This window comes from Enterococcus sp. DIV0170 (genome assembly GCF_051710765.1).
Classification (GTDB): domain Bacteria; phylum Bacillota; class Bacilli; order Lactobacillales; family Enterococcaceae; genus Enterococcus_A; species Enterococcus_A raffinosus.
The window spans coordinates 2,990,757-3,048,427 of sequence record NZ_JBIOLG010000001.1; the positions used below are offsets into that span (position 1 = coordinate 2,990,757).

The 57,671-nt window shown below is 39.8% G+C and carries 60 protein-coding genes and 1 pseudogene (2 of these 61 cut by a window edge); 36 read left to right on the top strand and 25 right to left on the bottom strand.

All coding sequences use genetic code 11. The features are described 5' to 3' along the window. On the top strand, positions 1-352 hold the 3' portion of the coding sequence (coaA, locus tag IGI50_RS14435; RefSeq protein WP_010745216.1) for a type I pantothenate kinase. It extends 572 nt beyond the left edge of the window; 352 of the gene's 924 nt are visible here — the last part of the coding sequence; its start codon lies off the left edge, out of view; its stop codon occupies positions 350-352. Positions 353-428: 76 nt separating this feature from the next. Then, a complete protein-coding gene (gene guaA, locus IGI50_RS14440; protein ID WP_376713125.1) occupies positions 429-1,976 on the top strand; it encodes a glutamine-hydrolyzing GMP synthase in 1,548 nt (515 codons plus the stop codon). Between the two features lie 147 nt (positions 1,977-2,123). On the opposite strand, the gene IGI50_RS14445 is transcribed toward guaA, so the two are convergent. Then, positions 2,124-4,115, bottom strand: coding sequence for a P-loop NTPase fold protein (locus tag IGI50_RS14445; RefSeq protein WP_438777412.1), 1,992 nt, complete (start codon positions 4,113-4,115; stop codon positions 2,124-2,126). A gap of 451 nt (positions 4,116-4,566) precedes the next feature. Between IGI50_RS14445 and IGI50_RS14450 the strand changes: the two genes are divergently transcribed. The 3 genes from IGI50_RS14450 (at position 4,567) to IGI50_RS14460 (ending at position 6,433) form a co-directional block, all read left to right on the top strand. Continuing rightward, the gene (locus IGI50_RS14450; protein ID WP_438777413.1) at positions 4,567-5,286 is read left to right on the top strand and encodes a hypothetical protein; all 720 of its coding nucleotides are present in this window, start codon (positions 4,567-4,569) and stop codon (positions 5,284-5,286) included. 557 nt (positions 5,287-5,843) lie between these two features. Continuing rightward, positions 5,844-6,119: a CD3324 family protein gene (locus IGI50_RS14455; protein WP_438777414.1), complete on the top strand. Its 276-nt coding sequence runs from the start codon at positions 5,844-5,846 to the stop codon at positions 6,117-6,119. Positions 6,120-6,280: 161 nt separating this feature from the next. After that, positions 6,281-6,433 (top strand): hypothetical protein, encoded by a 153-nt coding sequence (locus tag IGI50_RS14460; protein ID WP_167325162.1) that lies wholly within the window; start codon positions 6,281-6,283, stop codon positions 6,431-6,433. Between the two features lie 101 nt (positions 6,434-6,534). On the opposite strand, the gene IGI50_RS14465 is transcribed toward IGI50_RS14460, so the two are convergent. Continuing rightward, on the bottom strand, positions 6,535-7,395 hold the full coding sequence (locus IGI50_RS14465) for a VOC family protein (protein WP_438777415.1): 861 nt from the start codon (positions 7,393-7,395) through the stop codon (positions 6,535-6,537). Between the two features lie 186 nt (positions 7,396-7,581). On the opposite strand from IGI50_RS14465, the gene IGI50_RS14470 reads away from it, so the two are divergent. Both IGI50_RS14470 and IGI50_RS14475 read left to right on the top strand, forming a co-directional pair. Further along, the gene (locus IGI50_RS14470; protein WP_438777416.1) at positions 7,582-8,469 is read left to right on the top strand and encodes a VOC family protein; all 888 of its coding nucleotides are present in this window, start codon (positions 7,582-7,584) and stop codon (positions 8,467-8,469) included. Between the two features lie 266 nt (positions 8,470-8,735). After that, entirely contained in the window at positions 8,736-9,371 is a 636-nt protein-coding gene (locus IGI50_RS14475) for a TetR/AcrR family transcriptional regulator (RefSeq protein ID WP_438777417.1), read from the top strand. Positions 9,372-9,428: 57 nt separating this feature from the next. On the opposite strand, the gene IGI50_RS14480 is transcribed toward IGI50_RS14475, so the two are convergent. From IGI50_RS14480 to IGI50_RS14510, 7 genes are all read right to left on the bottom strand, one after another. Further along, positions 9,429-11,444: a MucBP domain-containing protein gene (locus tag IGI50_RS14480; RefSeq protein WP_438777418.1), complete on the bottom strand. Its 2,016-nt coding sequence runs from the start codon at positions 11,442-11,444 to the stop codon at positions 9,429-9,431. 17 nt (positions 11,445-11,461) lie between these two features. After that, on the bottom strand, positions 11,462-12,214 hold the full coding sequence (locus IGI50_RS14485) for a winged helix-turn-helix domain-containing protein (RefSeq protein ID WP_438777419.1): 753 nt from the start codon (positions 12,212-12,214) through the stop codon (positions 11,462-11,464). Positions 12,215-12,685: 471 nt separating this feature from the next. After that, the gene (locus tag IGI50_RS14490) at positions 12,686-12,838 is read right to left on the bottom strand and encodes a hypothetical protein (RefSeq protein ID WP_438777420.1); all 153 of its coding nucleotides are present in this window, start codon (positions 12,836-12,838) and stop codon (positions 12,686-12,688) included. A gap of 121 nt (positions 12,839-12,959) precedes the next feature. Next, positions 12,960-13,523, bottom strand: a complete 564-nt coding sequence (locus IGI50_RS14495) for a helix-turn-helix domain-containing protein (RefSeq protein WP_438777421.1) — start codon at positions 13,521-13,523, stop codon at positions 12,960-12,962. A 253-nt stretch (positions 13,524-13,776) separates the two neighbouring features. Then, entirely contained in the window at positions 13,777-14,238 is a 462-nt protein-coding gene (locus IGI50_RS14500; RefSeq protein WP_438777422.1) for an S-ribosylhomocysteine lyase, read from the bottom strand. Between the two features lies 1 nt (position 14,239). After that, complete coding sequence (locus IGI50_RS14505) at positions 14,240-14,896, bottom strand: class I SAM-dependent DNA methyltransferase (protein ID WP_438777423.1); 657 nt, start codon at positions 14,894-14,896, stop codon at positions 14,240-14,242. A 179-nt stretch (positions 14,897-15,075) separates the two neighbouring features. After that, the gene (locus tag IGI50_RS14510; RefSeq protein WP_438777424.1) at positions 15,076-16,008 is read right to left on the bottom strand and encodes a PLP-dependent cysteine synthase family protein; all 933 of its coding nucleotides are present in this window, start codon (positions 16,006-16,008) and stop codon (positions 15,076-15,078) included. A gap of 618 nt (positions 16,009-16,626) precedes the next feature. On the opposite strand from IGI50_RS14510, the gene IGI50_RS14515 reads away from it, so the two are divergent. After that, positions 16,627-17,319 (top strand): helix-turn-helix transcriptional regulator, encoded by a 693-nt coding sequence (locus tag IGI50_RS14515; protein WP_010745191.1) that lies wholly within the window; start codon positions 16,627-16,629, stop codon positions 17,317-17,319. On the opposite strand, the gene IGI50_RS14520 is transcribed toward IGI50_RS14515, so the two are convergent. The 3 genes from IGI50_RS14520 to IGI50_RS14530 all read right to left on the bottom strand — a co-directional run bounded on the left by IGI50_RS14520 (position 17,306) and on the right by IGI50_RS14530 (position 20,614). Continuing rightward, on the bottom strand, positions 17,306-18,499 hold the full coding sequence (locus IGI50_RS14520; protein WP_438777425.1) for a hypothetical protein: 1,194 nt from the start codon (positions 18,497-18,499) through the stop codon (positions 17,306-17,308). The two genes, IGI50_RS14515 and IGI50_RS14520, sit on opposite strands and share 14 nt — an antisense overlap. After that, the gene (locus IGI50_RS14525) at positions 18,493-19,437 is read right to left on the bottom strand and encodes a protein kinase domain-containing protein (RefSeq protein ID WP_438777426.1); all 945 of its coding nucleotides are present in this window, start codon (positions 19,435-19,437) and stop codon (positions 18,493-18,495) included. The genes IGI50_RS14520 and IGI50_RS14525 overlap by 7 nt, the downstream gene beginning before the upstream one ends. A gap of 226 nt (positions 19,438-19,663) precedes the next feature. Continuing rightward, on the bottom strand, positions 19,664-20,614 hold the full coding sequence (locus IGI50_RS14530; RefSeq protein ID WP_438777427.1) for a bZIP transcription factor: 951 nt from the start codon (positions 20,612-20,614) through the stop codon (positions 19,664-19,666). Positions 20,615-21,000: 386 nt separating this feature from the next. Between IGI50_RS14530 and IGI50_RS14535 the strand changes: the two genes are divergently transcribed. Further along, positions 21,001-22,464 carry a serine hydrolase domain-containing protein gene (locus IGI50_RS14535; RefSeq protein WP_438777428.1) on the top strand — a complete coding sequence of 488 codons (1,464 nt, stop codon included), beginning with the start codon at positions 21,001-21,003 and terminating at the stop codon, positions 22,462-22,464. A 337-nt stretch (positions 22,465-22,801) separates the two neighbouring features. Here the strand turns inward: IGI50_RS14535 and IGI50_RS14540 are convergent, their stop codons facing one another. Then, complete coding sequence (locus IGI50_RS14540; RefSeq protein ID WP_438777429.1) at positions 22,802-23,401, bottom strand: DUF6287 domain-containing protein; 600 nt, start codon at positions 23,399-23,401, stop codon at positions 22,802-22,804. 428 nt (positions 23,402-23,829) lie between these two features. Here IGI50_RS14540 and IGI50_RS14545 point away from each other — a divergent pair, with 428 nt between their 5' ends. From IGI50_RS14545 to IGI50_RS14580, 8 genes are all read left to right on the top strand, one after another. After that, positions 23,830-24,546 (top strand): hypothetical protein, encoded by a 717-nt coding sequence (locus tag IGI50_RS14545; RefSeq protein WP_438777430.1) that lies wholly within the window; start codon positions 23,830-23,832, stop codon positions 24,544-24,546. A 294-nt stretch (positions 24,547-24,840) separates the two neighbouring features. Continuing rightward, positions 24,841-25,050, top strand: a complete 210-nt coding sequence (locus IGI50_RS14550) for a hypothetical protein (protein ID WP_438777431.1) — start codon at positions 24,841-24,843, stop codon at positions 25,048-25,050. Positions 25,051-25,063: 13 nt separating this feature from the next. Next, positions 25,064-25,276 (top strand): DUF2922 domain-containing protein, encoded by a 213-nt coding sequence (locus IGI50_RS14555; RefSeq protein WP_010745183.1) that lies wholly within the window; start codon positions 25,064-25,066, stop codon positions 25,274-25,276. A gap of 67 nt (positions 25,277-25,343) precedes the next feature. Beyond that, a complete protein-coding gene (locus IGI50_RS14560) occupies positions 25,344-25,727 on the top strand; it encodes a hypothetical protein (RefSeq protein WP_438777432.1) in 384 nt (127 codons plus the stop codon). A 45-nt stretch (positions 25,728-25,772) separates the two neighbouring features. After that, positions 25,773-26,396 (top strand): DUF2922 family protein, encoded by a 624-nt coding sequence (locus tag IGI50_RS14565; RefSeq protein WP_438777433.1) that lies wholly within the window; start codon positions 25,773-25,775, stop codon positions 26,394-26,396. 82 nt (positions 26,397-26,478) lie between these two features. After that, complete coding sequence (locus IGI50_RS14570) at positions 26,479-26,571, top strand: type I toxin-antitoxin system Fst family toxin (protein WP_111945260.1); 93 nt, start codon at positions 26,479-26,481, stop codon at positions 26,569-26,571. Between the two features lie 213 nt (positions 26,572-26,784). After that, entirely contained in the window at positions 26,785-27,327 is a 543-nt protein-coding gene (locus IGI50_RS14575) for a GNAT family N-acetyltransferase (RefSeq protein WP_438777434.1), read from the top strand. A 114-nt stretch (positions 27,328-27,441) separates the two neighbouring features. Beyond that, positions 27,442-27,774, top strand: a complete 333-nt coding sequence (locus IGI50_RS14580) for a hypothetical protein (protein ID WP_222226065.1) — start codon at positions 27,442-27,444, stop codon at positions 27,772-27,774. 78 nt (positions 27,775-27,852) lie between these two features. Here IGI50_RS14580 and IGI50_RS14585 read toward each other — a convergent pair whose 3' ends face one another. Together IGI50_RS14585 and IGI50_RS14590 are read right to left on the bottom strand one after the other, a co-directional pair. Next, on the bottom strand, positions 27,853-29,466 hold the full coding sequence (locus IGI50_RS14585) for an ABC transporter permease (RefSeq protein WP_438777435.1): 1,614 nt from the start codon (positions 29,464-29,466) through the stop codon (positions 27,853-27,855). Positions 29,467-29,489: 23 nt separating this feature from the next. Then, a complete protein-coding gene (locus IGI50_RS14590) occupies positions 29,490-30,371 on the bottom strand; it encodes an ABC transporter ATP-binding protein (protein ID WP_438777436.1) in 882 nt (293 codons plus the stop codon). Between the two features lie 309 nt (positions 30,372-30,680). On the opposite strand from IGI50_RS14590, the gene IGI50_RS14595 reads away from it, so the two are divergent. After that, positions 30,681-31,277 carry a TetR/AcrR family transcriptional regulator gene (locus IGI50_RS14595; RefSeq protein ID WP_311816749.1) on the top strand — a complete coding sequence of 199 codons (597 nt, stop codon included), beginning with the start codon at positions 30,681-30,683 and terminating at the stop codon, positions 31,275-31,277. Positions 31,278-31,485: 208 nt separating this feature from the next. Here the strand turns inward: IGI50_RS14595 and IGI50_RS14600 are convergent, their stop codons facing one another. Beyond that, positions 31,486-31,614, bottom strand: coding sequence for a hypothetical protein (locus IGI50_RS14600; RefSeq protein WP_438777437.1), 129 nt, complete (start codon positions 31,612-31,614; stop codon positions 31,486-31,488). A 285-nt stretch (positions 31,615-31,899) separates the two neighbouring features. On the opposite strand from IGI50_RS14600, the pseudogene IGI50_RS14605 reads away from it, so the two are divergent. Next, positions 31,900-32,058 (top strand): annotated as a pseudogene (locus tag IGI50_RS14605) (IS30 family transposase); the annotation flags it as partial. A 197-nt stretch (positions 32,059-32,255) separates the two neighbouring features. On the opposite strand, the gene IGI50_RS14610 reads toward IGI50_RS14605, so the two are convergent. Both IGI50_RS14610 and IGI50_RS14615 read right to left on the bottom strand, forming a co-directional pair. Next, positions 32,256-32,609, bottom strand: a complete 354-nt coding sequence (locus IGI50_RS14610; RefSeq protein ID WP_438777438.1) for a hypothetical protein — start codon at positions 32,607-32,609, stop codon at positions 32,256-32,258. Positions 32,610-32,677: 68 nt separating this feature from the next. Next, a complete protein-coding gene (locus IGI50_RS14615; protein ID WP_438777439.1) occupies positions 32,678-33,454 on the bottom strand; it encodes a hypothetical protein in 777 nt (258 codons plus the stop codon). A 930-nt stretch (positions 33,455-34,384) separates the two neighbouring features. Here IGI50_RS14615 and IGI50_RS14620 point away from each other — a divergent pair. The 6 genes from IGI50_RS14620 (at position 34,385) to IGI50_RS14645 (ending at position 38,557) form a co-directional block, all read left to right on the top strand. Continuing rightward, complete coding sequence (locus IGI50_RS14620) at positions 34,385-35,242, top strand: sensor histidine kinase (RefSeq protein WP_438777440.1); 858 nt, start codon at positions 34,385-34,387, stop codon at positions 35,240-35,242. 1 nt (position 35,243) lies between these two features. Continuing rightward, the gene (locus tag IGI50_RS14625; protein ID WP_438777441.1) at positions 35,244-35,984 is read left to right on the top strand and encodes a LytR/AlgR family response regulator transcription factor; all 741 of its coding nucleotides are present in this window, start codon (positions 35,244-35,246) and stop codon (positions 35,982-35,984) included. 79 nt (positions 35,985-36,063) lie between these two features. Beyond that, on the top strand, positions 36,064-36,300 hold the full coding sequence (locus tag IGI50_RS14630) for a hypothetical protein (RefSeq protein ID WP_438777442.1): 237 nt from the start codon (positions 36,064-36,066) through the stop codon (positions 36,298-36,300). A 210-nt stretch (positions 36,301-36,510) separates the two neighbouring features. After that, the gene (locus IGI50_RS14635) at positions 36,511-37,536 is read left to right on the top strand and encodes an LLM class flavin-dependent oxidoreductase (protein ID WP_438777443.1); all 1,026 of its coding nucleotides are present in this window, start codon (positions 36,511-36,513) and stop codon (positions 37,534-37,536) included. 172 nt (positions 37,537-37,708) lie between these two features. Continuing rightward, complete coding sequence (locus tag IGI50_RS14640) at positions 37,709-38,353, top strand: DUF3796 domain-containing protein (protein WP_438777444.1); 645 nt, start codon at positions 37,709-37,711, stop codon at positions 38,351-38,353. Next, positions 38,354-38,557 (top strand): helix-turn-helix transcriptional regulator, encoded by a 204-nt coding sequence (locus tag IGI50_RS14645; protein ID WP_438777445.1) that lies wholly within the window; start codon positions 38,354-38,356, stop codon positions 38,555-38,557. A gap of 44 nt (positions 38,558-38,601) precedes the next feature. On the opposite strand, the gene IGI50_RS14650 is transcribed toward IGI50_RS14645, so the two are convergent. Continuing rightward, positions 38,602-41,484: a LysM peptidoglycan-binding domain-containing protein gene (locus IGI50_RS14650; RefSeq protein ID WP_438777446.1), complete on the bottom strand. Its 2,883-nt coding sequence runs from the start codon at positions 41,482-41,484 to the stop codon at positions 38,602-38,604. Between the two features lie 239 nt (positions 41,485-41,723). Here IGI50_RS14650 and IGI50_RS14655 point away from each other — a divergent pair, with 239 nt between their 5' ends. Further along, the gene (locus IGI50_RS14655) at positions 41,724-42,566 is read left to right on the top strand and encodes an aldo/keto reductase (RefSeq protein WP_438777447.1); all 843 of its coding nucleotides are present in this window, start codon (positions 41,724-41,726) and stop codon (positions 42,564-42,566) included. Positions 42,567-42,732: 166 nt separating this feature from the next. On the opposite strand, the gene IGI50_RS14660 is transcribed toward IGI50_RS14655, so the two are convergent. The 4 genes from IGI50_RS14660 to IGI50_RS14675 all read right to left on the bottom strand — a co-directional run bounded on the left by IGI50_RS14660 (position 42,733) and on the right by IGI50_RS14675 (position 45,196). Continuing rightward, positions 42,733-43,083, bottom strand: a complete 351-nt coding sequence (locus IGI50_RS14660) for a type II toxin-antitoxin system PemK/MazF family toxin (protein ID WP_222226073.1) — start codon at positions 43,081-43,083, stop codon at positions 42,733-42,735. Beyond that, entirely contained in the window at positions 43,076-43,309 is a 234-nt protein-coding gene (mazE, locus tag IGI50_RS14665) for a type II toxin-antitoxin system PemI/MazE family antitoxin (protein ID WP_010745170.1), read from the bottom strand. Before mazE ends, IGI50_RS14660 begins: the two co-directional genes overlap by 8 nt. A 172-nt stretch (positions 43,310-43,481) precedes the next feature. Then, complete coding sequence (locus IGI50_RS14670) at positions 43,482-44,513, bottom strand: zinc-binding alcohol dehydrogenase family protein (RefSeq protein ID WP_438777448.1); 1,032 nt, start codon at positions 44,511-44,513, stop codon at positions 43,482-43,484. Between the two features lie 26 nt (positions 44,514-44,539). Beyond that, the gene (locus IGI50_RS14675) at positions 44,540-45,196 is read right to left on the bottom strand and encodes an NAD(P)H-dependent oxidoreductase (RefSeq protein ID WP_010745168.1); all 657 of its coding nucleotides are present in this window, start codon (positions 45,194-45,196) and stop codon (positions 44,540-44,542) included. Between the two features lie 221 nt (positions 45,197-45,417). Between IGI50_RS14675 and IGI50_RS14680 the strand changes: the two genes are divergently transcribed. After that, the gene (locus tag IGI50_RS14680; protein WP_438777449.1) at positions 45,418-45,786 is read left to right on the top strand and encodes a winged helix-turn-helix transcriptional regulator; all 369 of its coding nucleotides are present in this window, start codon (positions 45,418-45,420) and stop codon (positions 45,784-45,786) included. 67 nt (positions 45,787-45,853) lie between these two features. Here the strand turns inward: IGI50_RS14680 and IGI50_RS14685 are convergent, their stop codons facing one another. Beyond that, the gene (locus tag IGI50_RS14685) at positions 45,854-46,822 is read right to left on the bottom strand and encodes a helix-turn-helix transcriptional regulator (RefSeq protein WP_438777450.1); all 969 of its coding nucleotides are present in this window, start codon (positions 46,820-46,822) and stop codon (positions 45,854-45,856) included. Positions 46,823-46,902: 80 nt separating this feature from the next. Next, positions 46,903-48,072 carry a CapA family protein gene (locus IGI50_RS14690; protein ID WP_438777451.1) on the bottom strand — a complete coding sequence of 390 codons (1,170 nt, stop codon included), beginning with the start codon at positions 48,070-48,072 and terminating at the stop codon, positions 46,903-46,905. Between the two features lie 331 nt (positions 48,073-48,403). Here IGI50_RS14690 and IGI50_RS14695 point away from each other — a divergent pair, with 331 nt between their 5' ends. From IGI50_RS14695 to IGI50_RS14735, 9 genes are all read left to right on the top strand, one after another. Then, positions 48,404-48,796: a YbaN family protein gene (locus IGI50_RS14695; RefSeq protein ID WP_438777452.1), complete on the top strand. Its 393-nt coding sequence runs from the start codon at positions 48,404-48,406 to the stop codon at positions 48,794-48,796. Next, positions 48,789-50,519, top strand: coding sequence for an ABC transporter ATP-binding protein/permease (locus IGI50_RS14700; RefSeq protein ID WP_438777453.1), 1,731 nt, complete (start codon positions 48,789-48,791; stop codon positions 50,517-50,519). The genes IGI50_RS14695 and IGI50_RS14700 overlap by 8 nt, the downstream gene beginning before the upstream one ends. After that, on the top strand, positions 50,509-52,152 hold the full coding sequence (locus IGI50_RS14705) for an amino acid ABC transporter ATP-binding/permease protein (protein ID WP_438777454.1): 1,644 nt from the start codon (positions 50,509-50,511) through the stop codon (positions 52,150-52,152). The genes IGI50_RS14700 and IGI50_RS14705 overlap by 11 nt, the downstream gene beginning before the upstream one ends. A 164-nt stretch (positions 52,153-52,316) precedes the next feature. Beyond that, positions 52,317-52,970: a YoaK family protein gene (locus tag IGI50_RS14710; RefSeq protein ID WP_438777455.1), complete on the top strand. Its 654-nt coding sequence runs from the start codon at positions 52,317-52,319 to the stop codon at positions 52,968-52,970. A gap of 229 nt (positions 52,971-53,199) precedes the next feature. Continuing rightward, positions 53,200-54,333: a non-hydrolyzing UDP-N-acetylglucosamine 2-epimerase gene (wecB, locus tag IGI50_RS14715; RefSeq protein ID WP_438777456.1), complete on the top strand. Its 1,134-nt coding sequence runs from the start codon at positions 53,200-53,202 to the stop codon at positions 54,331-54,333. Between the two features lie 12 nt (positions 54,334-54,345). After that, complete coding sequence (locus IGI50_RS14720) at positions 54,346-55,212, top strand: GGDEF domain-containing protein (protein ID WP_438777457.1); 867 nt, start codon at positions 54,346-54,348, stop codon at positions 55,210-55,212. A gap of 12 nt (positions 55,213-55,224) precedes the next feature. After that, positions 55,225-55,365, top strand: a complete 141-nt coding sequence (locus tag IGI50_RS14725) for a hypothetical protein (RefSeq protein ID WP_010745153.1) — start codon at positions 55,225-55,227, stop codon at positions 55,363-55,365. Continuing rightward, positions 55,362-56,678: a glycosyltransferase family 2 protein gene (locus IGI50_RS14730; RefSeq protein ID WP_438777458.1), complete on the top strand. Its 1,317-nt coding sequence runs from the start codon at positions 55,362-55,364 to the stop codon at positions 56,676-56,678. The genes IGI50_RS14725 and IGI50_RS14730 overlap by 4 nt, the downstream gene beginning before the upstream one ends. A gap of 11 nt (positions 56,679-56,689) precedes the next feature. Then, on the top strand, positions 56,690-57,671 hold the 5' portion of the coding sequence (locus IGI50_RS14735; protein WP_438777459.1) for a glycosyl hydrolase family 8. 137 nt of this gene lie beyond the right edge of the window; the window shows 982 of its 1,119 coding nt (coding positions 1-982); it begins with the start codon at positions 56,690-56,692; the stop codon falls past the right edge of the window.

Below are 57,671 nucleotides of genomic sequence, written 5' to 3' on the forward strand. Positions count from 1 at the left end.
GATCGTGGAGGGAATCAACACCTTGCAGCTGCCAGCCAATCAGCAAATCTACGTCAGCGACTTTTTCGACCTGTCGATTTATGTCGACGCTGATCCGAAGATGGTGGAGCGCTGGTACATCGAGCGTTTCGAATCCCTGCTGGACACCGCCTTCAAAGATCCTGATAACTACTATTATGACTATGCTATCGGCGACCGCAAAGAAGCGCTAGCTATGGCAGAAGATGTCTGGAAAAATGTCAACTTGAAGAATTTGGAAGAGTATATCTTGCCAACAAGAGGTCGAGCTGATATTATCTTGCACAAGGCAAAGCATCATATTATTGATGAAATCTATTTGCGCAAATACTAGCTTATAAAGAAAGCTTGCTTTCTTTTATAATAAAACTTGAAAAGGGGTAATAATTGTGACAAACATTTCTACCGAAATGACAAACGTAGAAAAAATCATTGTACTTGATTATGGTAGTCAGTATAACCAATTAATCACTCGTCGTATCCGTGAATTCGGTGTCTTCTCAGAACTTATGAGCCACCGCATCACTGCTGAAGAAGTCAAAGCCATGAATCCAAAAGGGATCATCCTATCCGGTGGCCCAAACAGTGTTTATGACGAAGGAGCCTTCTCCATCGATCCAAAAATCTTTGAATTAGGCATTCCTGTCCTAGGTATCTGTTACGGCATGCAGCTAATCACCTATAACTTAGGCGGTAAAGTCGAACCTGCGAAAAACCGTGAATACGGTCAAGCAACCTTAGAAGTTACCTCTGACGATGCGGTCCTATTTGCCGGCACACCAAAAGAGCAAACCGTTTGGATGAGCCACGGCGACTTAGTGACTCAAGTTCCAGAAGGCTTCGAAAGAGTCGGCACCAGCAAAGACTGCCCGATCGCAGCGATCCAAGATACCAACCGCAACTTCTACGGCATCCAATTCCACGCAGAAGTGCGCCATTCAGAATACGGCAACGAATTATTACGTCACTTTGCCCTAGATGTCTGTCAATGTAAAGGCGACTGGACGATGGATAACTTCATCGATATGCAAGTCGCAAAAATCCGCGAACAAGTCGGCGACAAAAAAGTCTTGCTTGGCCTATCAGGCGGCGTGGACTCTTCTGTCGTAGGAGTTCTTTTACAAAAAGCTATCGGTGACCAATTAACATCGATCTTCGTCGACCACGGTCTATTACGTAAAGACGAAGGCGAACAAGTCATGGAAGCACTCGGCGGAAAATTCGGCTTGAACATCATCAAAGTCGATGCCAGAGACCGTTTCTTAAATAAATTAGCCGGTGTTTCAGATCCAGAGAAAAAACGTAAAATCATCGGAAATGAATTCGTATATGTATTCGACGATGAAGCGACAAAACTTGCAGGTAAAGAAGGCATCTCCTTCTTAGCCCAAGGCACGCTTTATACCGATGTAATCGAATCTGGTACAGAAACAGCCCAAACCATCAAATCACACCATAACGTTGGTGGATTACCAGAAGACATGCAGTTCGAATTGATCGAACCATTAAATACCCTATTCAAAGACGAAGTCCGCGAATTAGGAACACAGCTTGGCATGCCCGACTCCATCGTTTGGCGCCAACCATTCCCAGGACCAGGCCTAGGCATTCGCGTCATCGGTGAAATCACCGAAGAAAAACTAGAAATCGTCCGCGAATCAGACGCGATCCTACGTGAAGAAATCGCCAACGCCGGCCTTGACCGCGACATCTGGCAATACTTCACTGTCCTACCAGGAATCCGCTCAGTCGGTGTTATGGGCGACGGCCGTACCTACGACTACACAGTCGGTATCCGCGCCGTTACGTCAATCGACGGTATGACCGCAGACTTCGCTCGTATCCCATGGGATGTCTTGCAAAAGATCTCTGTCCGGATCGTGAATGAAGTTTCTCATGTTAACCGGATTGTGTATGATATTACGAGTAAGCCACCTGCTACTGTGGAGTGGGAATAACCTACAAACACAAATTGGTTTATTTATGCTGATTTGAGGGCTTTCTGATTATTGTAAAAGGGATAAAATTGAATAGTTTCTCGCAAAAACCCCCGCTAAGAGTTTTCTTAGCGGGGGTTCATTATCAGTTCTATACCAAAATTTGTTCTAAAGCTCAGTTCTTTCAATCCTACCATTTGTATAGAAAAGTGGTATTTCATACTTGATTGATATTTGCTGCAATCTTCCTCCTATAAAATCAATCATATTTCTATCAAATTGTTCTTCTGTTTCTTTTGAGCTTCTCGGATCAATTCGACCTGCGTGTAAAATAATCTTATTTATTTTTTCAAATATATTATCTGCACCAATATATTTAATATTTATAATTCTATATATCCTCCAAAAAATTATGAAATCTATATCGTTCAAATCTGCTACTCTTCTCTTAATAGTTTCGTCCCACTCCTTAAACTCAATCCAATGGTTTTCCTCGTTGAGCACTAACATATTTAAGAGATAGGGCTTTATATTCTGTTTTTGATATCTTACATCGTCTGTTACTACTTCTAGTATTTGCTCTTTGAATAATTCAAGTACTTGTTTGTGCTTTAAAACCTGATAAAATTTATAAAAATATATTTTTTGAGATAAATCAAAATCTCCTATGTATTTCTCTTCAAAAAACCTATTTCTGTAGATCATTTCCTCATAGTCAGTATTAAATGTTAAATAAGATAAATCTCTAGTAATGATTTCAGAAATACACCAATCAGTTAAGTCGGATCTTTTTCCTTCTTTTAAAAGCTGAAATGTTAATTTTTCTATTCGCTTGATTTCATCATTAACTAACAACTCATCTCCTAACAGACTACTCGTTACTTGAGTATGCCTTGTATGTGGCCACCATTCCCTGTATTTGGAAACCATGAAACTGTAAAAATCATCATCTCGCGATCCACGTTCTATGAGGTCTTTTCTAAGTCGCGTATCATCATTCAAAATGTCCAATGCCTCTTTGGTCGATAGATTCGAAATGCTTTCAAATACAAAATAGCCTTGCTTATTTATTTTATATCCTTTTGGATATTCTTCATTATCGTCTAGAATTTCATATATTGTTTTCTCAAACTCACTTTTGAAAATTTTGTTATTGGTATGCAAATAATATTGCCACTGAGTATTGCTATCATCATCTGCTTCTTTAACAGTATATTCTGGAAACCCTCCAGCAAGCAGATTTTTATAATACTCTTTATGAAAAAGATATAGATAAATCATCAGCAGTTGTTGATTCACTTGGACATGTCCAAGCTTTTCCCGATTAAAAAATTCAAGATTTACATAATCATTGAAATGAACTTGTTCTCTTATGTTTCTATTTTCATGAATAAATAGACTTTTTAGTTTATCATCTATCTCAAAATCAAGAAACTTCTCTAACTCACCAAAGTATGAATCCCAAATCTTCTTTGGATGTAGAGAATAAGGGAGTTCTATATATCTATCAATAATTTTTTGTAAATAGTTATCTCCATTCATAGAAATTTTTGAGAAGTCTCCTAAAAAAACTATGGGTAGCTTTCCATTTAGTGTATTGAATAACTTGTATGCCTCTTGCTGCTTGTCAGTAGAAATCCTATCAAAATCATCAATTATTAAAATTTTATTTTTTATTACCTTTCTTTCAAAAAAAATCCACTTTTTCCTGAAGTAAGAATTAAAGAACACATCAGATTTTACTTTGAAAAATTGCCAAACTGCAACAATAAGCGCAACAACCCCACCTATTTTTAGTATCCACCCTAATTGACTATCACGAAATAATGACTCAAATCCTAAATTAATGAAGTCTGTCATTAAAAGAGATACCACAACACAAAGGATTACAAGAATTTTAATAAAGAACGATCTAAATCTATAAAAACTATTAAAAGCAATATTCGTGACGGTTCTTTCATCTTTTACATTCCACAAATCAAGATAAACAAATTTTATCTTTGCATTATCACTAGTCAAATCTTCTACTTGCTTAATAAAATTGGTCTTGCCGCTACCCCAAGCCCCGTTTAAAAAATAAGTTTTATTTTCGGACAAAAGCTTTACAAAATTACTAGCTGCTTCTTTTGTATCTATCGTTTTAATTTCAATTTTATTCAAATTTATCCTCCAACTATTTTTCCATGTTTTAAGTATAGCTTCTTTTGACAAAATGAGCAGTATAAAATAATTACTAAACTATATAGACTTGTGAAAAAGAGAGATTTCTGGTAACAGATGAAAAAGCATCCCTCCCTATTATATTTTATTTTTACGAAGCACAAGCTCAAACGAGTATTATATTTCCAATTAAACTTTCAATTCCCTGAAGTTTTTAGATTAATCTTCTCCGTACTTTCATTATGTTACTTTTCATTTTCTATTGTCTCAAGACAATTGGTATGACATAATAACCCTTGATATTAAGCCATTTTCACTATATTTCCAATTCTAATAATTGAATGATTATAGTAAAATATATTGTTTAAGTTAAGCCATGAATCTTCAAAGCGTCTTATAGTTTGAATTTGTAATCGCCTTTTAGCAAGAGCATACTAAGGAGGAGAAAAATATGTATAAAAATTACAGGCCCTACACTCAAAAAATGAGAGAAAAAAAGAATAAAGCTTTTAGCAAAAAAGAGAGAAAGATCATACTCACATTAAATTTATTCATTTCTCTTTTAACTTTATTTATTTCGGGCTATGTTGGGATAAATACTTACATACTCGATAAATCGAATTCTTATCCTGCTTTCGAATTTGAAATTTCAGAAGGAGATGAAACTATATCGACTTATACAATAAATAGAACTAAAGGTGAAATGAACAATGTTAATTTTTCAGTGTTTGAAGTTGTTTCAGGTACAGGAATATACAATGATAATCCTATTTCTATAAATCAAACTGTTAAATTTACTCACGATGATAGTCTCAATGATTTACAAGCTTCATATCCTTATACTTTTAATTCAGAAAAAGTAAAAAATAGACTTAACGCTTTGCTAAGAAAAAAGAAAATTAATGCAAGTATCGAATTCCTTTTCATACAAAGATATTACGAAATCACATACATGAATTTTGAACACGAACCCAAAGAAGAATACTATGAAATAGGAAAAGAGGGGGTTGGAAGATTTATTACCTCACCATTAAGAAATTATGAAAATGACAATGGGCAAAAAGTAATAGGTGGTTTTTCAGGAAAACATGATGATAAAGCAATCAATAATGAATGGTTAACAGATAAACTACTATCACAAATTGAAAGTACATTCTCTTATAGTAAATAAGTAAAGATTCCAAGTACTTAATATCCCATTCTAGTTTCTGATTAATTTAAAAATCTCGTTGCTAAATCAGCATTACTTTTTAGCTCACTCCACTTTACCAAATATTTCCTGATAGATAGGGATATTAAATCAGGAAATTTCATTTTTCCTTAATTACTCTTTTTAATAGTTTATTAATTAGTTACAGAAAATTAAAAAGTCATTACGAATTAGCTTTCACAGCTGTTTAATATGGATTTTATTACTTCGTTCAATTAGTGATCTACCACCTTTAAACCGTTTCATTTATCTCAGGAAATGTCGTGATAACTGTAATCAACCTAAACAACTAATTCTCTCTTCAATTAATAAATTACTATTATATTGAACATTTTTCTTTTACTTCTGGAGTAGTCATATATTTTTTCCAGAACCCCCAATATGCTACAATAAACCTAGTACCAGAAAGGAGCATTATGATGGGAGTAATTATTATTAAAGCCTAGCAAAAGCTTGGCAGGAATGCTTGAAGAGCTTTTGCTGAATCCTAAATTTTACTTTTATTAGGAGGACAAAAGATGGCTTATCAAAACGCATTCGAACTTCTACCAGAGGAAATCGTAAAAGAGATCCAAAAATATGTTAATGGTACGATCCTTTATATCCCAAAGAAGCCACAGGGGCGCTTGCCTTGGGGCAGCAAAACCGCGAGTAAGGAAATGCTGCAGCAAAGAAACCAGCAAATCTATCAGGAATATCTGATGGGGAAAAGTACGCGCGAGCTTGCTGATAGCTATTATCTGGATATCAAAAGTATCCAACGGATCATCCGTACAATCAGAAAACAATGTTAAGAAAGAGCTTTTTGCAGGCTCTTTCTTTTTTTATAGAAAAGGACGTTCCTCCTTCTGCGATTCTCTCCTTTATACTAAAGGTAGTTCAACGAGAGGATTTGATTCAGATGAAATGAATGGCTGACTGCTAGCTGCGATTTTTGCTGAAAGGAGGAGCGCTCATGACTAATCAAAAAGTGAAGCTGGAGGACCTTCTTCATGAAAAGAAAAAGAGGGCCTTTGAACATTCCAAACAACACTCAAAAAATAAAGTGACGGGAAAGAAAAGTATCCCTCATACACAAAACAGACGAGGCCGCCCATTATCGAAATAATTGGCACAAAATAGAAGAATACAAATAGAACCCTAGGAACTGATCATTCAGTTTCTAGGGTTTTATTTGTGTGTATTAACTATCCACTAAAAATAGAACGTCTATTTCTCAAACTTTATCGTGATTCCATTTGGATCAACGACTATCAAACTGCCGTCTTCGTTCTTTGTATATGCTAGCTTGTTTTTCCAATGCTCTTCCAAGCGATCCAGCTCAGTTTGATTTGGTACGGAGAAGCTGAAATACTCTAAGCCCAAGTCTTGCTCTGTCATCGCTGGAATATTTTTTCCTAGCCAGACATTAGAGCCGATATGGTGATGGTAATCACCGGTAGCGAAAAATTTGGCTTGATTGCCGAAATTGTTTTTTAGGGACAAACCTAAAGCTTCGGTGAAGAATTTTTCTGTTTGCATCAAGTCCGCTACTTTTAAATGAACGTGTCCAACAGTTGTTCCTACAGGAAATCCTGTCCATGTGCCGTCGCCAGCCGCAATCACTGCTTCCGCATCCATTTCGAGAGTCACACCGACGATCTCACCGTCTGCACGAATATCCCACTCACTTTGCGGTTTGTCATAATACACTTCGATGCCATTGCCTTCTGGATCATTTAGATAGAGTGCTTCGCTATAGCCGTGGTCACTGGCACCGATCAAAGGAGCCTTCTCCTCCAAATAGTGCAGCAAAGCATTTCCTAAAGCTTTTCGATTTGGCAGTAAAAAGGCTACATGATACAAGCCTGTTTTAGGGGTCAAAGGCAATGGCGCCTCCACCTTATGTAGCTCTAGCAATATAGTCTCTCCAACACCTAAAGTGCTTTGAGTAGTGCTTTGTTCGATCACCTGCAGCCCGATCACCTCTTGATAAAAATGAGTCATTTTTTCTAAATTCGCTACTTTTAAAGCGACACGTCCATTGTGAGCAGCCGCGCTTAATTGAAAGTTCGGGATAATAACCGTCATAATAAAAACCTCCTGAATAAGTATCTCCTTATCAACTTCTTACACTCACCTTATCACCTTACTATTAGTAAGTGAAGTTTCATGCCTAGCTTTAGATTGATTGGTTAGTCGTTGGAGTCGCTTCACTTGCTGAACAAGCTTTTACCGAATATACTTATCAAAAGTAAGTAAAAAGAAGGTGCTCCTATGTCCGCTTTTCACCATATTTCATTACTAACCAAAGATCGAAGCGAGAATGTCCGCTTTTATACAGAAGTTCTAGGACTACGCTTTGTTAAGAATACCGTCAACCAGGAGAATCATCGCATGCTTCATTACTACTATGGAGATTATCAAGGTTCGCCTGGCAGTGTCGTAACCTTTTTTGTGGTGCCGCATCTGGGGCATCGCTATGACAACCAACAATTTATCTCGACGATTGGGTTGAAGCTTCCGAAGAACAGTCTGGCTTTTTGGCAGGAACGCTTAGCACAATATCACGTATCATATACCATCAGGGATCGACAGCTGCGTTTCGTGGATGCTGATGATGTGGCGATTGTTTTGACAGAAACGGAGCTGCCGCCATTAGCGATAGATCATCAGGTTAAGAATGAGATTCCAGTCGATAAGCAAATTTTGGGCTTAAATTCTAGCCAGATTCATGTTCGTGAGCCGAAAGCGACGAGTGAATTTTTCGAAGCTTTTCTGGGCTGGCAGACGTTTGACCAGCGCATCCAGTTGAATGACACGGACTTTCTTGAAATTTTGCCTACGACGACAGATGAGGCAAGTCGGATGGGACGAGGCAGCGTGGATCACATTGCTTTTGCGGTTGATGATGAAGCAGCATTAGATGAACTTTATCGCAGAGCTGGAAAGCAAGGCTGGCAGATCGAAAAGATGATCTCTCGCGGCTACTTCAAAAGTCTATATATTCGGGAACCTGGGGGAAATCGGATGGAGTTCGCTACTTTGTCCCCTGGCTTTACGATTGATGAACCCTTGGAATCATTAGGAGAGAATTTTGTACTGCCGCCGTTTTTAGCGGATCAACGTGCAGAAATTGAAGCTAATCTTTATCCAGATAGATAACAAATAAACGCGTGGGAATGCTCGGATTTCCTGCGCGTTTTTACGTTCTTATTTGTGAAGGAATTCCTTATAAATAGCTGATAAAATCAAATAATTCCATAATCCCCCTCCTTCACTCCCCATTGACAAGCCAAAAAATTATTAGTATATATGATATTAAACGCATCCGCTTCTTTGTATTCACGACATCAATGCTAGTTCATCATTGAAATTACAAATACCGATTGACCAAATTAATTTTAATTATAATATTTTTCACAAAGCTCTTGAAGGAGGAACTAACCATAAATAATACAAAAGAACGCATATGGCACGAGGCCTTAACGCTCTTTTCTGAACATGGTTTTGATGGCGTATCTGTAAAAGAAATCGCTCATGCGGTGGGGATCAAGGACAGCTCACTGTATAACCATTATAGAAGCAAACAGGAGATTTTCGATACGATTCTCGTTGAGGTAGCAAAAATTTTAAAGAAAGCAAACAATACCTATACCTTGCCGTTGACAGCAGATGCGGCAGGCATGTATGTTGATACACCGGTGGAAGAGTTGACGAAAATGTATGTGAAAGCCTTCAAATTCTACTTAAAGGATGATACCGCCTCAAAGTTCAGGAAACTGCTGATCACAGAGCAGCATACCAATCAATATGCCGGCGACCTGTACAATGAATTATTCTTCGAAACACCTATGAAGCATCTGACAGCTCTTTTTTCTGATTTGATTCAACAAGGTGTTTTTATTCAAACGGATCCCTATACGACCGCGATGCACTTTTACGCTCCGCTGAATTTTCTCATTCGTCGCTGCGACATTCAGCCTGAGTTAGAGCAGCAAAACATCGCACACTTAAAAAATCATATCAAACAGTTCGACCAAATTTATCGTGTGAAACCAAAATAAAAAATCAGAGGAAGCTTCGACCCGTTCGTCGGAACTTCTCCTGATTTTTTTACATTCTTACGCTTTCTTTCTTTTCCAAACAACTACACCGCTTCCTAAAGCAAGAATTGATACGATCCCTGCTAAAGTTAATACACGAGAAACTGTTGTCTCTTCTCCTGTGTTTGGTAGAGCTTTCGCTGAGCTACCGTTGCTATAGCTGGTGTAGACTGAATGAATTACTGTATTTCCAGTTGGTGAACTTGGATCACCTGTCGCAGCAGTATTTTTCTTCGTATAGACGTAGACTACCGATTGCGGCGTCTCTGTGAATTTGCCTTCTGGTGTTCCCTGAACTTCCTTGAAAGTGTAGCCGTCAATTTTCTTTTGCTCTGTTTTGTAGCTGTCTCCTATTGTACCCGTTAGAACGACCTCATCGACAAGCTTGTTGCCTTTTTCATCTTGGTATTTTGCAATTACCGTTGACTTCTTACTTGCAGCTTGTGTGTAGACATAGATCACTGTTTGCGCTTCTGCTGTGAACTGCCCCTTTGGATTCCCTTGTACTTCTTTGAAATTATAGCCAGTAATTTTCTTTTGTTCAGAAGAATAGGTTTCTCCAACCTTTCCTGTTAAGGTAACTGTGTCAGCGAGTGATTTCCCGGCCTCATCTTGATAATGAACGGTCACACTAGATGTATTGGCCGCGTTTTTCGTATACACGTAGATTACTGTTTGTGGCTGAGCAGTAAATGGACCGGTTGGGTTTCCCTGTACCTCTTTAAAGGTGTAGCCTGTGATCGTTTTTTGCTCAGAGGTATAATTTTCACCGATATTTCCGCTCAGTGTCTCGTCATTAGCGAGCGTCTCCCCGTTTGTATCTTGGTATTTTACAGTGACATCTGCTGCTGGTACTGGTGATTTTGTATAGATATAGGTCACCGTCTGAGGCTGGTCGGTAAATGGACCGGTTGGGTTTCCCTGTACCTCTTTGAAGGTGTAGCCTGTGATCGTTTTTTGCTCAGAAGTGTAATTTTCACCGATATTTCCGGTTAGCACTTCAGTTGCAGCGATGCTTTCGCCATCCTCATCCTGATATCTTACTGTCACGTCTGCTCCTGGTTGAAATCTCACAATAGGAATCAACGCGTTAAGACTGTACAGATCATAATTGAGCGCTCTTGTATTGGCATTATTTGATAGACGTGTCGGAATACGCGCAAAATCAATATAAACATAAGCAGCCTCTTCCGGTATATCCTCGAATTCCATTCCTTCATCTGTATAATCGAAGGTCGGATAGTCAATATAATCTTTGTTCTCATCGAAATATTGAACCGTAGTCGGCATTGTAGTAGCCACTGCTGAAAGCAGCGAGTTTCCTCGGAAGTCTTTCAGAGCATCCTGTGTATACAAAACTTTTCCTGTATGGCCTTTTTCCACTTTTAAATCAGGCAGGACTAATTGAGTCTGCGTGACAAATTCCGCATAATTTGTATCCGTCAAGGCTTCTGATTGAATCCCAATCGCAGAAAAGTCCGCCATGTCTTTTGAAAAAATTCGAAGGGAGTCCGCGGGATTCATACGATGGATGTCTTCACCCAGACCAATAAGCTCACTGGCAGGTACACCCTCTCCATACCTTTTACCGATCTCCAATTGACTGACTCTACCTGTCGTTTCAAGTTTTTTCAAAACGTTTGGCATCACATAGGCGAAGGATTGATCCGCCACCTTAATCGTCGGAACATTTTTTGCGATGACATAGGTACTATCAAAGGTCAGCAACTCCCCCGCATATTCAAGACCTGTAAAATCAACGACTGTATCTTCTGGAATATCTAACGTATATTGATCGAACGTCAACATATCTAGATTAGCCATCGCCTCTTTGGTTATTTCCTCTGGATTGATTCCACCTAAATAATAAGCCACAGCCTTTCGCAAATTCGGATCTGGCATCCATGTCTCCACCGACTCACTTCGTGCTGTACTTCCACTTTCTTCGGCAAAGACTGTCGCTGGCAGAATTCCTCCAAGAATGATATTGCAGCAAAACAACCCAACAAACAGCTTCATCCCTAACTTCTTCATGTATTCACTCCTCCTTTTTAACTATCTACTTGTACTTCAGTCGCAACCGGACGGCTAGACATCGCCTTACAATAATTGTCGAAGTCATTATTTCTCAAAAAAGTTATCAGCGGAGCCTGTAAAAAGTATCCCTGTCCCCAACTGGAACCGAGCCCCTCCGTATCAATTCCCGCAGCTAACATTTTTAGCTTTAGACGTTTGGCAATCGCCGATAAATTAGAAAATCTCGCATGAGAAACTTCTGTCTCCCACATTTTTTTACACAATATCTCCCTTGAAACAGTTTTGCCGTTGGCTTCATATAAACACATCAAAAGCTGAAGCTCTCGTTTAGACAGACGGTTGATAAAGTTCGAATAGCTCTGATCTGAGAATGTCTCCTCCTGCTTCATTTGTACATTACTTGTAGCGGAGAAACTTGCTCGAGCAATCTTGTCGATAATCTCAGAATCACTATCCCCTGATTCGATCCAATAATCGATCTCACTATCCAGCCAAGCAAATTCTGTTTCCGCAATCTTTCGTTTGCTTCCCATTCTGAATACCGGAACGCCGCAATCCTTTATCCTCTGTATGTATTGTGCAAGCTCCACGTTTGAAATCGTATCGCAAATAATGACTAATGAGAAAAATTGAATCACATGCGGATATTCCTTCGCTTGATAGAACAAGCTGGAAGAGCAATAAAATTCAGCATTTATACGTTCTAAAATTGTTTGAAGTTTGGATTCAACCGTATGATTCTTACTTAATAATAGTACCTTCGTCATCTCGTGATCCCTCCTTATTTTTGTTCATTCACTGTTTAATTGTCTTAACTTTCCCAACACTTATTTTCGCTTTACATTCAAATTAAAAATTAACCAATTAATAAACTAGCGTTCACTAGTTTATTTATATATACTAGTAAATAGCAGTTTTGTCAAGATTTTTTTAAGTTAAAAATCACTTATAAATATAATAAATGTTTAAATTAAGTTTTGTTTTTTCTTTTTTAGATATATAATTAAAAATATCTAACTACCGTGAGTTATTTTGCTTGTCGGTTAAATTTTTTAACAAAAAAAGAACCAGCAAATTATGCTAGTCCCTTCTTCGGTGTTTTACAGTACATCAAAAACTTCTACGATGATTTTCCTTATGCTTATTATCTAGCGAAAACCAACTATCCTTCCATTTAGATAAGCGCCGCTCAAATTTTGTTCGTTCCTCATACGCTTCTCGAGATTCATAATAGGTATCTAAAACGATATAGACATCGTCACTCGCTGATCTTTGAAACCTTTGCTAGCTTCCGACTGAAACGCCGGATCACTCTCAGACTGAGCAAACTTGTCCATTAATTTCGGTAGAGCTTCCTTTTTCGTTCGATAGGTGAATACAACCTTAATCATCCAAAGCTCCCTTTTTACTACTGGTGGGATGATCTCACGCAGCCACAAAAATGAAAAACAATACGACACAATAAAAAAAGCGCCGCGAACCTGCTGGTAAACAGATCCACAGAGCTCATAGTTATCCAAGAAAGATCATCACTTCGATCGCCACAAAGATCCCAATCAGCAGAACTTTCCCTAACGGATGGTAAGGATTGATCGCCCAGCCAACACCGAAGGATTTCGGTATGACTAATGGCGCCTGCATCCCGCTGACCGCATCGCTCTTTGGAATAACCACAAAATAGCGCACGATTGAAAAAATAAATACGATACCTACGACTAGCATGCCCCAGACTTTTTGATTCGAAATATCTGGTAATCGGCTGATCAAAAAGGCCGATCCTACCGTCAGCAGCAATAATCCCACAAATACCCAATCAAAGATTTTTCTCCGTTTGGTACGTTTGAGAAGTTCTGCGTCCTTCTTCATTTTATCCATCAATTGTTCGTCCCCTTTCAACAGTTCGTCTAAAGAGATGTGGTAATAATCACTGATGGAAATAATCATCGGAATATCTGGAAAGTTCCGTCCAACCTCCCAATTTGAAATGGTCTGGCGCGATACATGAAGATGCTCCGCCACCTCCTGTTGGGTCAATCCCAATGACATTCGTTGTTCTTTTAATTTTTCTCCCAGCAATGATCCATCCCCCTAAATCGACTTTAACTATTGAAACGATAAGTTACAAGCAAGTTACCAAAGCTCTGACAAAAAGGCAAGCTCGAATGACAAGCATCGTTATTATACTAACGATTTAGCGAGAAGGAAATCAAATTATTGTTGAAAGAAAATAACATGATACAAATGATTCTTTCTATCTATTAATCCCGTTAAATTCAAAAAAAGCCGACCAAAATCTCAGTCAGCTTCCTAAAAATATTTCTTTTACTGATTAATCCGCAAAGATGATGCTCCACTCGTCACGTTGACTCAAGAATTCTTTCGCCAACTCTTGCGCGCCTTCTAACGTATGATTCGCTGCCCAGCCGCATTGGACCGGATTGCTGGCTGGCACTTCTGTCGCCTGCAGGACATCCTTCATGGTCAGTTCCACCACATTCATGATCTCTTCGATGTTGTCATGGTTTAGAACCGTTAGATAAAATCCTGTCTGGCACCCCATCGGCGACCAGTCCACGATATAGTCCGCATGGTTACGGATCAATTCAGCGGTCAAATGCTCCAGCGAATGCAGCGCCGCCATGTCCATATAAGCCTGATTCGGTTGCTTCAAGCGAACATCGTATTTCACGATCAGGTCACCGTTCGCTCCTGTTTTCTTATCCGCCACACGGATATACGGTGCCTTTACCTTTGTGTGATCCAAATTAAAGCTCTCAACGTTCATTTTCATCTTATTCTGCCTCCATTAGTTTTTCTGCGACGACTAGCCAAACAAAGCGATTCATTTGTCGATACCTTGTTTGAAAGCCGTTCGCGCTAAAGTAATCTTCTAACTCGCTGATCACAGGATAATACTCCCGTTCTAAATCTGCCGCCAAGCTGTCTCTGCCCGCCGCCTTTTCCTCTGCCAAAATCTTATCGTAAGACTTATGCGACAAAAACATCGTATCGCCGAATATGATCTTGCCCCTAGGAGCTAACAGCTCACTGTAACGTTGGATCGCTCCCTCTTTCTCCTTCGAAGTCAAATGGTGAAAGACCAAGTTTGAAACAATCGTATCCACTGGCTCTGACGGCATGGGAAAATCTTCCATATCTCCTGGGAAAAATTCCGTTTCCTGTAACCCTGGCTTTTCCACTGCGATCCGCCGCATTTCTGGCGATGGTTCTATTGGATAAACCGTCTTTCCAGCAGCGACTAATTTCTCTGTTAAGTTTCCTGTTCCGCTGCCAAACTCTAACACGGTATCTCCTGAAACGGCGGTGATCTCAGCAAGTATCTGCCAATAATTCGCGAATACTTCTTGATATTCAGAATCGCCGCCGTTCACTTCCTCATCATAATCCAGTGCCCACTCCTCAAAGATCGGCATGAACTCCAATCCCATCTGCGACACCTCTCTTTCTATTAATTCTTTAGATGCTCTATATCCTTAATAGTCCTCAGGCCAAACCGGTCACACCTCCAGAGCCTTTCGTCATAGTAAAATTCGATAATCATAAATGCTGTGCATCTATTTTTTGCCAACTTATAATAGCCATAACTCGGCAAATGGACTCGACGATTTTAGTAATTCGTCCGAGAATAAATTTCTTTCGATAGATAGCGATCCCCCGCATCTGGAAAAATCGTCACAACCTGACTCCCCGCAGGCAGCTTGACAATCTCCGCTAACGCCGCTACCATCGCCGCGCCCGACGAGCTGCCGATCAAGGTCCCGTGCTCCTTCGCCAATTTACGCGTCATCGCAAAACCTACCGTGTCACTAATCGTGGCAACTTCGCTGATCGGCAGACCTTCAAGAAACTTAGGAATAAACTCTACACCGATCCCTTCGATCTCATGACCATGACTCGCTCCGCCATTAAGGATCGATCCTTCAGGCTCTACACCAATCAAACGTATCGCTGGATTTCGTTCCAGCAAATAACGCGCCACCCCACTAAATGTGCCGCCACTGCCAATCCCCGCTACAAAACTCGTAATCTCATCACCAAGGTCTTCCACCAGTTCAGGCCCTAACGTATGGTAATACGCCTCTGGATTCGCAGGATTTTCAAACTGCAAAGGTAAATAACTATCAGCCATTTCCTCATGAAGCTGCTTCGCCTTTGCAATCGCTCCACTGATTCCTTCAGAAGTTGGCGTATGTACAAGCTTCGCTCCCAACGCCCGCATTAATGCTTGCTTCTCCAAGCTGAACTTCTCAGGAACAACAAATATCGTCGGCAATCCAGCTGCCAATGCCGCAAGCGCCACGCCGATCCCCGTATTGCCAGCTGTCGGTTCAATAATCGTCGTACGGTCATTAATCTTGCCCTGCGCAAGGCCCTCTTCAATCAGATACATACCTAACCGATCCTTGATACTGCCTCCCGGATTCAAGTATTCCAGCTTCGCGTAAAGCGCTGAACCTTCAGGTATTTCTGCAAATTGCTGATGAGTGAACCGCAGCATCGGGGTGTCCCCGATCGCCGCTTGAATAGAATCTATGATCATTGTTATGCTCCTATCTCGTATTAAGGTATTTATTTGGGAACTCGAAAAAAATCCAAAACAGTTTTTTGGGTAACAAAAAAAGGCGCTGACTATTAATCAGCACCTTGAGATTCCGCTAGATTGATACTAGTAATCCCCAATTAAAGGGTATAGCAGTATCTATACAAATCGAAACTTGGGCAGTTAATAGGCATGACAAAACGGTATGCTGCTTTTTAGCACCATACAACAACAGCAAGCTTCAGTTGCAAATTGTTTGCTGAATGTCATGACTCTACCTCCAAAAAGTTTATAACTCTTACAATGTTTTTAAAAAATTACCATAGATAGTCGTTGATGTCAAAGGAAAGGTTCATTCGGTTTTAAGCAGGGAAAACTATCAGTACTGATTTCAATAACTGAAATGTATTTAATTGGATTTACAGCTTAAATAGATAATCACCTTTCTGTTTTATAAAAATTTGATCCTAAACATACTAACTCAAGCAATAGTGCACCTATCGTTAATATTGACAATTTTTCTTTTACTTAAGTCATTATTTTTTTTGAATGTTCTAGTTTGTGTTACCTTTTATATGATAAAATTTCTTTGACACTAAAAAGATTGGAGGATACTTGATGTTTTCATCTGAGCTTGAATTGCAAAAATGTTTTCATAAACAATTACTTGAACAAGCAACAAACAATGAAAAAATTGTTGATGAATTTAATGCCCGTTTTGGAAATGTTGATATTGTTAAAGTTACAAATAACAGCAGATTACTCCTTTCTAAAGAACAAGCAAATTTATTATCTGAATTTAGATACGCTCGAATTGTTTCACTTTTACATAAAAAAGCAGTTAGAACGTTAGAGTTTATTAAAAACGCCAGCGGCTATGATATTAACAGTGTTAAGTACACTCTAAAAAGACTAATAAATGCTGAAATTATTGTTGAAGTTTCTTCAGGAAGATATCTAATTAATGATAATTTTTCATTTCCGTTTATTGAATTCACCTCCTACGAAGCGAAACTTTCTGATTGGAAAAAAGCGATTACTCAAGCAAATAACAACAAAAGGTTCTCTGCTTATTCGTATGTTGTTTTTCCTGATGAAATGGCCCAGAAACTATTTTTGAAAAAGAATGATTATTTTAAATATAATAATATCGGTTTAATAGGTGTTTCTGAGAAAAATTTCAAAATATATTTGGATATAAAAAAGAAAGTTTCTCCTTTGAAAAGAAATGCCACACTCATCTCCAGCATTGCAAAATTTGTACTACTTGAAACTGACGACAAAGAAAAGAAGCTAACTATAGAAAGTTAGCTTCTTTTACATTTCTAATGGCTTTTGAATATTGTTTTATATGATCCCCGTTAATTGGATACGTATTGTGAGGCAGATTATTAAATTTCTCTATATTAATCTTGGCTGTTTCTAGTAATTCCAGAATCTTGTCAGTTTTTTCAACTACATCGGGATACGAATCAATCAATTTTATATATTTATGCATCTCTTCAAAATGTTGTAAATAACAATCATTACTATTAATTTCATCTATCTCTAGCCCAGACATTAACTCGTTATCAATGAAACAATCATTCAAAATGAGTGAATGACTAGGAGAACCAACATTATAAATAGCTTCTTGTAACGGAACTTCAGAAAAAACTTTTATCGATGTATATCTCTTTTTTTGAATTCCAAATGACTTCTCTGGCGGTAATCCTTTCTGGATTCTATTAAACTTCCTCAAAGAATAAAACCAACCTGTCCCCACAAAATCAGCTCCTACCGAAGAGTATAACAACCCCTCAACGCTAGTAAATCCAACAATCACCGTTAACCCCATTAACTTAAGATCATGAATAAATTGAAGAATATTTGTTAAGCTTTTGACATCAAACTTATGCCTTAATGGACTCATCTCATTTCGATCTACAGTGAAGTACACCCCCTTTACTGATCCTGATAAATCTCCCAAATCATCAAGAAAATCACCAATATAATCATAGTTAGAAAATGCTTTTTCTGAAATAACCATCGTTGCAAATAATGGTTTCGTTAACCCCTCACTCTCAATAAAAGAAACACTTTTCTGCCATATCTCAATTATTCTCTCAATAATACGATGTCCAAAATCCTCTACATAAAAAGTAGGTGTACAGATATAATCCAGAGCCACCAAGTGTTGAAAATCAAAATTATTGAATACTAAGTCATCAAGATTTTTTTGTTGCTTCAAAAAAGTTCGATCTAAAGGAGCTGTAGGAAACTGAACATAATCCTTTAATTTCTTTTTATCAGATTTATCAAACTGCTGATAATATTGCTTAAATTCCATCATATGGAGCAACCAATCAAATTTTTCGTTTTCTTGAATATATTGATTGATTTTTTTCGGTCTCAGGTCTCTGGGATCCCAAATGACTCCTTCACAGAATCCACTAGCTAAAATTTTTTCTAATTTGGGTCCAGCTGCTGGTCCCTGTTGTATCATTAACATCTGTCAATCCCTCCTTTATATTTTAGTAATTTGTTTTGCAACTCTTCTATTGAATTCGCTCTCCGGTATATTCGTTCGGAAGAAAGTCTATTGATAATATTACGAAAGAAATCGACAGACTCCTTAGAATCATCTTTTTCCTTCCATTTTTTGAAAACAAGGTTCATATCCTTTAGATTTGGACCATTTTGATTCCTAAACTCAGGTAAAAACATTTCTATTGCCAATAAGCCCAATGGATATAAGTCAGTTTTAAAAGTCCAATTATAATTTGATTGAATTCCCTGCTGCTCTGGAGCCCAATATCTAGGCGTTCCGACAACAAATCCTGTTCTAGTAATTGCTTCATCATTAGCAGATTTTGCTAGTCCTGGATCAATAAACTTTACTTCATCACCATGAACAATTACATTATTTGGCTTAATATCTCTATGGACATACGTAGTTGACCACATTTCATCAATTAGTCCCAACGCTCTATATAAAAAAGCAGCAATTTCTTCAATACTATTTTCTTCTCTATAATACTTTGAAGTATTTAATGTTTCTCCTTCTACTAATTCTTCAAAGTAATACTTATAAAAATGCTCCTCCATTGAATAATCTTCAATTTTTTCTGTAATTATCATCTTAGGAAAAATAGAGCACTCTTTAGAAGCATTTACTTCACGTTCAATATACAATGTATAAAGTTGATTCTCTTCATTTTTTTGTAATTCAAATTCATCTGGATCTATATGATGATCGAATTCTGCTTGATTAATCGAATCATACGGAGTCACATTATAAATCTTCAATATAAAAGATGACTCGTCCGTGTTAATTTTGAAAACTGCTTTTTGTCCACTTTTAGGAAATGACGATATCGACGCATTCCTAATCTCATGCCTATCCAAAATTTTTTCGATATCTGACCTAGTAACATCTCGTTTTTCCATCCTTATCCTCCCATTCAATAAGCAATAACCATAATGATCACACCTACAACTGCTCCCTCTACTAATAAATTACGCATTTCCGGTATAATTACTAAGATAACTTTCTCTATTTTGAATGCAGCATCGAACTAGATATATCCCTAATGCTTTTTTATTGTCCCTACAAAATGAAATCATTCAAACAAGATTAACCCGTTAAGAAAAATCCTAACGGGGTATAGAAATATTACTTTGTAAAAAACATATTATAAACACCAAATGCTGAACCACTATCGGCCAGTTCCAATTTTAGTGTTTTTACGTCTGTAATATCATATTCAAAATGTTGTGATGTTACATCCGCACGGACATTTTCTTGATGCTTATTCTCACCATTGAGACTTACTTTTAGCTTTCCATCTTCTAGCGACCCTTTTGATTCGTCTACTTTTCCTATATCGAATGTCACTTTAGTAAACTTTTTATTCGTGTTTAGTAAGGCTATATTATCTGTAAAAGAATAACCCTTGAAAACAAAACCATTCTTGATACTTTCTCCACCAACGTGATAGTCTTCTTCTGGATCTTTTAGTGATTCATAATTTTCGCCACCGTAAAGCATACTGTATTGATCAGACAGTAATTGCTTCGTCACTTTCTGATCAGATTCAGAGCCGATATACACAGTTTTTGAATCCTCATCAAAATTTGCATCCTTACCAACCAAGTTTTTAACGATATCTTCGTTGTAGTAGGTGGAACCATTTACACTTGCTACCGTGTTATTTCCATCCTTAATGGGCAATCCATCTGATACCAAAGCAACCTTATTTAATTCAGCAAAGTTTTTCTTGCTCAAATCTTTATTTTTTTCTGACAGCTTACTTTGCTCTTGCGTCTGGTCGGCAATCGTCTTTTTCAATTCGTCATTTTCTTTTTTTAATTCATTTACCTCTTCAATTTTATCTTCATATCCCGGAAAGTATACCGCCGTTCTATCGTCAGGCAGTATGTACGGTAATGCAGCTGGAAGAATAGCAACATAGGCCACAAGAAGCGGTAAAAATTCTTTTATAACATTTGATGCAGTTTTTTCTTTTTTGTTTGCATCCTTTATATTGAATTTCCAAAATAATACAACTGATACAACAATAATTACTAATGTAAGACCTAAAATAAAAACTAACCCTTTATTCAAATCAAACTCTCCTTACCATATTTTATAACACCCGTTTCTTATTTTATAATTTAACATTAATTAGTATATTTCTCAATAACACTTTCAACAAAAGGAAATCACAATCATATTTTTCAGATTGAACTATTGATAAAAGAACACTATATAAAATAAAACAATCAATCCTTAATGATCACGAACGGTCGAAAAATACCTGTTATCGGTTTCCTGAAAACTCTTAACGGTGTTGTCTGATAAAAATGCTTCAATTTTTAATCATACTCCTCAAGAAAACATCGCCACGATGCAATAAAACGCAAAAAAATAATTTTTCATCTTACAACTTACGTCTGATGTACTCAGAATTTCTTAATCGTACAATGAAAGAAAGACTATTAGGAGGTCCTATGAAAAAATTAAAAAGTGTAATGGGTTTATTCACACTATTGTTGGTCATTTTTTCTGTGACGATTTCTTCCATTTCGGCATCCGCGGAAACGGAACAAGAGGAAGTTTCCAGCATGATACAAGAGCATGTCGACAAGGCTAAAATACCAAGTGTATCTACGGGGATGATACGTGGTGATAACGTAACTTTTCTTTCAAAAGGAAGCCAGACGGCTGATCAAAATACGTTATACACTATTGGTTCCACTTCAAAAGCCTTCACAGCCTTAAGTATTTTATGGTTAGAAGATGAAGGCCTGCTTTCACTTGATGACTCAGTCGCGAAGTATCTGCCTTGGTTCAAAGTGAAGTATGACGGGAAAAACGTCCCTGATGAAGATATTTCAATCGCGAACCTAGTCTATCAAACCAGCGGATTCACAAATGATGAAAGTAAATTTCCAACAGCCAAAGCTGAAATGACGCTTGAGGAATACGGGCATACCTTCGCGGGAGCGGAATTAGTATCGTATCCTTCCGATCAATACGCTTATGCCAATGCGAACTATGTACTTTTAGGGTTGCTCATTGAAACGATTACCGGGAAAAGCTATGCGGAGTTTATAAAGGAAGTCATTTTCGACCCATTGGGATTACAAAATACTTCTGCTGACCCTGAAAAGGTAACGAAAAAAGATGCGATCATACAAGGAAGTCGTCTATCCTTTTTTATGACGCACCCTTACGAAGTAGCGATCAAGCCTGCATTGATTCCGACTGGCTACATTATTTCTAGTACAAAGGATATTAGTCGATGGCTGAAAATCCAATTAGGCACGATAGATGTAGAACCACAGATGAAACGCATCATCACTAAATCACACCAGCCCGATGACGCTCATCGAGTGGATGAAGAGACACGTTATGCCGCAGGTTGGTTCGTACTGGATGATGGGACGATTCAACATTCGGGCGGAACACCAAATTATTCTACAAACTTTATCATCAAACCGGATACAAATATTGGCGTCTGTGTTTTGACGAATATCAACGCGACAGTAAATACAAATATGATGGCTGAAAATATCGTTAATATTATGGATGGAGACCCTATTTCGTCTTATAAGCCAGATATCTGGGTAACGATGGACAAGATTTTTTCCATCATAACCTTCATCTGTGTTCCATTATTAATCGGCACACTAGTTATGATTTTCCGTATCAAAAAACGATCCCGCACGGGCACCCGAATCAAAGACGTTCGAAAGAAACGAATCGCCAAATTTATCGCTTTGCCAGTAGTTCTGCTGATATTAGCGATCGTTATGCTGATCGTTTTTCCAATAACATTTAACAGCAATTGGCTTGCATTAAGCACGTGGGCTCCTTACAGTATGTATACTGGTATTGGTGCATTCACCATATTATCTGGACTACTCATTGCCGCAGCATATATGGCAAGTATTTATCCAAAAAATCAATGAACGAAGCGAGTAGGAGATGAATGAGTTTTTCATCTCCTACTCACATCTAAATATTGTCTTATTTGGACATAATTAGAGATAATTTTATAGTTGGACAATGTCACCCAAGAAAACGGATAGATGAAACAATCTCATCTATTGAAATGAAAAACAATAAACATGCAAAAAAGAACAAGTACTATTAAAAAAAAGTATTACAAAACGTTAAACTACATTTTGACAGCCTATAACCGCAAACTTCAGTTGTATTTTTTTACTGAAAGTTATAACTATACCTCCAAAAATGTTTTAGAACTTGGATCGTTCAAAAGAGTTCCTCTAAAAATAAGTAACATACCTATTTTTCTCTGTAATATGCCGTATCAGGAATACCGCCATTTTCTTTGGGAGCAAACAATGATGTTCCGCCGTTGTTTCCCATAATAAATCGATCGTAATTTAAGTCCGTTCCATCTGTACTAAGCCCTTCAGATGGGCTAGTCCCTTTTAACGCAAGCATTATTTCCATTCCATTTGGAGCGGGTGCCGGTTCAAAAGCTAAAAAGATTACATTGCTTTGTTTTCGTGGATTACTCAACGAGAATTCGGTTCGTCCCCCAATCCCTTCACCAGACAAAGTAACCGCACCATTATTAAAAGTTACTTGATACCCATTGGAATTTTTCCAAGTTCCGTTTAATGAAGTATAATCACTATTCAATATATCAGCTTCCACTAGTCCAGCTTCATTGTCTTGTGCCTTTGAGGTATCGGCAGTAGAAATCGGTTCGCTTACTGATGTTGAATTAGTCACGGTGCTGCTTGCAGAAGTCTCCATCACTGTACTAGAACTTACTTGTTTACTTGAAGTATCTGCGGTTTTTGTCGAATCACTTGTGCATCCTGTCAAAACTATTCCCATAAATGATGCAATCAACAAAAATTTTAAATATTTCATTTCTTTCCTCCTCATTATTTATAAACGTTTATTTACTATTTATTATTTTACCATAATCTTTATTGCTAATTTGTTTAACCATCTTTTCGGAAAACTCCCCTGCTGACAGCCTACCCTCAAAAAAATAGTGCGTTATTTTAAATTTTATTTACTCCTATTACCTCTAATAAATTTATCAAAATTACTCACATTGATTCACGAAAAAAATTCTTTTTTATCTTCTTTTTTGAATAAAAGTCATGATTTTAGAAGAAAATCATCTATTACCAAATATTTAACTTCTTTTTTCTTTTACTGTTATTTATTGTCTTTTTATTTGCCTGTTGTTTTTACTTACTTTTTAAAAGTTATAATTCACTTTGTTTTCTCCATGAGTTATATTTTTAGTATAGAAATATAGTTTTATTAATTTATTGAGGAGGATTTTTATGGACAATTTTGAGTATCTAGATGACAAACTGTGGTCGCCCCTGTGGGAACATTATTTAGCGAAAGCCAGCCTTTTTGATTCATCCGCCATTCATGAGATTATTTGTATTATCTCCTTGCCTGAGAGATCCGGCGTTTTAGTCTTTACTGAAGATGAAGTTTTTTTCAGTGACACTAGTGCGTTAAAGATGTTGCATCGCTTTTCCTCTTTCCATTCCTTTTCTGACTATCATGTTTTATCCAGTTGTTTAAAAAAGCTTGGACATTTTGGCAAGTATAAAATGCCTTGGGTATGTCCCTTCTTTACGCTTTTCCCCTTAGAAGGCAAAGACCATACGATCTGGATCAATCCGCTTACCATTTCAAGAGTTTTTAAACATCATGGGCAACACTACGTACAAATGATCAATGATCTAATCCTGATTCTTCCTGTTCATCGACGACGCTTCGTTACCCATGCAGAGACCGCTTGTCTAGTCCTAGCAACCATTCGTCGCGGTGTTTTTCATTACGTGATTCATGGGGAATGTCCTCTAGATTACTTATTTTTCCCCAACACTCCTTTTGCGCGTACACTAAGTAAAAAAACTCGTCTAAAAAAATTCCGCACAACGATTGGCGAGATCAATCGCCTCTACCAGATCACTTATTCTCTTTATCATTGCAGTCCATTAATGGATGATACGCAAGAATTTGGCGATATCCAGTGGCTTTAATCTTAATTGTTGATATACAAAGAGCTGATCCTTCATTAACGAAGTGGTCAGCTCTCTTTGCTTTCTTATCAGTTTTATAAGCCTTTTATTATAATCAAAAATACCTTCTCTATCAAATTGCAAATTAACACTTCTACCCCCAAATTAACCGTTTTTGAACGGTAGAATGCGGGTTACAGCTTCCAAAACGGTCAATTTGAGGGTCATTGGGTCAATTTGCGATTCGCCTTTCTTTTTGAAATCCTTTATCTTTTAGTCACCGGCCGGAACAAATGAAAACATGGAGGAATCAAAATGATCCAAAAACTAGCAACGAAATTACAGGTTCACCTATCTTTACCAGGTGTGGAAAAATTGAAAAAGATTACTTTCTCAAATGTTGTGGATAACCCTGACGAAGCAGAAATCATCAAATTAGGCGAGATCATGGCAGAACTAGACCAAGACGGCACGTTACTAGATGGCGTCATCATCACCAGCCAATCGCGTGTGACTAAAAATTAGGAGGAAACGATAAATGAAAAAACTTGTATCAGTTTATAAGACGAGCGGTGGTCGCTCTCAGACATGGAGCTATCAAAATCCAGGTGAAGGAAAAGCTCCAGAAGATATCCAAGCCATTTTAGAAAAAATGACGCTGCTAAACTTATTCGAAAAGGATGGCGAAAAGCTCTATAACCAAGTCGTCGGCGCTAAATATATCGAAACAGTAGAAACAGTTATTTTCTAAGCAGACACCTTGAGGAAGTGCGGCGCAGCTGCCGCCTTCCTCTACTAAAAAGAAAGGATGAGATCCGATGAATGAGCAACCCTTGAATTACCGACAATTGTTCCAACTAAAACCAAAAACTTTGGAGAAACGAATCTCTGAGTATTATTACAGAACACAAAATAGTTCCTTAACGATCAAATACATTCTTACATTGCGTGTGCGTTACCAGCTTGGAGCAACGGAGTTTGCCAACATTCTGAAGGATCTCGTTCGTGAGATTTTTATGCATACGAAAGCTACTCGCACTATGAAGCGATTTTTCTACTATTTTAAGGATTACTTCATGGCACCTGAATGGCGAGCACTAAAAATGAAAACCTTCCCTGTCCGTAACTTTGGCGAAACCGCCTTGTCTATCGTCCGTTCCTTACTCTCAAAAGTCCGTCCCGCTGAAACGAATGAACCTTGAGAAAAAGTCCCTTGCGTAAAATAAAAAGAGAAAGGAAACGAGCACATGACACATGATTTAGTCGCGACATTTACGAACAGTCTAGGAAGCGAACACGATTGGACTTATAAAGATGTGGATAACAGTCTGCCTGCACAAACGATCAAAGAAGCTTGCGAATTACTGACGACCTTAGATATTTTTGAACAAAACGGCGTAAAACTATTTGATTCTGTTGTAACAGCAAAGATCGTGACCACTACAGAAACGATCATTTTTGATAAAGAGAACGAACTGTCCACAGAAGAATGCACACAGACATCCACAGCTTCGCATGAAAAAACTAGCTTTCCCACAACTTATCCAACTAAAAGTGTGGATAATGTGGATAAAACTGAGGAAAACTATTCACAGGTGCCTGTTTCTGTGGATAAATCAACTGTTCAATTGACACATCCGATGACAGCGAGAAACAACCCTCTTTCATTAATAAAAAATGTACCGCAAATCGGAAAACAACCAATTACATCATTTAACGATCCGTCTGCAGATGCACCTGTTGAGCAGTCACTAGAGCCTAATGATCAGCCAAAAGTACGAACAAAACTGATCGATCGGTTCCTCAGAAAAAGAAAGCGAAAGAAAAAAGAGCCCGTCGGACGACCACCGGACGATATCTCCCGCAGCTAAATTCTGTCTTTCTCAAGTAGCTTACGCATAGGAACACCCCACTCATGTCGTCGACCTCCACTAGGAAAGGAGGTGAGGCCTCTTGAGTGAGCTGATAAGATATGTCCTTGCGCCACTCTTTGTTGGATTGATCATTGCCCTTGTCAATCATTGGCTGAGCGGGCGTGATCCGTGACGACTGAATGGAAAATCAACGCCTGTGGATGAAACTCCGCAGGTGTTGATTAGGATTCACAAATTCATACATCATCGCTTGTTCTTCTCCGTCGCTTCTTTTAGAATGGAAGTATAAAATAAAGGAGGTTCTTGTTTGACTAACTTGTGTTTATTATCGGTGATTTGCTCTTAATTCAATGAAAACAATCATTCAAATAAGGAGAGCAAAACAATGAACATTACGATTCGAGAAACAACGAAGAAAGACAACGAAACGATCTATCAAGTAGAACAGCGAGCTTTTGGTGAAGTAGACGAGGCAGAGTTAACGAAGAAGCTGATGGCAGATCCGACTGCCGAACCGCTCCTGTCTCTTTTGGCATTTGCTGAGGATGAAGCGGTTGGTCATATTCTTTTTACGAAGGCAACAATCCCTACACAAGACTCGCTTTCTATCATGATTATTGGCCCACTAGCCGTTGTATCGGAATATCAGAAGCAAGGAATCGGTGGACAGCTGATCAAAGAAGGGCTGCGTCTTTTGAAAGAAAAGCACGTTGACCTAGTCTTTGTCTTAGGTCATATCGACTATTATCCGCGACATGGATTCAAGCCGGCTTTGCCGCTTCATTTTCAGCCGCCTTATCCTGTTGAAAAAGGAAAAGAAGAGGCTTGGATGGTTCAGTCGTTGCGTGATGACTTCCCATTCGAGGATTACTCTGGTACGGTTCAATGCTCCGATGAATTTATGCGGCCAGAATATTGGCGAGAATAGGTTCAAACCCCTTATATCCACGCGATATAAGGGGTTTTCTTTGCAGATTTATGCGAATTTGAGTATAACTAAAAGAAATAAACCCTCGTAACAGACGAGAAAGGGAGCCAAAAAATGTATTCATTAGTACCTGAAAATATGTATGAGATCGAACAAAAACTGAACTATCTGAAAGAAAAGGGCAACGACATCACTGAAGAAGAAGTGATTCGACAGGCTGTATTAGACAATAGCCAGCAAATTCTTGATGGCGACTTGGAAGGTCCTTACTGGAAAGTAAAATGGCAGCCAGCAGACAAGACCCTCGCTATTTTTGACATTATGAACAAGGAAGTCGGCACTGTCGAAAGCACTTCAGGCTCCTTTGTGGAAGACTTCCGCAATAGCGCACCAAATGTCATTCGTCAGCTTGCTGAAGAAATACAAAAGATCGTGAATGAGAATTAATTCAAAAAAATCCCTGTCCTGGATGATTCCTGACAGGGATTTTTGAATCTAAAAAGCCGATTATTGATTATTTTTCTATTAAGCGCCCTCTACTAAGTCACGTTTCTTATACCCAAGATAACCGATCAGCAGGAAGCAGATGCTGATGGCTGTAATCACTGCAAATACGGTTCCGTCAAACTCCTCCATCGGCATTCTAGGAATCCAGCTTTGAATCGCGGTTTTCGAAAACCATTCTGGTAGATCAAGGATTCCTCCGAAGTAGTTCAATGCGAAGGAATAGCCAAGATACGCATAAATTACTTTCCCTAGCTTAGGCAGCCAACCTAAAGCCAATGCGGCTAATCCGATATAAAACAAGACCGCTGGCATAAAATTGTAGCCTGCTGCTAAAAAGTCTACTAAATCCATCGTCGATTTTTGTTCCATTGCGGCAATTGCTGTGCCCCCTAAACCAGCAGATGCTAGCCCGACACCCAGTAATCCTGCTAAAATCGCTAAACAGATAGTGGTCCAGTAAAGCTTTCCGCGAGTCACTTTGGTTGCGTATAATTGACTGAGATGCAGTCTGGTTTCTTCTGCAAACAGTTTATTAACAATGACAATCGGTAAAATCGTTACAAGACCCATCATCACCATCATGATCGTTCCGGTAAAGGATTCCTCGATAGAGACACCTGACTGAGTGAACATTTGCTTCATCAGCTCATTGCTTCCTAAGAATACCTGCATATCACCGTAAATCGAACCATAGGCAGCTCCCATAACAACAAAAGCAACCAGCCAGCCAATCATTACCCCCTTATTGATTTTGAAAATCAAGCCTGGCACTGAAAGCAATGATTTTTTGGCGTTTGCCCGTCCTTCTCGCTCTGGCAGATAGCCTGCCCCCATATCTCGGTGTCCTTCCAAAATGAAAGAAAGTACCGTCAAAACAACACTGAAAATCAACGCCGCCAGTACAGGCATCCAATTATTTTCCGTAAAAGGATACGTCAGATAGGTCCACCCCATTGGATTAAACATAGACAAATCCGCATCAGACACATCTGTTCCAGCGCGTACAATATACAGTAGCCCAATAACACTTAGTGTCGATCCTGTGGCCCCGGTCGAAGTAACCATGATCTGAGACAGTACCAGCGCCAATACTCCGCCAATTATTCCTGCCATTGCAATGGATACCCCGAACAGGAGAGCCCCGTCCGTATCAATCGTTTTTACACCGAAGCTAGCCATCACTCCGCTAATAAAAGCACCTAGTAACAGATTGATCAGAATCGTTTCAGTAATTACCGCCAAAGAGTTCGCTTGACGCCCCACACGAAAAGAACGAACCAGTTCGGTCAATCCTAATTCTTCCTCTTTCCGTGTATGACTGACTACATGCAGCGCAGAAACGATCATTGCGAACAATCCACAAAACAGCAACATTTCCTGTGCATACATCGCGCCTAGTGTATAGTCTGCCCCCGATTTAATGGGGGTCGGTCCCACCATTGAGATCATCGCCGGATTCTTCATCGTCTCAAACATCGCTAGAAGCCCTTGACCCTTACCGATTTCCTCAAAGGCTGGAACGAAAGCTCCTGAAAACAAGCCTAATCCTAAAATCCAAACAATTATTTTTTTCCAATCACGTTTTACGTATTGAATAAACAGTACGCTCCAGCGAGCAAATTTTTCATTCATCCTATTTTCCTCCGTTCCGACAATCAGCCTTCGTAGTGACGCAAGAATAAGTCTTCCAGCGTTGGCGGTACAGATTCGATTTTTTTGATTCGCAATTTGGTCGCTTCGATCAATATCTCATTCATTGCTTCGTTGTCAGCGGAAAAAGTCGCTTTTCCATCTTTTTCCACAAAGTCATGAACACCTTGAACCTTGGCGATTTCTGAGACATCTCCTTCAGTCACAAGCGTGATCGTCGAGCGGGTCAAATGCCGCAGCTCATCTAATGTTCCTGTCTCGACTACCTCTCCACGACGGATGATCGCAACCTTATCAGCTAAGCGTTCTACCTCGCTTAAAATATGGGAAGACAATAGAATGGCTTTTCCTTCATGCTTAATTTTTTCGATTTCTTCCTGAAAAACGGCTTCCATTAGAGGATCTAATCCTGAAGTTGGTTCATCCAAGATATAAAGATCCGATTCTACGGAAAGGGCCGCAATCAAGCCGACCTTCTGCCGATTTCCTTTAGAATAGCCCTTTGCTTTCTTTTTCGGATCAAGCTCAAAGCGTTTGATTAAGTAATCGCGTTTCGTTTTGCTTCCTCCGCCATGAAGTTTAATGAATAAATCAATGATCTCACCGCCAGTAAGACTTCCCCACAGAGCGACATCTCCAGGTACATAGGAAATGCGTTTGTGAATCTCCAAGCTGTCCTTCCAAACATCTTTTCCAAAAATTCGGACATCCCCCTGATCTCGGTTGATAATGCCCAGCAGTGTGCGAATAGTCGTTGATTTCCCTGAACCATTTGGTCCGATAAATCCGACGACTTCACCGGCGTTCACTGTGAATGACACGTCTTTCAATGCCTGAAATTTACCAAACTTCTTCTGCAAGCCTTGTACTTTTACAATTTCTGTCATGGTACTTAACTCCTTCTTCTCTCGACATAATTTCATAACGTGCTTTCCAGTTCAAAACAAGACGCGATTTTATGAACTACACATATACAAAAAGTTCATATCAATCAATATTAAGTATCATTTCAAACCAAAGTTCATTTACAATTCCAATAATATCCTCTTTCTTTCCACCCGTCAATGAAAATATGTTTATGTTTAAAACTATCAATCCATTGTAAGTTCGTATTCTTTCCTATATAATATACATAAGCAAAATTATGAACTAAAACGATGAAAAAGTTCTTGTTTTTTAGAAAGCAGGTAAGTAAAATGAATGGATTTGAACGACGCACACAACAAAAAAAAGAGCAGGTCTTGCAGGCTGCCTTTGAGTTGATGAATACAGATGCAGGTATTGAAAACTTAACGATCGATGAAGTAGCAAAAAAGGCAAATGTAGGAAAAACATCCATTTTTAAATATTTTGGCAGTAAGGAAAATTTGATTCATGAGGTCTTTACACATTCAATGGAAGAGATGGGAACAAAAGCAAAACAAATCATGGCAGAAAATGCCCCCTTTGAGGAAACATTAATTGCCATGAGTCAAAATAAAATCGACTATCTTGAAAAAATCAATAAACAATTCTACCTAGATTTAATGAACTATTTTACTGAAAAAGGCGATAGTGGTTTTACTCGAATGATGGAGGAATATACCAAGCAAAGCTTTGGAATCATGTTGGATCTGTTCCATCGAGGACGAAAAGAAGGAAAAGTGGACTTAAAATATTCAGACGAGTTTTTGATGCTTTATTTCCAAGCTATTCTAGAAGGAATCTCTAATCCGCAAATTTACGAGAAAATCATGCCCTATACTGCTGAATGGACAGAAATGCTGGTAAAAGGGATCGCCCCAAGAAAATAAATAGCCTTTTTCAAGCTTCCCTAGTTAAAAAAGCTCACGAGTTTTATCTACATTTGATTTCACTGTCGAAGCGGAAAAAATCGGGGACGTCATTTTGCGGATCAAATTGGCTGACAAGAAGTGTTTTCTGTTTTAGATCACTCTCGTACCGTTTCCACATTGTAGATTTTTTTAGTCCCTCGATTCCATCATCCTTATATTTACAAATCTAATCTTTTATCGTCGTCCATGGAAGGAAATGCTTCTTAGTGATACTATTTACGCTATGACGTCCATCCATCACTTCTGAAATAACTTGATATTTTTCTTCTAGAGAATAAAGGCTTCTCTTAGACATACAAAAAACTCCCTATAAAGTAGATTTGGAATTTTTTTCCTTGTCTACTTTATAGGGAGCATATCAGTTTTCACGTCGTTTCTAGTGCTTTTTTGAGACTTGTGTCACAGTCTCTTTTCTTTGCAGATTTACGCGAATTTGAGTATAACTAAAGTATGCGCCGAAACACTGGGTATCTACAATTAAATACCTTCTCCGATTATACTGCCAATACAAGTTTAAATCGGAGGTAGTTCCTATATTAAAAATAAGCAAGGGGTCGTTGCCATTCAGCTCGAGGAACAACTACAAGGAAAACGCAAACCTAATGGACATCAAGAAAAACACGGGAAACAAACCTTTCGCAGAACGATTTATAAACGGAATAGGCTCTATCCACACCTGTCCAAAGAATTTGGACATCTTGAAGGCGACACCATTGTGGGAGTTAAACACAAGAGCTCTGGAGGTATTCTTGAGTTGCATAAATGACGAGGTATTATCTAGCTTAATTTGACAAATCAGATAATATATCACTCTCCAGATAATTATTAGGAACATTCACTATTTCACCCATAACATACACCTCTTATCTAGTTAAAGTTCCTAGATATTGAGTAACACAAAATTTTCTCGATACCTAAATAACTTACGATTCAAATTTATTTATGACTGTTACGATAATAAACAAATACACTTATGCTTGCAACTAACGCAGCTATTACAATCTGAATAACCGAAGATGTCCAATCTACCCAAGAATCTCTATCAAAAATTGTTAAAAATACGAAGAGTATTAAAAAATAGATACCCCAGAGCTTTCCAGAAGAAACTTTGTAGTAAGATTCAAATAACCACCCTAAAAAGCAAACAATCGGAATAGCAAAAGGAAAAGAACTAAGACTTTTATTAATATGAAAGTCGACTACTCCTAAACCTATAGCCCAGCAAACAAAAATTATTATGTGCGCAATTATTGGATGGTTAGTCTTCATTTTCCAAATGCGATCAAGCAAATAGTTCCTCTCCTTTGAAATTACTGTACTCTTTTAAGATTCTTTATGGATAGAAAATATCAGTATTTTTAGTATGTTCTATGTTGGTATGCATAAATCTGAGTATATTTACTGCTACGTACGCCTCTTTTATAAAGGGCTACGTATCCATTCCCATTAGAATCCAAATGTTTAGCCAAAACTGTTCCGCTACTTGAATATTTCGCTCCCATATATCCCACTAAATAATCAGCAGCTCCACGTGAAATTCTTAAAACTGCAGCAACTTTCCCAACAATGCCAGCAACAGAAAAATCAACCAATGTTGAAAAAGCCGCTCTAGAAACTGCGAATCCAGTGTATGACCATTTATCATAGTATATTCTAGGCATTGGTCTATTCCCTTGATCTTGATCAGTGGCAATAGTCAATTCTGATTCAGGAATTAACTCATAAACTTCTTTATTAATCGTCATAGTTCCGTCTTCATTAAGAGAACTTTTCTCAACTACAACACTACTTCCTGTATTAGTGGTCGTTTCTGTTTCTTGTGTCTCATTGTTAATTATTTTTGAGACAATCACTTCACCATTTTCTCCGAGAATTTCTGTTATAGTATTTCCATTCTCATCCTTGAAAGTATCTACATTTTTTGTCTTCTGTTGACTTTGAACTGAATCAAAAAGAGTCTCCTTTTGATCAGAAATAGTGGTAGATTGCTCTGAGACCTCACTTAATTCATTATTTGCCATTTCTTCTACTTCTGCTGCATAAACTGTTGTTACTACTGGAGCCATTGAAGCTATCAGTAGAGTTGAAGCTAAAACCGTTGTACTTAATACTTTAACCATTTTTTTCTTATTCATTTTTATAAATCCGCCTTCCTACGAAAGGCACCAATGAAGTTATGAAAACCCCAAAGCACCTTTCTCTCTTTTTTATATTTCGTGTTACACTTTCCTTGCAGGGCACTTGTATACTACAGAATCCGAGGAGGTGAGTGGCGGGGCTGTATAGCGGCAATCCTGCATTTTTATATGGTGTCGGTTATCCGTTAAGGGATCAATGAATGGCACAAACAAGTAGCCCGTATACTTATCTCTTCCGAAGTTGACTCGCTTTCGCCGGATAACCAGTCCCTACCAAACCTGTACTACTCCGATAAACTCATCATACAAACATTTATTAATAAGCAGAGCTTTTTATCCTAAAAGGCTGTAAAACTATCTTAAACGTCTTTCTTCAAAAAAATCATTTTATTTTGATAACCTGAACGTTGGGCGAAACCTCTGTGATATAATACACATGACAATTAACGCATTGAATGTATGCTTCGTAAGGAGAAAACTATGAGCCCTTTTCTTTTTAACTATTTTTTTTATTCACAGATTTTGATTGTCGCGTTGTGCTTTTTCATTTTGGAAAAAGTATACAAAGAAAAAATCAGAGCTATTTTATTGTTTTTACTATTACTAGTGATACCAATAAGTGTCAGTATCTCCTACTCAACCCTAGATTTATTGGTTCTATTTCTCCTCTTATTTGCCTTTGCTTATCTTGTTTCGACTAAGAAAAACCCGATGAGAATAATTTTATCAATCATGTGTTCTGCATTAATCGAGATAATGACTACTTTATTTTATATAGAAGTGGACAAATACTGTCTAAGTCTTAAAAATCAAATTATGGCGAACTTCTACTTATCGGGCACGATTTTATTTTCACTACTAATTTGTATAGTCCTATCAATTTTTTTGCGCAACAGATTATATCCTTATTTAGAACAAAAAGGAAAATTGAACAGTGCCGCATTTTTCCTAATGATGGTCGTCTTTGGTTTTCAAGCGATTGAAATGATTCAAAACTATGCTGACAATCAAAATTTATTTTTTATGTTTTTACTTTTCTATTTTATTTTGACTACTTTAATCGTTATGGTTATTCGAGAAATTTCTCGGAACGCTTTACTAAAATCTGAGGCAAAAAACGCTATGATTATCGCAGAATTGCAAAAACAATATGTGGATGAAGTCAAGAAGCAATATCAAGAAACGAGAAAATTTCGCCATGACTACACGAACCTTCTATCAACCATCAACTACTTTCTCGAAAACGATAAGATTACTGAATTAAAGGATTTTTTTGCGAAGGATATAATGAAAAGCAATGAGGAACTAAAAGAAAACAACCTTATCCTTGATTCGCTACAAAATATTGAGTCTTTGGGAATTAGAAGTATTTTTTATACGAAACTATTATTAGCCCAAGAAAGAAACATCGATGTACACATTGAAATCAAAGAGTTTTTGCCTGAAATAGATAGTATGAGTATTCTTTCATTAGTTAGACTTTTTGGAATTTTTCTTGATAATGCGATTGAGGAGCTAGAGACCATCCAAACAGGAATGCTGGCGATCGTGGCATTTAAAGAGAACGAGGATTTAGTTTTCATTATTCAAAACACCACTAGAGAAAATGTGGCGCCACTTCAAGAATTAAAGCAATTTGGTGTTTCAACACGTGGCGAAAAAAGGGGACTGGGACTATCAAATGTCGAAGAGATTCTTTCAAAAGAGCTAAATATTCTTCTGGAAACAAAAATTGAAGAGAAGCTATTTATTCAAAGAGTGACCATTTTAAGTGAGGTGGAGTAAGGTGTTGCCGATATTCATTTGTGAAGATAATGACACCCAGAGAAAAGCAATCGAAGAATATATTCAGAATTACATAATGATTGAAGAACTAGATATGGAAATCAAATTGAGTACTAGCAATCCTTATGACCTTCTCTCCTACTTAGAAAAAAATTCTATTGCCAATGGTATTTATTTTTTAGATGTAGATTTGCAATGCGAGATTGACGGAATAAAGTTGGGTGGGCAAATTAGGAATACGGACATTGGCGGGAAAATAATTTTTATCACCACTCATAGCGAGATGATGTATTTTACATTCAAATATAAAGTGGAAGCAATGGACTACATTCTTAAAGACGACATGCAAGATTTACAGAAAAGAGTCATTGAGGCTTTGGAGCAAGCGAGAACACATTATCAAGAAGATAAAAATAAATCGGAGGAGCGACTAAAAATAAAAGTAGGTAGTAAAATCCGAGTGTTCCCCATGAAAGATGTGATGTTCATTGAGACTTCTCCCATACCGCATAAATTGGTTCTACATTTAGACCAAAGTACCGTGGAGTTTTATGGAAAAATCAACGATATTGATTCTATGTCTGACGCCTTGCTACGCACACACAAGTCTATTGTCCTGAATATCGAAAATGTTCGTGCACTAAATCGAAAAAAATACGAGGCAACAATGGTCAACAACGAAGTTTGTCCGATTGCCATAAGAAAATTTTCTATGTTGAACAAGCGTTTAAGATCGAAATAGCTACGTTTGTGATAACTTTTCTTCTTTTTTATTAAAACTCGTTATACTAAGGATAATAAGTGGAGAAAGGTGCGTATCGATGAAAAAAATCTTGTTTGGCTATTTAATATTGGCATTATTGTCTGTCGGAATAACAACACCCGCTTCAGCTTCTGAAATCACTAGTGAGAATACCGATAAAAGTATCATTGAGCCAAGAGGGATGTATTTAAGATTTTGGTTCAAAGGAATTCCTCCTACAAAACATAAAGGAATGACAAGGATAAGTTACTACAAATCTCAAGGTGGTTATATCGGCGTCTATTCAAGAAATTAACTTTTTCCTATTGCTAATTTCCTCAGTAAAAAGTGAACTAAAAAGATCTGAACCCTCGAAAAATCAAGGGAACAGGTCTTTTTTCGTATCCTTTGTTAATCTCGTGCTGCTCCGAGAACAATTCCTCGCTTTTTTACAAGGAACGTAGTAGAATCAATTCAACTTATTAAAAGTAAGTAAACTTACATTGCTTGAAGGAGGTTCTCTATTATGAAAAAAATCGGATTTTTAAGTTTTGGTCATTGGATGGATCAAGGGTCCCTAGTGAAAACGGCTCAAGATTCTTATTTACAATCGATTGATCTGGCTGTCGAAGCGGAAAAAATTGGGATCGATGGCGCCTATTATCGGGTGCATCACTTTGCCGATCAAATTGGCTCACCATTCCCATTACTTTCAGCGATTGGCGCTAAGACAAGCAAGATCGAAATCGGTACTGGCTTGATCGATATGCGTTACGAAAATCCTTATATGATGGCGGAAAATGCTGGATTAACAGATATTATTACCCAAGGAAGAGTGGAATTAGGCGTGGGCCGTGGCTCACCGGAACAAGTGCTGGATGGCTGGAAATATTTCGGCTACGATTATAGCGAAGAAGAAATCAAAGACATCACTCGTGAACGGACGTTGGAATTTTTGAAGCTGCTTGAAGGCGAACGTTTCGCTGAACAGAATCCACAACCAATGTTTCCTCAAGCACCAGGAAAATTGCGTTTAGAACCTTACTCAGAAGGCTTGCGCCAACGTATCTGGTGGGGGGCTGGTTCAACCCAAACTGCAATCTGGGCAGCACAACACGGAATGAACCTGCAATCTTCTACTTTAGTAAACTATGAAACGAATGAGCCTTTCCATGTTCAGCAGGCGAAACAATTGCGTGCATACAAGGAAGCGTGGAAAGAAGCCGGTCATGACTTTGAACCTCGGACATTAGTAACACGTTCGATTCAACCAATCACGACTGATCTTGACCGTCAATTATTCGGGCATCAAGGCGACGATGCGAACTATGATCAAGTTGGGTTCCTTGCTTACCATCAAAACCCAACGATCTTCGGGAAAACCTTTGCTGGTGAACCTGATAAGATCGCGAAAGAATTGGCAGAGGACGAAGCCATCAAAGAAGCGGATACGGTGCTTGTCACGATCCCTAACACATTAGGCGTCGACTACAATATTCATTTATTGGATACTATCGTAAAAGATATCGCTCCTGAATTAGGCTGGAGATAATCGACATACATAGAGGATAGAAACAGCGCTGACTGCTTCTATCCTCTATTTTCGATTGCACTGGTTCCGATAAAAAAGTGATCTATTTCTCACTTTTCTATTGATTTTCTTTTTATATGTGATATATTTATCTCGTAAAGTGATAAATATGTATCATAGGAGGAGCTTTTAGATGACAAAGAAAAAGATTAAAAATTTAATCCTGTTGGGAATTGGATGTATGGTTGTTTTAGCATTGGCTGTGTTTCATTCAGTCGTATATAATGAGAGTCGTTTAGTGGAACCAACGGTCGTATCTGACTATGTTTTTCATATGAAGGATTTACCTATGTGGATCGCCTTGTTCCTAGTCACTTTTTATGTGTTGTATTTAGTCGCCGTCCTTTTCAAAGTCGTATGGCGCAATAAGACCGTGGAAAAGAATCGAACAAGAAACATTCACCCGATGCTGGGACTTTGCGGTTTTGCTGGTTTTCTAGGGTTTCTTGGTTTTTGGACGTATTGGCGGTTTGGCATTATCTATCCTTGCTTCGCGTTTGTTTTCTTTGGCTTTTTTGGCTTCTATTTCGAGGGGAAATTATCGGACACCTTGAAGGATGAGCTTTACGAGGAAAATGAGAAGCGAGCGGAATTGAAGGCTTACAAAATCGGCTTCATTTTGTTGTTCTTGACTATCTGGCTGATCGGTGGCGGAATGTTAGCCTGGAATCTTGAATGGTGTGCGATTTTTATGTTAAGCTCAATGTCGTTAATCTATGGTATTGTTTTATTTCTTAGTAAATATTTCTTATACCGATTTGAAACTGAGGCTGGTTAAATGAATGTAAAATTCGAATCACACTTAAAAAAATATCGGACGTTAAAAGGGCTGACGCAGGAGCAGCTGGCGGACTTGGTGGGTGTCCGCAGAGAAACAATCATGCGGTTGGAAAAAGCACAATACAACCCTTCCCTAAAGCTTGCGTTAGATATCGCTAAGGTCGTCGATACCCCCGTTACAGACCTCTTTATTTTCGACTAAAAAAGTGAAGTGCCCTAACGAACTTTATGGGCACTTCACTTTTTCTATTTTACAATCGAAACGAAGCCTGTGCTGACCGTCGTCGCAATCCTATAGGAGTCTGGGTTCTCCCCATCTTCAACGATAAATACCGCAAGAACCATGTCTGAATGTCCTGATTGGATAATATTCATGTAGTGTCCGCCATTGACATAGTCACCGGCTCTTCCGGCTTCTCGCTCACTATCAATGTATTGATTGAACATTCGTTGAGCAATCAATTGCGCCAAGAGTGTTGAATCACCATTCACCTCAGATTTTCCGACGGAGGTCTGGGAAATGTTTTCGCTCCAAAAACCCATTTTTTCTGATCCGACTTCGCGATCGACTACATAGGTTCCTTCGCTCGCCTGATTGGTCGGACGGGTATGGGAGAATTTGTACATGACTTCTACCGCACGCTCCGCAATTTCACGATACGCGGCCTCATCTTTTGTATTGCTGATTTTGGTCTCGCCATATCTTTCCTGCTCTTCCTGAACCAGCTTCTCAAAATACTTCGCGACTTCTTTAGAAAAAACTGCATTGACCAATTGATCTGCTTGATCAAGCGTGACTCTGGTATCCTCTGTCTCTACTTGCTCTCTGATTGATTTGATCACAGGATCATTTGCTGGTTTGATGGCTTCAATGATCGGGTCCTTCGTTGATACTTTCTTGTAGGTGATTGTTGTTGTATAAGTGGTAATGGTATCTCCGTTCGCCAAAGTCTCCACACTTTTGACAGGTTCAGATTCTCTTACCTTTTCGTACCCTGTCAGATCAGTTAATTCTATCCCCGCTTCATCCACATTTTTTATTACAAATTTATTCTCATTCTGAATTTTATGGTACGTTACAGTCGTCGTATAGGTCGTAATCGTATCCCCATTGACAAGTATTTTAATTGTTTTTACTGGTTCAGATTCGTGGATTTTGAAGTAGCCCTCTAAGCTGGTCAGAACATTCCCCGCTTCATCGATATTGATGGTTACTTCTTCGTCTGTATTGACTATTTTGTGATAGGTCACTGTGGTTGTGTACGTCGTGATCGTGTCGCCATTGGCAAGAGTCTCCACTGTTTTTATTGGGCCTGATTCGCTGATTTTGAAGTAACCTTCTAAGCTGGTTAGAACATTCCCTGCTTCATCAATATTGATGGTTACTTCTTTGTCTGTATTGACTATTTTGTGATAGGTCACTGTGGTTGTATACGTCGTTATCGTGTCGCCATTGGCAAGAGTCTCCACTGTTTTTACTGGGTCAGATTCAGAAACTTTCACATAGCCTTCCGTGTCTGTGAGTACGTTTCCTGTTTCATCGATCAGAACTGTTACAAATTTGTCCTCGTTAGTTGGAATATGAGGCAAATTGTTTTCAACTTCGTCTGCCGTCTCGCTTGCTTTGTCTGCATTTTGATTGGCCTCTGCCGCAGAATTATTTGCTTCTTTTCCATCTGCTTCAACGTTGTTTGCCGCTGTAGTGATACCTTCGATAATCTGATCCAATTCAGCGATGCGTTCGTTGAGCGTCTGGATCTTACTGGCTAGCTCAGTAATCTGTTGATCTAGAGTGGAAATACGCTTCGAATACTGTGCCAGTTCTGCTTGGATTTTCTTTGCCTCGTCACTGGTTGCCGCCGTCGATAGACTAGGCAAATTGGCTAATTCTTGTTGGGCTGCCACTAATATCGTTTGCGCTTGTCCAATAGCCGCTTCGATCGCTGCTTTTTCAGCAATTGCTGCATTTAGAGCGGTTGCGGCTGCATCATAGGCTGCCTGTGCTTCAGTCACTGCCTGCTGCGCGACCGCTAACTGTGAACCATAGGTGTCTAACTCTCCTTGTGCCGTTGAAAGTTGCTGCTGCAATTGCGCGAGTTGCGCCTGAATATTCGCATCTTCTCCAGCTTGGCTCTGTAAAACAGAGATTTGTCCGCTAACCTCTATCACTCGTTGCTGTGCGTTCCCATAATTTGTCGTTGCTTGACTGATGGTTCCTTGAGCGGTTGTTAAAGCAACCTGCGCGGCTTGTTGAGCGGTCGTTGCCGCAAGGACCTTTTGTTCTACACCCGTGAGTTGTGCTGCAAGTCCATCATAATTCGCCTGTGCTTCGGTCACTTTGGCCGTTGCTGCGGCTTGTTTTGCCTGCAATTCTGCATAGGATAGACTATTTTCTTTGTTTAACGCCTCTGTTAATTTCTGTTCTGCGGCTTGTTTTAATCGCTCCGCTTCCTGCCGTTCTTTTTCAGCGGCTGCCTTTTCTTTTTCAGCTTGTTCCTTCGCTGCTTCTACCGCTTGCTTCTCGTTTTCAGCTTGCTTTTTATCGATTGGTGCTTCTGTTTGCGTTGCTTGCTCGTTAACCCCCGTCGTTTGTACAGCTCTTTTAGCTGTGGTCGTTTTGTTTTCGGTCCCACTTACTTGAGCGGCTTGCTTATCTGTATCTGATGATTGATTTGCAAAAGGCTTAGAAGGATCGAGCTTATCTTCCTCACCGAGTTCCTTTTCTGAGATAACGCTTCCATTTTGATCTGTCACCGTAATCTTAGAGCCATCAAAGGTGATCGTCGTTCCAACAGGGACCGTATACTGACTGCCTTCTTCAAAGCCGTTCAACGCCATCAACGTTTGCCATTTTACATTCACTGCGAGACCGATATTATAAAAGGTATCTCCTTCCTCAAAGGTATACGAATTCTGTCCTGCTTTTAATTTGGTCCTAATGGTTTCAATCGAGTTGGCTTCCCAGACAGTCCCTCGTGCATTATCCGGACAAAAAAGCAATGTGCAGCCTAGCAATAAAACAAGTAGCGGCAGGCCTTTGGCAAATGTCTGTTTCCACACCCTGTACATCTTCGCGCGATACTTTTCCTCTACATGGTCACGTATACGATTTTTACTAGTTTTTTTCATCGCACTACCCCATTCTTTTTTGAGAATCTGAACACATTTATTATAACTTTCGTCACTTTTTCAATTCTACCTCTAGTAAAAAATAAATATTTCTAAAAAAACTTAAAAAATTCACTTTTTGAATTAATGCAAAAAAGCTTTTATTAGACATAATTATTTCTAGACAATAAGGCATAATAGTTACAGTATTGTTCTGACAGCGTTATACTTAGATATAGACTATTTAGGAGGTTTTCTTAATGGAACAATTGAAACTAAACAACGGTCAGCTGATTCCTCAGCTAGGTCTAGGTGTTTTCAAGGTTCAAAATGCCGATGACTTGAAGCGTTCAGTAGCTGTGGCCTTGAAGGACGGCTACCGTCACTTTGACACGGCAACTATTTACCACAACGAAGCATGGCTTGGTGAAGCATTGGCTGAAAGTGATGTAAAACGTGAAGACCTATTTATTACGTCAAAAGTATGGAACAGCAATACGACCTATGATGAAACGATCGCCGCCTTCCACGAATCCTTGAAAAAGCTTCAAACAGAGTATTTGGATCTATATTTGATTCACTGGCCAAGTGAAGGCTATACTGAAAAATGGCGGGCAATGGAAAGCTTGTACAACGACGGCTTAATCAAATCCATCGGAGTATCAAACTTTGAAAAACCCCATATGGAAAAATTATTGGCAAGTGCTAAAGTTAAGCCAACCGTTGACCAAATTGAAACACACCCTTATTTCCAGCAAAAAGAGATGAATGATTACTTGAAGAGCTTGGATATCGCCCATGAAGCTTGGGGCCCTCTTGGACAAGGCAAGAGCAATGTTCTGGACGATCCGGCATTAGTGAAAATCGCTGAAGTCCACAACAAGTCAGTCGCGCAAGTGATCCTACGCTGGCACTTGCAACGAGAAATCATCGTGATTCCAAAATCTGTTCATGCAGAACGGATCGCGCAAAATATCGATGTCTTTGATTTCACCTTAACAGATGAAGAAATGACTCTCATCGCTTCTTTGGATAAAAACCAACGAGGTTCAGGAGATCCTAATGATGAAGAGTTTTTAAAGGGGACATTAAGTAGAAAATAATCCTTTAAGAGTTAAATCGCAGCCTTGCGTAGCAGGTTGCGATTTTTTGATATAAATACGCAAAAAAAAAGAGCATTCAAGGCTCTTTTAAAGTGGGAATATGTTCAGTGATTTTTTAACTCTAAGTGAGTGGCTGACAACTTTTTTAATGATTCGTAACTAAGCATTAGACTGGAAAATTAAAATTCATCTGCACGTGTTGGGCAATATTGATAAATTCTCTTGTGGATACTTCACCTAGTATCTCAATATTCCTGCCTCCACGTTCAGTAAAATCAAGCGTATACACTTGTTTTGCATTGACCATACTCCCTTTTTTCAAAGCATCATTGTCGATTTCAACAAAGTAAGGGCGTTTTTTATCCGTGCTAGTAATCGGACATACGATAATTAAGTTTGACGATAGACTGTATTCATCTCTGCTGATTACTACAGCCGGTCTTCGCTTCTTTATCTCGCTGCCCTTCGATGGATCAAAATCAATATAAATGATCGTTCCTTGCTTGATACTATTCATCGAGTTGCCTGCTTTCCACTTTAAAGTTACTAGCTAATTCATCTTCGGGATCAATAAATTCATTGGCTTTCGCTTGTGCAAAATAATCCTCCACTTTAGGGATCAATAAAATAGTACCGTCAGCTTCTTGAAAAATATAGTAGGTCTTCCCTGCTGGTACCTCAAATTTACTTGCTAAGGTTACCATCACAGCATTTCCTTGTTTGCGTGTTTTTACTGTATCCATAGTAATCACCTGCCTGCTTTTCTCTCGTTTATTATACCATGTAATCACAGTAATTACGATAATTACAGGGGTAACAACTATGCGACTTACCAGCTAAAAAATAAAGAATAATCTCACGTAATATGAAAATGGAGTTGCGACAAGACTTCTGCCACAACTCCACTCTTCCTTTTTAAAAGCCTCCGCTAATAACCACTTTCCCTAGCATATGTCCTGATTCGACATCCTTCGTGGCACGTTTTAAGTTATCGGCATTGATTCCTGTGTCATAGATTTTGCTGACGGTGGGAATCAATATTCCGTCATCGGCTAATTTTGCGATCGTCTTCAAGGCTTGTCCTTGGGATTCAAGGTCATAGCCATAGTCCGTCTTGGCGAACATGTACTCCCAATCAAATGAAACAGATTTGTTCTTCCATTCCGCAAGCTCTAAGGGTTCGTTGATTCCTACGATCGTTCCTACATGACCAAATGGATTGATCATTGTTTTGATCGTGTCGAGATATTTTGTAATATCGAATAAAACAGCAATGTAATCAAAGGTTTCTGTCCCGATTTCTCTAAGCTGTGCTTTAAGATCTTGATGATAGTCTAACGGATGATCGACACCGACCTTCGCCAACCAATCGAAGTTTTTAGGATTTGAGGTGGCGAATACTTCTAAGCCAGTCCATTTCGCTAATTGATTGAGTATGGACCCTACGCCGCCAGCACCGTTTATAACTAAGATGGATTTGCCTTTGGCGGAGTCCTTTTCTGGTACGATATTGAATTTGTCGAATAGCAATTCATAGGCAGTCAACGATGTTAGTGGCAATGCGGCCGCTTCTTCTGTAGAAAGCTTTTCAGGCGCAAGGGCAACGATTCGTTCGTCGACTATTTGATACTCTTGATTGCTTCCGCGGCGCGACGTGGTTCCTGCATAAAAGACTTGGTCTCCGACTTTAAAGTTTTCGACCTCATTTCCTACCGCTGCAACCTCGCCGACTGCATCAAAGCCTAAGACTCTAAGGGCATTGCTCTTACGGGCCGTTTGACGTAATTTCGTGTCTACTGGATTAACAGATACGGCTTCCACCTTAATCAGCAGATCTCTTCCAACTGCTTTGGGCATTTCTTCCAGCGTATCGATAAAACTATTGGGATCGTCGATTGGCAATCCTTCAAAAAAACCAACTGCATGGATCTTTTTTTCTTCAGACATACTCATTGACCTCCTAAGATTCGATACTATTGAATCACTTGATAGATATCTGATAAGCTTTGACGTTTTTTCTCTGGCTGCACTTGGTCTTTATAGCCAAAACCAACCATATAAGAAACACCAAATTCCGCTAGATCAACATAGCCCTTTTCAGACAAATAGTGTTCAACAGCATCTTTATTGAACCCTTCAATCGGACAGCTATCAATATCCAGATAGGCAGCGGTCGTCATCATATTCGCTAAAGCGATATACGTCTGCTTCGATGCCCAATCAAACAGCTCGCGTTCTGTGCTTAAATTAAAATCTTTTTTCTGGAAGTTGTCAAAGAAAATTGTCTGAGGAGAAGATTCGGAATACGGCACACCGAAAACGTCTTCCACCATGTGCTTCACGTGAGCACTGTCGCCTGTCAAATTCTTTCTAGCCAACACGATCAAGAAATGACTCGCTCCATTCAAGCTATTGCGTGCTCCCCAAGCGATGTCCTGCAAATCCTCTTTGACCTGCTGATTTTCCACTAACAAAAACTTCCAAGGCTCGTACCCAAAAGAGCTTGGTGATAGGCGCCCTGCTTCAAGAATCGTTGCCCAATCCTCATCAGCGATTTTCTTCGTTGGATCGAAGGCTTTTGTTGCAAAGCGGCGTTTGTGCGCATTCAAAATTTCATTTCTTTTATCCATTGGTCATTCTCCCTTATCTGTTTTTTTAGGAAATCAAAACTACTAATTGATTTGCAGATCTAGCATAAGCCTATCGTCTACATATGTAAATTAGGGAATTTTTTTATACCTCCTTCTCAATAACGAGGAAAGATGAAATGATAGACGCCAGTATCCGTCTGTGATAAAAAGAGACTAGTAAATTGGACGTCAGTCTCTCTTATAAGTAGGAGGATATTATTATGGAAAGAAAAATTTATAATTGTGAAACGGGCTGTCCCGTTGAATCCACGCTGCAATTAATCTCAGGCAGATGGAAAAGCGTCATATTGTATCATCTAATTTTTGAAGGCGAGCATCGCTATAGTGAGCTGCAACGGAAAATTCCGGGGATCACCCGAAGAATGCTTTCTCTGCAATTAAAGGATCTAGAGAATGACCAATTGATCAAGCGTCAGGTCCTTCAAGAAAAGCCGTTGATGGTCAGCTATCGAATCACAGATTATGGCTATTCACTGAAATCCGTTCTTAAGGTGCTGCATCAATGGGGCGATGACTATAACCAGCGGAACGAAGGAAAGCTGGAGGAAGAATGCTTGGCTTGTAAGTAATACGGCTTACTCTGGTAATTACATAAAACCAGCGGCATCGATGCTTGATCAATGCCGCTGGTTTTCCTTATATTTTTTTGACTGGTCGCACATATTTCCAGAAGCGTTCTGGATCATGGTAAAAGTAGATGACTCTACCAGGGGTCGTATCGTAGCGATAACCTGTCTCAGAGAAATCAAAGTGCGCCATCGCTTCTTCCACTTTTTCTTCCACACTGCGATTTTCCTGTTCGTAATCAAACGCTCCGTGTTCAAAAACTAGGTATTCCGCTTCTGGTACATCCATCAAAAGCATCTGCTCAGGTACCTCTTCTTGATACTCTGCCGGCAGACGTGCCCCGTAGCATTCTGATCGCAAGAAGCCCCAATCACATAAACGCCCCTCTGGATCACTGATATACGCCATCACTTGTCCACTGCTGCTGTCTGTTTTACTGCCGCCATTATCGTCTAATTTTCCTTTGATGCTGTCTAATAGACCGCTGATCGTGTCGCAGTCTTGCCCAGGAATCTGACTTTGCTTCTGCCAAAAATCCCAATAGCCGTTGCTTTGAGTATTTTTGATGTGTAAAAACTTGTGGTCCGGAATCGTGACAAAATACGTTTTGATCTCATTGGTTGATTTCACCATACCAATCTCTCCCAATCCTAAAAAGTAGCGGTCAAAAGGGCTGATCTTCGTTCGAAGTACTACTGGCTTCGGCTGTCTGCGATACTCGCTAGGTGCTACGCCATACAGTTGCTTAAAGGCACGAGTAAAGGCTTCGTGTGAAGAAAAGCCATAATCAAAAGCAATGTCCAAAAAGCTTTTCTCGTTGTCCCGGACTTCCTTTAAAGCAAAGGCTAATTTTCGCTGGCGTAAATACCCGCGAAAAGACATCCCAGAGATTTCTTTGAATTTTCGTGTCGTATAAAATTCCGAATACCCCATCATACGCGAAAGTCTTCGCAGCGTTAAGGCCTCGTCATTGTAATTCTCAATGCCGTGATCGATCTCATCCACGATCTGCTGAATCTGTCGCTGCCATTCGTACATCCTGTTCACCCCGTTTCGACTACCCTACATTTATTATAGGAAGCAGAGAACTCTGCCGCTTGATTTGACTTGCGATCTTTTTAATAAACGATTTTTACTTTATCATTCATGATCTGCTTCGTCCGTTCGATAAAGTAACCCCGTGACAAATCCTGTCCCTGATTGACATGGATCATGTGCTGATTCGCCAATTCGTCTGTGTAATCCTTTAGTGCATACGTTTTATAGGTTTGATAATTGTCGCCAATATAGGTGATCGTCGGCCAAAATTCGACCTGCTCAAAGGAGACATCCTTCTTCTTTTTATCATAGTCGATGGTCCAGCGCCCCATCCCGCCAAGCATTCGATCATTTTCCGCCTGAGAAGAAATAAAGTTACCTAAAGAATACATGACTAAGGTTTGATTGCCGGCTTCACCCGTCAAATAATCCATTGGCTGAATCACATGAGGATGACCGCCAACGATTACATCGACCCCGGCATCGCTTAAGAGCTGAGCGAGTTGTCTCTGTGTTTCATTCGGAACAAATTGATATTCTTCACCCCAATGCATACTGACAATCTGAACATCACTTTGTGTGTTTAATTCCTGCATATCTTTTTTTATCTGCTCTTCATCAATCAGATTGACCAGATATTCCTTGCCTTCCGGCAGCGGAATGCCGTTTAAGCCGAAGGTATAGGACATCAAGCCGACCTTGACACCTTTGATTTCCTTCACCTGCAGGCGCTTCGCTTCAGGAGATTTTTGCGATCCTGTCACCGTAATGTCTGGGTATCTCTCCAGGTACTCCAGCTGTTTAACGATTCCTTCTTCTCCTTTATCCATGGTGTGGTTGCTGGCTGCAGATAGCCAGTTGTAGCCAGCCTTATGCAGCGAATCCAACACCTGTGTTGGACCATTGAAGGTGGGATAACCAGATAATCCCAGTTCTTCTCCTCCGCAAATCGTCTCCAGATTGATGTAGGCTATATCTCGATCCTTATTCAAATATTGCGTGGGTTCATACATTTCATCAAATCGATACGTGCCATCCGGCTGTCTCAAATGGTCATAAATGAAATCATGAATCAAATTATCGCCCACCGCTGAAAAATTCAGCTGTACTTGTGCCTCTTCCTTTGCCTTGGTTGACTCGGCAGTTCTCTCTGAAGCTGCCCCCTTTGCGTTTTTGTCTGCCTCTTTCCCGCCACAGCCGCTAAGCAGAAAAAGCAGAACAACGACGCTCCACCTTAAAAACTTCTTCACAATCTTCCCCCTTTTCGATTGCTCTACAACAGACAATTGACTTTGACGACGTTCCCAAAATCTTCTATATAAACTATCTTACGTCACTTCAAGAAAGAAGGAAATAGTTCGTTGTTCCGCCATCCCTCAGCTAATCGAATGGAAAGTGATCCTATTTACCGTCAGACTTACTATACTAGCGTTTTGCTGAATGATGATTGCTAGTTTCCCAAAAGAACGATCTTTTTTTCCTTTTTTGAATAGAAGTAGCCGGAAAGAGATTGATAATCATTTTCATTTAGCATAAGATAAATGAGTAAGCTCTTTCTAACTCATTATGGAGGTCATACATGTGAAAAAAATCATTTATTTTTCTCTTGGTGCGATTACCTTTGCACTAGGAACCTTGGGTATTTTTCTTCCCTTCTTACCGACTACGGTCTTTTATTTACTGACAGCCTTCTTTTGGCTGCGTAGTTCAGATAAATATTACAACAAATTTATCCATTCTTCCTTTTATAAGCGAGCGGTGGAGGAACCCATCGTTAAAAAGAAGATCACCAACGCTGGGATGGTGAAGATGTTCTTGATGATCCTTGTCGTCTTTCTGATTCCCGGTCTTTTAGTGGATAACACACCGATGCGGATTTGCCTAGTCGTCGTCTACATTGCCCACGTAATTGGCCTGACCTGGTACCTACGTGGAAAAAAAGAAGCGGTAAAGGCGGGCGAACCAAATGATTGATCGCCGCTTATTTGCGATTGCCAAAAAGAAGACGCTGATCCTGCAGGTACTCATCCGCTGCATGGGTCTGGGGCTTTCTTTGTACATCTGGCGGACATTGGCGCTCTTATTGAGTCAGGTGCTGCAAGGTCGCTCTTTTAACCTAATCCAGCCTTTTGGGTTGATTCTGCTAGCATTAGCTGGGAAATTGGTCCTGATCCGCTTGTCCGCGAATCTGACGGATCAGGCTTCCGCAGAATTGCGGGTCGCTCTACGAACAAAAGTAATGGAAAAAGCCTTCCGCTTAGGAAATACTTCCCATCAATTACCGGCGACAACTTTAGCCCAGCTTTCTGGAGATGGCATCGAACAGCTTGAGATGTATTACGCGCATTTTTTGCCGCAGCTCTTTTATTGCCTATTGGCCTCTTTGATGCTGTTTGCTTATTTGGTTTCACTCGCTTGGCAGCCGGCTGTCGCTATGCTGATTTGTGTCCCCTTCATTCCTCTTACCATCATGGCAGTGATGAAGATCGCCAAGCGGATCTTGAGCAAATACTGGGATGACTATACAAATCTTGGCACTCGCTTCCACGAAAGCCTGAGTGCCCTCAGTGTCTTGAAGGCTTATGACCAAGACGATGCTAAGCAACGGGAATTAGCAACAGACGCGCAAAAATTCCGCAAGGCAACCATGAGCCTATTGTCGATGCAATTAAACTCGATTACCATCATGGATATTTTTTCCTACAGCGGTGCGGCTTTAGGAATTGGGCTGGCTCTGATCGCCTTTCAACAACAGTACTTGACCGTTTATGGCGTGTTGCTCTTTATCTTAGTCGGCGCGGAATTTTTCTTGCCCATGCGGCAGTTGGGTTCTCTTTTCCATGTGGCCATGAATGGGATCAGCTCCTGCGGGAAAATTTTCGATTATCTCGCCTTGCCGGAAAAAAACGATGGCACCATCAAAAAGTGGACAGAACCTTTGGATACAGTCACTGTGAAGCAGCTAGCCTTCACTTATGAAAAGCAGCAAAGTCAGGCGATTAATGACGTCACTATGACTTTGAAAAAAGGAACCTTTACGGCCTTCGTAGGAAAATCCGGCTCTGGAAAAAGTACCTTCGCTCAGCTGCTGCTGAATCAATTAGATGACTATCAAGGGCGGATTCACTGGAACCAGACCGAGCTGAAGGACCTGAATCGCTCGACAGTTTTAGAGAAGGCGATGCTGGTCAATACGAAGGATTTCCTTTACGCTGACAGCATTCGGGAAAACCTGTTGCTGGCTAAGTCCTCACTAACTGATACTGAACTATGGCAATTGCTAGAGCAAGTGAAGCTGGCGGATTTTGTCAGACAGCTACCTGAACAATTAGACACAGTCTTAGAGGAAAACGGAAAGAATCTATCTGGCGGTCAACGCCAGCGGCTGATTCTAGCCCGAGCCTTAGCAACTTCGGCTGAGCTGTATATTTTTGATGAGATTACCTCTGGGGTGGATATCGAGAGTGAAGAAATTATTCTTCACACCCTCAAAAAACTGGCACAGCAGGCAATCGTGATCTTTGTTTCCCATCGTTTGTACAACGTCTTAGAGGCAGACCGTGTTTATGTCTTCAAAGAGGGGACGGTCGTTGAAGCCGGCACACCGCAAGAGTTGGAACAAACTTCCGACTACTTTAAGGCCTATTTTATTGAAGAAACTCGTCAAATGAAGGGAGTGACAGAAAATGAAGGATAGTGTTTTGATTCGCTGGCTGCTTTCCTTCACGAAGCCCTTCAAAGGGAAAATGACCCTAGCGATCCTATTAGGCATCCTCAGCAATTTGGCTGTCGTCGCGATTCCTGTCATCAGTACCCTCACTCTGCTTCGTTTAATCGCTGGTGACGCGGTGAACCTGGCGCTGATTTTAGCTCTTTTGATTGGCTGCGGAGTGGTTCGAGGGATCACTCGTTACTTGGAGCAATATCAGAACCATGACATTGCTTTTTCTTTATTGGCTCATATTCGGGAGGAAATCTTCCTCGCTTTGAGAAGGATCGGACCTGCTCGCTTAACAGGAAAAAATAGCGGGGAATTGATTACCTCCATCTCTACGGATGTCGAGGCACTAGAGGTCTTTTTCGCCCATACGATCTCCCCTGTTTTTATTGCTTTAGGAACAACGCTGGTAACCTTCGTTTTTCTCGCTAGCTTTGATTTTGCTTTGGCCTGCATCCTATTGGCTGGACAGCTTCTAATCGGTGGAATCATCCCTTTTATCAGCTATCGCAAAAACCTTCAAATCGGGGATGACTACAAAAAAGCCTTTGTCCAAGTCAGTCAAACCATTATGGAAAACGCCAATAGTCTCAAAGACATCGCGCAGTTTCATTTGGAGAAAAAGCGATTAGACAAACTGACGATGGACAGCAATAAACTGAATCAGGAAAATCGCCGTCGTATCTTCCAAGGAAATTCGTTACAGCTGTTCAGCGAACTTGTCGTTATCGGAACCACACTATGTGTCTTTTTCTACGGTAATAGTCGGGGACTCGCAATAGAAACGATCGTCCTTTCAGTGGTACTGAGTCTAAGCTCCTTTGGTCCGGTTTTGGCATTGGGCAATCTCGGCAATGCCTTGTTAACAACCTTCTCGAGTGGTCGGCGCTTGTATCAGCTCGTCCACGAAGAACCTTATGTAACCTTCGAAGGAAACAGCCCAGCGGTCGAATCCGTCGACACATTGGCAGCAACTAGCCTTTCCTTTCACTATCCAAATACTGAGAAGAAGGTACTGGGGGACATTTCCTTTGAGCTGCAGCAAGGACATAGCATCGGGATCAGTGGTGAAAGCGGCAGCGGAAAAAGTACACTACTAAAGCTTTTGATGCGCTATTGGGACCCTGACAAAGGAACTATAACGATCAACGACCTGCCCCTCTCCTCTCTCAAGGAGGATACCCTTCATCATTTAGAAGGCGTCATGGAGCAATCGACCTTTTTATTTGAGGACACGATCGCCAACAATATTTCTCTGAAACGTGGCAGTGTTTCTCAAGAAAACATTGAAGAAGCGGCAAAAGCAGCCGCGATCCATGACTGGATTCTTTCACTCCCAGAAGGCTACGAGACACAGCTTAGCAAGCTATCCCGCGGAATCTCCGATGGGGAACGGCAGCGAATTGGCTTAGCTCGCCTGCTCGTTTATGACGCGCCGCTGGTCTTGCTGGACGAGCCAACCAGCAACCTTGATTACGTCAATGAACAGGCCATTCTCGCCGCCTTCAAAGAAAAATTGCAGGACAAGACGATGGTTCTCGTTTCTCACCGCAGCAGCACCTTAAAGATCGCGGAGAAACAGCTGCACCTGGAAAAAGGACAATTCAAATAGAAAAAGCAAACGCCTAACCGCTAGTACTATAGCGAAACGTTAGGCGTTTTTTTGTTTAATAATCCGCGATAGCACAAGAGGCTCTTCAAGCAGAAGACACTTCCTTTGGCGTTTTTACTTATTTGTCGTAGAATTCTGTTGAAGAAAAAAGAGGTGCAATTTAAATGGAAGAAAAAGTTCATGAACGGCTGGAATTCGGAATGGCCTTAGCGGCAACCGCAGGTGGACTGGATGCTTATACATACTTAGTTCATGGGGAAGTGTTCGCTGGACTTCAAACGGGGAATTTTATTTTGCTGGGCGTTCACTTAGGACAAGGTCACTGGGGGGCGCTGCCTCATTATTTGATCCCTATCCTGGCCTTTGCGCTTGGTGCACTGGCGGCACGCTATCTGCAAACCAAAATCAGCAAGAATCAGCAACTGTGGTTTTTAGCTTTTGAAATCATTTTACTGCTAATTGTCGGACTATTTTCCGCTCATTTGCCAAACTTACTTGCGAATGCCTTGCTTTCCATCACAGCAGCGGCTCAGCTGCAGGAATTTCAACGGTTGAAAGGAAAACCTTTTACGTCTCTAATGATGACAGGAAACCTGCGAAACCTTTCGACCAACTTCTTTGAAGGCTACATTCAACAGGATTCTGCAAAAAGAATGGCCTTTCGCGATACCTTAATCATTTTGCTCAGCTTCATGCTGGGAGCTTTGTTAAACGGCCTATTGGTCACTTATTTTAATGTCCACACCATCTTGTTTAGCCTCATTTTTTTAGCATTTGCCGCCTTTTTACTAATGAAGGACAAACGTGCCTTTCGCTAAATAAACTTACAGGCAAGAAGAGCCATTCTTCTTGCCTTTTCTTATGCTGCTATTCCATTTAGACAATAGAGTACGCTCACTTCTAAACAAATTTTAAATTTAATACGCCCAGCCATAGTGTATTCATTTTAAATAACAAGATCGAATGCTATACTAAGTGAGATTTCATTAAATTAATTTTATATTTATTATAATCAAATTATTTATAACTATATCAAGGAGGTTTATTATGAAAAAGAAAGTTTTTCTCGTTTTCGGTACCCGACCAGAAGCCATCAAAATGGCCCCTTTGGCAAAGACATTAGCCGCAGACGACCGCTTTGACGCCAAAATAATCGTGACTGGCCAGCATCGGGAAATGCTTGATCAAGTGCTCCATTCCTTTTCCCTCGTCCCTGATTATGATTTGAACATTATGCATCAAGGGCAAACACTAAGTGAGATTACCAGTCGAGTATTAGAAAAGCTTGCACCTATTCTAATCAATGATCGGCCAGACATTTTATTGGTTCATGGCGATACCACGACGACCTTTTCTGCAGCCTTAAGTGCTTTTTACCAGCAAATTCCGATTGGACATGTGGAAGCGGGCTTGCGAACCTGGGACAAGTATTCACCTTTTCCAGAAGAGATGAACCGGCAATTAACCGATGACCTGACGGACTTATACTTTGCGCCAACAAAAAAAAGCAAAGAGAATCTGCTAATGGAAAATCATTCTGAGGAACATATTTATATTACTGGCAATACCGCGATCGATGCCATGAGCAGTACCCTTGATGAACGCTACCAAATTCCAGCAGAGGTTTCAAAGGATCAAGAGCGAATCGTCTTAGTCACCATGCATCGCCGCGAAAATCTCGGTGAACCTATGAAGGCTGTTTTTGAAGCCATTCGCAGGGTTGCTGAGGAGTATACCCACACACAGTTTATTTTTCCGATGCACAAAAATCCAGCGGTTCGAAAATCCGCGAACGAAACGTTAGGTCATTTACCAAATGTTTCATTGATCGAGCCTTTAGACGTGATTGATTTTCATAATTACGCGAAGCAAAGCTATTTGATCCTGACAGACTCTGGCGGTGTACAGGAGGAAGCCCCATCCTTAGGTGTTCCCGTACTGGTACTACGCGACCAAACAGAACGACCGGAAGGCGTAGCTGCTGGAACACTGCGACTCGTTGGAACGGATAGCCAGACTGTCTACACGACCATCAAGGAACTCTTTGACGATCCAACTGCCTATGAAAAGATGGCTAAAGCCAGTAACCCCTACGGTGACGGTAAAGCCAGCGAGCGAATTACTGAAGCGATCGCTCATTACTTTCAATTAGCTGATCGTCCAAGAGATTTCAGTCAATAAGGAGAGCAACCTATGAAATATTTACGCCGAATTCGAATTGAATGGATGACGATTCTTTTAGCCGCCGTCTTCCTGATTCAAAACCTGATCTTAGATGATCGATTAAGCTTTGTTCCTGTAGTCACCATCTCCCTGCTGGCCTTTTTGGGTCTGCTTGTTGGTTTTTTAGGCAATACCATCACGGTAGCAGTTTTTTCAATGCTGGTTATGTCTACTGGAACGTTTTTACTTTATTACACCCCGATTATTATGCCGAGGCTAGAAAAGATCTATTTGATTGTGGTGATTCCCATCTTCGCTGGTTTAGGACTTATCGCTAAAAATAGTGTTTTGTTTAATCGAAGAGCGAATACCTTTCACCCCCGTATGCGGGAATACTTAACCACCCTGGATGAAACGACCGGGTTATTCAACCGAGAGGAATTTGAACGACGCTATGAGAAATTTAAATGTGCCATGAATTTGTATAGTCATAACGGTCGTGGACTTATTGTCTCCTTCTATACAGTAGATTATATTGAACAGCTGAAATATCAGAATGATGAAGCTACTGATCAACTATTAAAGGCTTTGGCGCAAGAATTGAGTGATATCCGATTGCCAGAGGAAGACCAGTATTATCTAGGAAACGGCACTTTTGCCGTCTTATCGCCAATTTACTTAAATGGCGCGAGTCATAAGTTTGTTCAACAGCTGAATCGCGTCACGAAAACGCAATTTTCTCTCTTTCCCTTTAAGAATCTTGAGCATTCTCAAGATACGGTCATTCGTTTCGGCGAGATAATGATTGAGGGATCGACTGAAATGACGGCAGAACAAGTAATCAGCCGCGTACGTCGTCGATCGGAAGCCGATCTGACAAATGAATATATTTTATAAGGAGGGATACTCATGGATCAACTGCTCAGTTATTTCTTTGAAGCAAGCAAGGTTGTCACAGGAATATTTTTTATCGCTGCCATCGTATTATTCCTCTGTCTATTGATTATTAAAGATCGAATCTGGTGTTACTTTAGGAGGCGCGATTATTGATGAGTACCTTTCTATTAATCTTCGGGATCGTCTCTATTTGGTTTTCACTGATTATTACGCTCGTTATTGTATTTGGTGCGGTTTATTTCTTGCTAACGAATATAAAACCGCCGAAAAATCGCTTGGAGCCATTATCCTCCTATCCCCTCATCACGATTGTTGTGCCGGCCCATAATGAGGAGATCGTGATTCAGGATACAGTCAAGGCGATTCTAAGCATGAACTACCCACGAGAAAAGATGGAAATTCTCGTTTTTGCCGATAATTGCGACGATGAAACCTATGAACGCGTTCATACCATTTTTCAGCAACCAGAGTATGAGGGCTACTATTTAACAAAGGTGATCGATCGCAGAGGAACCGGTGGGAAAGCTGGGGTCTTAAATGATTCACTCAAAATCGCCCATGGAGATTACTTGTGCGTATATGACGCTGACGCCATGCCCGAACAAAATGCCTTGTATTTTTTAGTGGAAAGAGCTTTGGAAAACCCCGAACGTTATGCGGCGGTCTTTGGAAGAAACAAAACACGAAATTACAAGCGTAATTTTTTAACCCGCTGTATCAATTTGGAGATCGTAACCAGTCAACGAATTATTCATACTGGAATGTGGCAGCTGTTCAAGATTGGTCAGATTCCCGGCACAAATTTTATTATTCAAACTGACCTGATTCGCGAATTGGGTGGCTGGGACAACGGTGCCTTGACTGAAGATACCGCCTTGAGCTTCAAAATCATGAAGGGTGGAAAATTAATTGCGCTAGCTTCACGAGCAGAAGCCTTTCAACAGGAGCCTGAGACCTTGTCTGTGTACTATCGTCAAAGAAAGCGGTGGGCGAAAGGAAATTATGAGGTCATTGTCAATAATATGAAGGATATCTTTGGTTCTTCCAATTGGCGTATTCGATTACAGAGTATTTATTACTTCAATACGTTTTTCTGGTTTACCAGTGCGATCCTCTTATCAAATATCATGTTTGTCGCGAATCTGATCGCAATGTTTCTCCATCTTTGGTTTCCATCTATTGATGTTCTCTTTTCTTTTGGCGGAAGCAATCGACAGATCGGCGCTCTGCTACTGGTCAATTGGGCTTTGATGTTCTCTATTTATTTGCTTCAAGTTCAATTGGCGTTATCCAGCCAATTCGGTCAGGCAACCACCGCGAATTTCTTTTATGCCATTGCGTCCTACTTTACCTATTCTTTATTGTTTATAGGTATTTCGTTCATCGCCCTCTTTTCTTATATTGGCGATAAATTGTTTCGAAGAGACAGCAGTAAGTGGTATAAAACACAACGTTTTGACGATTAGGAGGCAACATCATGCGCAGACGTCCTGCAATCATGTGGTCACTGCTCGTTTTGCTCTTCTTAGGGTATGTAGCGGCAGTGATCATTAATATAAAAGATAATCAGACTAAAGTAGAAAAAACAACCTATCAACAATGGCGCTCCACCTATGTCAAAGAGAGCGACGAGGGAAATTACGTTGAAACGAGCCTAAAAGGAAAAGAAAGTATCTCGCTATCTGAAGGTCATGGCTACGGTATGTTGATCACGATGCAGGCGGCCAAACGCGGCTGGGCATCAGAAAACGAGTTTTATGATTTTTACCGCTACTATAAAAATTTCCGACTCAGCAAAGACAAGCCATTAATGAGCTGGCGGCAAAAATTTGATGAAGATACCGAGGTCAAAAAGGAAACGACCAATGCAACAGATGGGGATCTAGATATTGCCTATGCCTTAATTGAAGCAAGTAAAAAATGGCCCGATAGCCATACAGACTACAAAGGGGCCGCCAAAAAACTCTTGTCCGCAATAAAGACAAGAAACTATAATTCGGACACCAAACTCTTAACCGTTGGAGATTGGGCGAAAAAGGATTCTGATTTTTATGCCCTCGTTCGTCCATCGGATATCATTCCCAGCTATTTCGATACTTTCGCAGCGTTCACCGGTGACTCTTTTTGGAAAACACTGAAAACTAACTCTATGAAGGTGTTGGAATCCCTTAGCAACCAGCACAAAACCGGCTTGATCCCTGATTTTGCTTGGGTAAAAGATGGGACTGTCACCCCAGCGAAGAAGGAGCAAGTTGCTGGTGTGAATGACGGCAATTACGGAGCAAATGCCTGTCGGCTGCCATGGCGATTAGCGAGTTCTAATGACAAAGCTGCCAATCAAGTGCTAAGTAAGATGATGAACTTCTTTTTAGAAGAATCTACGATCACTGAAGGCTATACGCTTGCTGGAAAACCTTTGTCATCAAACAAGTCTGAGAACTTCTCTGCGCCTATTCTAT

Bases quoted from the DNA above. Each gene is read 5' to 3' on its own strand.
- guaA (WP_376713125.1), top strand. From the start codon at position 429: ATGACAAACGTAGAAAAAATCATTGTACTTGATTATGGTAGTCAGTAT.
- IGI50_RS14450 (WP_438777413.1), top strand. From the start codon at position 4,567: ATGTATAAAAATTACAGGCCCTACACTCAAAAAATGAGAGAAAAAAAG.
- IGI50_RS14455 (WP_438777414.1), top strand. From the start codon at position 5,844: ATGGCTTATCAAAACGCATTCGAACTTCTACCAGAGGAAATCGTAAAA.
- IGI50_RS14460 (WP_167325162.1), top strand. From the start codon at position 6,281: ATGACTAATCAAAAAGTGAAGCTGGAGGACCTTCTTCATGAAAAGAAA.
- IGI50_RS14465 (WP_438777415.1), bottom strand. From the start codon at position 7,395: ATGACGGTTATTATCCCGAACTTTCAATTAAGCGCGGCTGCTCACAAT.
- IGI50_RS14470 (WP_438777416.1), top strand. From the start codon at position 7,582: ATGTCCGCTTTTCACCATATTTCATTACTAACCAAAGATCGAAGCGAG.
- IGI50_RS14480 (WP_438777418.1), bottom strand. From the start codon at position 11,444: ATGAAGAAGTTAGGGATGAAGCTGTTTGTTGGGTTGTTTTGCTGCAAT.
- IGI50_RS14485 (WP_438777419.1), bottom strand. From the start codon at position 12,214: ATGACGAAGGTACTATTATTAAGTAAGAATCATACGGTTGAATCCAAA.
- IGI50_RS14490 (WP_438777420.1), bottom strand. From the start codon at position 12,838: ATGATTAAGGTTGTATTCACCTATCGAACGAAAAAGGAAGCTCTACCG.
- IGI50_RS14500 (WP_438777422.1), bottom strand. From the start codon at position 14,238: ATGAAAATGAACGTTGAGAGCTTTAATTTGGATCACACAAAGGTAAAG.
- IGI50_RS14505 (WP_438777423.1), bottom strand. From the start codon at position 14,896: ATGGGATTGGAGTTCATGCCGATCTTTGAGGAGTGGGCACTGGATTAT.
- IGI50_RS14510 (WP_438777424.1), bottom strand. From the start codon at position 16,008: ATGATCATAGATTCTATTCAAGCGGCGATCGGGGACACCCCGATGCTG.
- IGI50_RS14515 (WP_010745191.1), top strand. From the start codon at position 16,627: ATGTTTTCATCTGAGCTTGAATTGCAAAAATGTTTTCATAAACAATTA.
- IGI50_RS14520 (WP_438777425.1), bottom strand. From the start codon at position 18,499: ATGTTAATGATACAACAGGGACCAGCAGCTGGACCCAAATTAGAAAAA.
- IGI50_RS14525 (WP_438777426.1), bottom strand. From the start codon at position 19,437: ATGGAAAAACGAGATGTTACTAGGTCAGATATCGAAAAAATTTTGGAT.
- IGI50_RS14535 (WP_438777428.1), top strand. From the start codon at position 21,001: ATGAAAAAATTAAAAAGTGTAATGGGTTTATTCACACTATTGTTGGTC.
- IGI50_RS14540 (WP_438777429.1), bottom strand. From the start codon at position 23,401: ATGAAATATTTAAAATTTTTGTTGATTGCATCATTTATGGGAATAGTT.
- IGI50_RS14545 (WP_438777430.1), top strand. From the start codon at position 23,830: ATGGACAATTTTGAGTATCTAGATGACAAACTGTGGTCGCCCCTGTGG.
- IGI50_RS14550 (WP_438777431.1), top strand. From the start codon at position 24,841: ATGATCCAAAAACTAGCAACGAAATTACAGGTTCACCTATCTTTACCA.
- IGI50_RS14555 (WP_010745183.1), top strand. From the start codon at position 25,064: ATGAAAAAACTTGTATCAGTTTATAAGACGAGCGGTGGTCGCTCTCAG.
- IGI50_RS14560 (WP_438777432.1), top strand. From the start codon at position 25,344: ATGAATGAGCAACCCTTGAATTACCGACAATTGTTCCAACTAAAACCA.
- IGI50_RS14565 (WP_438777433.1), top strand. From the start codon at position 25,773: ATGACACATGATTTAGTCGCGACATTTACGAACAGTCTAGGAAGCGAA.
- IGI50_RS14575 (WP_438777434.1), top strand. From the start codon at position 26,785: ATGAACATTACGATTCGAGAAACAACGAAGAAAGACAACGAAACGATC.
- IGI50_RS14580 (WP_222226065.1), top strand. From the start codon at position 27,442: ATGTATTCATTAGTACCTGAAAATATGTATGAGATCGAACAAAAACTG.
- IGI50_RS14585 (WP_438777435.1), bottom strand. From the start codon at position 29,466: ATGAATGAAAAATTTGCTCGCTGGAGCGTACTGTTTATTCAATACGTA.
- IGI50_RS14590 (WP_438777436.1), bottom strand. From the start codon at position 30,371: ATGACAGAAATTGTAAAAGTACAAGGCTTGCAGAAGAAGTTTGGTAAA.
- IGI50_RS14595 (WP_311816749.1), top strand. From the start codon at position 30,681: ATGAATGGATTTGAACGACGCACACAACAAAAAAAAGAGCAGGTCTTG.
- IGI50_RS14600 (WP_438777437.1), bottom strand. From the start codon at position 31,614: ATGTCTAAGAGAAGCCTTTATTCTCTAGAAGAAAAATATCAAGTTATT.
- IGI50_RS14615 (WP_438777439.1), bottom strand. From the start codon at position 33,454: ATGAATAAGAAAAAAATGGTTAAAGTATTAAGTACAACGGTTTTAGCT.
- IGI50_RS14630 (WP_438777442.1), top strand. From the start codon at position 36,064: ATGAAAAAAATCTTGTTTGGCTATTTAATATTGGCATTATTGTCTGTC.
- IGI50_RS14635 (WP_438777443.1), top strand. From the start codon at position 36,511: ATGAAAAAAATCGGATTTTTAAGTTTTGGTCATTGGATGGATCAAGGG.
- IGI50_RS14640 (WP_438777444.1), top strand. From the start codon at position 37,709: ATGACAAAGAAAAAGATTAAAAATTTAATCCTGTTGGGAATTGGATGT.
- IGI50_RS14645 (WP_438777445.1), top strand. From the start codon at position 38,354: ATGAATGTAAAATTCGAATCACACTTAAAAAAATATCGGACGTTAAAA.
- IGI50_RS14650 (WP_438777446.1), bottom strand. From the start codon at position 41,484: ATGAAAAAAACTAGTAAAAATCGTATACGTGACCATGTAGAGGAAAAG.
- IGI50_RS14655 (WP_438777447.1), top strand. From the start codon at position 41,724: ATGGAACAATTGAAACTAAACAACGGTCAGCTGATTCCTCAGCTAGGT.
- IGI50_RS14660 (WP_222226073.1), bottom strand. From the start codon at position 43,083: ATGAATAGTATCAAGCAAGGAACGATCATTTATATTGATTTTGATCCA.
- mazE (WP_010745170.1), bottom strand. From the start codon at position 43,309: ATGGATACAGTAAAAACACGCAAACAAGGAAATGCTGTGATGGTAACC.
- IGI50_RS14670 (WP_438777448.1), bottom strand. From the start codon at position 44,513: ATGTCTGAAGAAAAAAAGATCCATGCAGTTGGTTTTTTTGAAGGATTG.
- IGI50_RS14675 (WP_010745168.1), bottom strand. From the start codon at position 45,196: ATGGATAAAAGAAATGAAATTTTGAATGCGCACAAACGCCGCTTTGCA.
- IGI50_RS14680 (WP_438777449.1), top strand. From the start codon at position 45,418: ATGGAAAGAAAAATTTATAATTGTGAAACGGGCTGTCCCGTTGAATCC.
- IGI50_RS14685 (WP_438777450.1), bottom strand. From the start codon at position 46,822: ATGTACGAATGGCAGCGACAGATTCAGCAGATCGTGGATGAGATCGAT.
- IGI50_RS14700 (WP_438777453.1), top strand. From the start codon at position 48,789: ATGATTGATCGCCGCTTATTTGCGATTGCCAAAAAGAAGACGCTGATC.
- IGI50_RS14705 (WP_438777454.1), top strand. From the start codon at position 50,509: ATGAAGGATAGTGTTTTGATTCGCTGGCTGCTTTCCTTCACGAAGCCC.
- IGI50_RS14710 (WP_438777455.1), top strand. From the start codon at position 52,317: ATGGAAGAAAAAGTTCATGAACGGCTGGAATTCGGAATGGCCTTAGCG.
- wecB (WP_438777456.1), top strand. From the start codon at position 53,200: ATGAAAAAGAAAGTTTTTCTCGTTTTCGGTACCCGACCAGAAGCCATC.
- IGI50_RS14720 (WP_438777457.1), top strand. From the start codon at position 54,346: ATGAAATATTTACGCCGAATTCGAATTGAATGGATGACGATTCTTTTA.
- IGI50_RS14725 (WP_010745153.1), top strand. From the start codon at position 55,225: ATGGATCAACTGCTCAGTTATTTCTTTGAAGCAAGCAAGGTTGTCACA.